The 41,477-nt window shown below is 39.6% G+C and carries 37 protein-coding genes and 5 pseudogenes; 20 read left to right on the forward strand and 22 right to left on the reverse strand.

Features of this window, described 5'->3' with window-relative positions; translation table 11 throughout:
* Positions 1 to 381 precede the first annotated feature (381 nt).
* The 4 genes from NNC77_RS12795 to NNC77_RS12810 all read right to left on the reverse strand — a co-directional run bounded on the left by NNC77_RS12795 (position 382) and on the right by NNC77_RS12810 (position 3,536).
* Positions 382 to 1,149, reverse strand: a complete 768-nt coding sequence (locus tag NNC77_RS12795; protein WP_144153480.1) for a hypothetical protein — start codon at positions 1,147 to 1,149, stop codon at positions 382 to 384.
* Positions 1,146 to 2,246 (reverse strand): AAA family ATPase, encoded by a 1,101-nt coding sequence (locus tag NNC77_RS12800; protein WP_119230230.1) that lies wholly within the window; start codon positions 2,244 to 2,246, stop codon positions 1,146 to 1,148. Before NNC77_RS12800 ends, NNC77_RS12795 begins: the two co-directional genes overlap by 4 nt.
* 355 nt (positions 2,247 to 2,601) lie before the next feature.
* On the reverse strand, positions 2,602 to 2,832 hold the full coding sequence (locus NNC77_RS12805; protein ID WP_254971067.1) for a hypothetical protein: 231 nt from the start codon (positions 2,830 to 2,832) through the stop codon (positions 2,602 to 2,604).
* The gene (locus NNC77_RS12810) at positions 2,829 to 3,536 is read right to left on the reverse strand and encodes a nitroreductase family protein (RefSeq protein ID WP_254971069.1); all 708 of its coding nucleotides are present in this window, start codon (positions 3,534 to 3,536) and stop codon (positions 2,829 to 2,831) included. The genes NNC77_RS12805 and NNC77_RS12810 overlap by 4 nt, the downstream gene beginning before the upstream one ends.
* 203 nt (positions 3,537 to 3,739) lie before the next feature.
* Between NNC77_RS12810 and NNC77_RS12815 the strand changes: the two genes are divergently transcribed.
* The 3 genes from NNC77_RS12815 to msrA all read left to right on the forward strand — a co-directional run bounded on the left by NNC77_RS12815 (position 3,740) and on the right by msrA (position 5,435).
* Positions 3,740 to 3,922 (forward strand): helix-turn-helix domain-containing protein, encoded by a 183-nt coding sequence (locus NNC77_RS12815; protein WP_254971072.1) that lies wholly within the window; start codon positions 3,740 to 3,742, stop codon positions 3,920 to 3,922.
* Positions 3,923 to 4,036: 114 nt separating this feature from the next.
* Positions 4,037 to 4,474 carry an MBL fold metallo-hydrolase gene (locus NNC77_RS12820; protein WP_334672846.1) on the forward strand — a complete coding sequence of 146 codons (438 nt, stop codon included), beginning with the start codon at positions 4,037 to 4,039 and terminating at the stop codon, positions 4,472 to 4,474.
* Between the two features lie 481 nt (positions 4,475 to 4,955).
* Positions 4,956 to 5,435 carry a peptide-methionine (S)-S-oxide reductase MsrA gene (gene msrA, locus NNC77_RS16735; RefSeq protein WP_308279129.1) on the forward strand — a complete coding sequence of 160 codons (480 nt, stop codon included), beginning with the start codon at positions 4,956 to 4,958 and terminating at the stop codon, positions 5,433 to 5,435.
* A 49-nt stretch (positions 5,436 to 5,484) separates the two neighbouring features.
* Here msrA and NNC77_RS12830 read toward each other — a convergent pair whose 3' ends face one another.
* The 3 genes from NNC77_RS12830 to NNC77_RS12840 are packed head-to-tail and all read right to left on the reverse strand — an operon-like array spanning position 5,485 to position 6,635.
* The gene (locus NNC77_RS12830; protein ID WP_254971076.1) at positions 5,485 to 5,778 is read right to left on the reverse strand and encodes a hypothetical protein; all 294 of its coding nucleotides are present in this window, start codon (positions 5,776 to 5,778) and stop codon (positions 5,485 to 5,487) included.
* A 15-nt stretch (positions 5,779 to 5,793) separates the two neighbouring features.
* The gene (locus NNC77_RS12835; protein WP_254971078.1) at positions 5,794 to 5,919 is read right to left on the reverse strand and encodes a hypothetical protein; all 126 of its coding nucleotides are present in this window, start codon (positions 5,917 to 5,919) and stop codon (positions 5,794 to 5,796) included.
* Positions 5,916 to 6,635 (reverse strand): DUF6088 family protein, encoded by a 720-nt coding sequence (locus NNC77_RS12840; RefSeq protein WP_117729532.1) that lies wholly within the window; start codon positions 6,633 to 6,635, stop codon positions 5,916 to 5,918. Before NNC77_RS12840 ends, NNC77_RS12835 begins: the two co-directional genes overlap by 4 nt.
* A 344-nt stretch (positions 6,636 to 6,979) precedes the next feature.
* Between NNC77_RS12840 and NNC77_RS12845 the strand changes: the two are divergent.
* Positions 6,980 to 7,447: pseudogene (locus NNC77_RS12845) on the forward strand (IS1634 family transposase); the annotation flags it as partial.
* A gap of 163 nt (positions 7,448 to 7,610) precedes the next feature.
* A complete protein-coding gene (locus NNC77_RS12850) occupies positions 7,611 to 8,144 on the forward strand; it encodes a methylated-DNA--[protein]-cysteine S-methyltransferase (protein ID WP_119237863.1) in 534 nt (177 codons plus the stop codon).
* Between the two features lie 28 nt (positions 8,145 to 8,172).
* Here NNC77_RS12850 and NNC77_RS12855 read toward each other — a convergent pair.
* The 10 genes and pseudogenes from NNC77_RS12855 to NNC77_RS12900 form a co-directional block, all read right to left on the reverse strand.
* A pseudogene (locus NNC77_RS12855) lies at positions 8,173 to 8,421 on the reverse strand (type II toxin-antitoxin system HipA family toxin); the annotation flags it as partial.
* 17 nt (positions 8,422 to 8,438) lie between these two features.
* Positions 8,439 to 8,606: pseudogene (locus NNC77_RS12860) on the reverse strand (helix-turn-helix domain-containing protein); the annotation flags it as partial.
* Between the two features lie 169 nt (positions 8,607 to 8,775).
* Positions 8,776 to 9,108: a hypothetical protein gene (locus NNC77_RS12865; protein WP_117729534.1), complete on the reverse strand. Its 333-nt coding sequence runs from the start codon at positions 9,106 to 9,108 to the stop codon at positions 8,776 to 8,778.
* Positions 9,109 to 9,657: 549 nt separating this feature from the next.
* Positions 9,658 to 10,413: a hydroxyethylthiazole kinase gene (gene thiM / locus NNC77_RS12870; RefSeq protein ID WP_254971083.1), complete on the reverse strand. Its 756-nt coding sequence runs from the start codon at positions 10,411 to 10,413 to the stop codon at positions 9,658 to 9,660.
* Between the two features lie 16 nt (positions 10,414 to 10,429).
* Positions 10,430 to 11,074, reverse strand: coding sequence for a tetratricopeptide repeat protein (locus NNC77_RS12875; RefSeq protein ID WP_254971085.1), 645 nt, complete (start codon positions 11,072 to 11,074; stop codon positions 10,430 to 10,432).
* Positions 11,075 to 11,571: 497 nt separating this feature from the next.
* On the reverse strand, positions 11,572 to 11,787 hold the full coding sequence (locus NNC77_RS12880) for a hypothetical protein (protein ID WP_254971087.1): 216 nt from the start codon (positions 11,785 to 11,787) through the stop codon (positions 11,572 to 11,574).
* Between the two features lie 65 nt (positions 11,788 to 11,852).
* The gene (locus NNC77_RS12885) at positions 11,853 to 12,623 is read right to left on the reverse strand and encodes an NYN domain-containing protein (RefSeq protein WP_117729541.1); all 771 of its coding nucleotides are present in this window, start codon (positions 12,621 to 12,623) and stop codon (positions 11,853 to 11,855) included.
* Positions 12,624 to 12,746: 123 nt separating this feature from the next.
* Positions 12,747 to 12,905: a hypothetical protein gene (locus NNC77_RS12890; protein WP_254971090.1), complete on the reverse strand. Its 159-nt coding sequence runs from the start codon at positions 12,903 to 12,905 to the stop codon at positions 12,747 to 12,749.
* Between the two features lie 23 nt (positions 12,906 to 12,928).
* Positions 12,929 to 13,081 carry a hypothetical protein gene (locus NNC77_RS12895; RefSeq protein ID WP_181975384.1) on the reverse strand — a complete coding sequence of 51 codons (153 nt, stop codon included), beginning with the start codon at positions 13,079 to 13,081 and terminating at the stop codon, positions 12,929 to 12,931.
* A 12-nt stretch (positions 13,082 to 13,093) separates the two neighbouring features.
* Positions 13,094 to 13,810, reverse strand: coding sequence for a hypothetical protein (locus tag NNC77_RS12900; RefSeq protein WP_117729543.1), 717 nt, complete (start codon positions 13,808 to 13,810; stop codon positions 13,094 to 13,096).
* Between the two features lie 437 nt (positions 13,811 to 14,247).
* On the opposite strand from NNC77_RS12900, the gene NNC77_RS12905 reads away from it, so the two are divergent.
* From NNC77_RS12905 to NNC77_RS12935, 7 genes are all read left to right on the forward strand, one after another.
* Complete coding sequence (locus tag NNC77_RS12905; RefSeq protein WP_218459974.1) at positions 14,248 to 14,718, forward strand: hypothetical protein; 471 nt, start codon at positions 14,248 to 14,250, stop codon at positions 14,716 to 14,718.
* Positions 14,719 to 14,736: 18 nt separating this feature from the next.
* Positions 14,737 to 15,510 (forward strand): WYL domain-containing protein, encoded by a 774-nt coding sequence (locus tag NNC77_RS12910; protein WP_254971092.1) that lies wholly within the window; start codon positions 14,737 to 14,739, stop codon positions 15,508 to 15,510.
* A 417-nt stretch (positions 15,511 to 15,927) separates the two neighbouring features.
* Positions 15,928 to 16,158: a DUF1016 N-terminal domain-containing protein gene (locus tag NNC77_RS12915; protein WP_254971108.1), complete on the forward strand. Its 231-nt coding sequence runs from the start codon at positions 15,928 to 15,930 to the stop codon at positions 16,156 to 16,158.
* A 28-nt stretch (positions 16,159 to 16,186) separates the two neighbouring features.
* Complete coding sequence (locus NNC77_RS12920; protein WP_117729551.1) at positions 16,187 to 16,564, forward strand: RNA-guided endonuclease TnpB family protein; 378 nt, start codon at positions 16,187 to 16,189, stop codon at positions 16,562 to 16,564.
* A gap of 108 nt (positions 16,565 to 16,672) precedes the next feature.
* Positions 16,673 to 17,914 carry a hypothetical protein gene (locus NNC77_RS12925; RefSeq protein WP_118067370.1) on the forward strand — a complete coding sequence of 414 codons (1,242 nt, stop codon included), beginning with the start codon at positions 16,673 to 16,675 and terminating at the stop codon, positions 17,912 to 17,914.
* Between the two features lie 12 nt (positions 17,915 to 17,926).
* Positions 17,927 to 18,274 (forward strand): hypothetical protein, encoded by a 348-nt coding sequence (locus NNC77_RS12930; RefSeq protein ID WP_117729143.1) that lies wholly within the window; start codon positions 17,927 to 17,929, stop codon positions 18,272 to 18,274.
* 6 nt (positions 18,275 to 18,280) lie between these two features.
* Positions 18,281 to 19,222 carry an AbiH family protein gene (locus tag NNC77_RS12935; RefSeq protein WP_117729142.1) on the forward strand — a complete coding sequence of 314 codons (942 nt, stop codon included), beginning with the start codon at positions 18,281 to 18,283 and terminating at the stop codon, positions 19,220 to 19,222.
* An 83-nt stretch (positions 19,223 to 19,305) separates the two neighbouring features.
* On the opposite strand, the gene NNC77_RS12940 is transcribed toward NNC77_RS12935, so the two are convergent.
* Both NNC77_RS12940 and NNC77_RS12945 read right to left on the reverse strand, forming a co-directional pair.
* Positions 19,306 to 22,902: an AAA family ATPase gene (locus NNC77_RS12940; protein WP_254971099.1), complete on the reverse strand. Its 3,597-nt coding sequence runs from the start codon at positions 22,900 to 22,902 to the stop codon at positions 19,306 to 19,308.
* A gap of 11 nt (positions 22,903 to 22,913) precedes the next feature.
* Positions 22,914 to 30,836, reverse strand: coding sequence for a DEAD/DEAH box helicase (locus NNC77_RS12945; RefSeq protein ID WP_254971100.1), 7,923 nt, complete (start codon positions 30,834 to 30,836; stop codon positions 22,914 to 22,916).
* 306 nt (positions 30,837 to 31,142) lie between these two features.
* On the opposite strand from NNC77_RS12945, the gene NNC77_RS12950 reads away from it, so the two are divergent.
* Positions 31,143 to 32,099, forward strand: a complete 957-nt coding sequence (locus NNC77_RS12950; protein ID WP_367398736.1) for a helix-turn-helix transcriptional regulator — start codon at positions 31,143 to 31,145, stop codon at positions 32,097 to 32,099.
* Between the two features lie 237 nt (positions 32,100 to 32,336).
* Here the strand turns inward: NNC77_RS12950 and NNC77_RS12955 are convergent, their stop codons facing one another.
* Together NNC77_RS12955 and NNC77_RS12960 are read right to left on the reverse strand one after the other, a co-directional pair.
* Positions 32,337 to 32,654 (reverse strand): hypothetical protein, encoded by a 318-nt coding sequence (locus NNC77_RS12955; RefSeq protein ID WP_117729136.1) that lies wholly within the window; start codon positions 32,652 to 32,654, stop codon positions 32,337 to 32,339.
* A 61-nt stretch (positions 32,655 to 32,715) separates the two neighbouring features.
* Complete coding sequence (locus NNC77_RS12960; protein ID WP_218459663.1) at positions 32,716 to 33,195, reverse strand: hypothetical protein; 480 nt, start codon at positions 33,193 to 33,195, stop codon at positions 32,716 to 32,718.
* A gap of 142 nt (positions 33,196 to 33,337) precedes the next feature.
* On the opposite strand from NNC77_RS12960, the gene NNC77_RS12965 reads away from it, so the two are divergent.
* The 5 genes and pseudogenes from NNC77_RS12965 (at position 33,338) to NNC77_RS12990 (ending at position 38,979) form a co-directional block, all read left to right on the forward strand.
* The gene (locus tag NNC77_RS12965; RefSeq protein WP_147330157.1) at positions 33,338 to 33,568 is read left to right on the forward strand and encodes a DUF2493 domain-containing protein; all 231 of its coding nucleotides are present in this window, start codon (positions 33,338 to 33,340) and stop codon (positions 33,566 to 33,568) included.
* 90 nt (positions 33,569 to 33,658) lie between these two features.
* Positions 33,659 to 34,153, forward strand: coding sequence for a 3'-5' exonuclease (locus NNC77_RS12970; RefSeq protein WP_022120554.1), 495 nt, complete (start codon positions 33,659 to 33,661; stop codon positions 34,151 to 34,153).
* A gap of 227 nt (positions 34,154 to 34,380) precedes the next feature.
* Positions 34,381 to 34,482: pseudogene (gene rhuM / locus NNC77_RS12975) on the forward strand (RhuM family protein); the annotation flags it as partial.
* 164 nt (positions 34,483 to 34,646) lie between these two features.
* On the forward strand, positions 34,647 to 36,623 hold the full coding sequence (locus NNC77_RS12985; RefSeq protein ID WP_254971110.1) for a DUF262 domain-containing protein: 1,977 nt from the start codon (positions 34,647 to 34,649) through the stop codon (positions 36,621 to 36,623).
* Between the two features lie 16 nt (positions 36,624 to 36,639).
* The gene (locus NNC77_RS12990; protein ID WP_117695165.1) at positions 36,640 to 38,979 is read left to right on the forward strand and encodes a DUF262 domain-containing protein; all 2,340 of its coding nucleotides are present in this window, start codon (positions 36,640 to 36,642) and stop codon (positions 38,977 to 38,979) included.
* Between the two features lie 353 nt (positions 38,980 to 39,332).
* On the opposite strand, the gene NNC77_RS12995 is transcribed toward NNC77_RS12990, so the two are convergent.
* On the reverse strand, positions 39,333 to 39,878 hold the full coding sequence (locus tag NNC77_RS12995; protein ID WP_117695167.1) for a transposase: 546 nt from the start codon (positions 39,876 to 39,878) through the stop codon (positions 39,333 to 39,335).
* A gap of 328 nt (positions 39,879 to 40,206) precedes the next feature.
* On the opposite strand from NNC77_RS12995, the gene NNC77_RS13000 reads away from it, so the two are divergent.
* Both NNC77_RS13000 and NNC77_RS13005 read left to right on the forward strand, forming a co-directional pair.
* Complete coding sequence (locus tag NNC77_RS13000) at positions 40,207 to 40,617, forward strand: FMN-binding protein (protein ID WP_089545389.1); 411 nt, start codon at positions 40,207 to 40,209, stop codon at positions 40,615 to 40,617.
* A gap of 459 nt (positions 40,618 to 41,076) precedes the next feature.
* Positions 41,077 to 41,477 (forward strand): annotated as a pseudogene (locus NNC77_RS13005) (TonB-dependent receptor); the annotation flags it as partial.

The raw sequence follows: 41,477 nt of genomic DNA on the forward strand, positions 1-41,477 counted from the left end.
TAGATTTAAAATTATGTAACTTTGCAGCCGAAAAGGCTTCCCTGCTGGGGGCATGCCCCCAGCAGGGAGTGGGAATGAAAGTTAAGAACAAGCCTTGACACAGTTTAATTTACACCCCCCTTGAAGTGCTATGCAGCTTTCAAGATACATTCATTGCATCGAGAAAATAATTAAAACTGGGGGCTAGTCCTGATTATGGGGCTAGCCCTTTTTTTAAACGAATAATTAGATGAATTAAAGCAACCTTGGTAATAATGTCAATATGAGCTTAGCCACTCTTAAACCTATTGCCCTTACGCATATTTGTGCAAATATAATTTTAGATAGTCCAAATTTGTTGCTTAATAGAATGTCCTCGTATGATAACCTTCTCTTAAAATATTATTTGAAATAGTCAAACAGAAAAATTGGGAAAGCATTGAGTACAGCTACTTTGCAATCTTCGGTATTCACATACTGTTCTACTTGTGAGTTGAATATTTTGTCTTGAAGTATGTCTTCTTTAGATGCAGGCATCGTATTCTTCCCCTTACATAGATAGTTCGCTTTTCCCACATTCATTTCCTTTAAATATTCCCAATTTTGCTTAACTTCCTCCATCTCTACTTCTGTTGGCTCTCGATGATCTTTCAGTAGGATGAAATCGAAACTGTCATACGCAGAAAAATCTGCAGATACACCTTTAAACTTACCACACTCAGAACGTGTTACAGAATACGTCCAATAGTTTGCATCGGGCAACTGCTTAGTATATCGTATAGACTCAACCATCGGATAGTCAATATATAGCCTACCAAACTCCGTTTCGTTGTTGAATGTTTCAAGCATTTCCTTTACCTGCCTGTTGATTTCTTCGAGAGATAAATTCCGGTTATGAAAGTCATAGTCGAAGAACAGATAGATTTCAGAAATGTCAGCAGATGCATCAATATCCTTGAGCGGATTGTCTGCTTGACCAGCAAATTTCTCCATCAGCAAAGACACAATATCTCCATCGCCATCATACTCCTGCAAATCTTTGTATAGCTGATAGATGTTGTTGTTATAGGAACATACTATCTGCTCATCTCTATTTGCAAAGTATAATCGCTGGATGGTGCGGAACAAATCCGGCTCCCGTTTTACTCCTTCAAAAACGAATAGTATCATACTTCGAATGCGTTACCTCTAAACATTTTTTCTATATTATGCCCGAATCTCAACTCTTTTTGAGTGCAGTCGCTCAACGGCTTGATTTTGTTGTCTTGCAAGATGAAATTGCAATCTGGGCGAAGCAAGTCGTTGGTCATCAGATAGGTGTTGTGTGATGATGTAAAAGCCTGACATGGAAGGGAAAAGAGGGTTTTGCAAACCTCATAAGAGAGTCTGAAATGATAGAAAGCATCAAATTCATCTATGAAAACGAACGATGCTTTTGTCATCTGTTTCAGCCAGTAATATAGCAGCATCAGAGATTGAGTACCCGTTGATGCAATCTTATCGAATGGAATGCGACCTAATCCAAATACGCAATACAACTCTTTATCATCATCCTTTGGCTCCTGAAACTCAAAACTTTGTCCGCTTACCCGATGGATGAATTCCTCAAAGTCCCGAGTCAGCTTATTCTTGATGATATACTCATCGAGATTTGCCGGAGCAGTAGCCAACCCCATAAACTCATTTTTTTCAACACTTCTGAACCATAACATTGAGTTTACGAATTGCTGCAGTTTCAGAAGATAATGTTCCTTGGCAAGAGGATAGGAAGTAAGCAGAAAGTTTACGATGGATACATTATTGGCGTTATTGGCAAGGTTTGCCTTCACCGCAGAATCCATCGGGAATTCAACATCATCCAATGTCAAGACAGAATTCTTGTTGCAGAAAATAAGCTTGTTATTCACAACAAGTTCTTCTTCCTCCAGTTTTCCATCAGGTGATTTGCTATATGTATATAGTAACGTATTATCTCTAAACTTGAATGTATATTCAAATTTTACGGGGAAGTTCAACTTTCCCGTATATGTAAAGTTATCATAATAGTTCACCTTCTTCCACTTCTGTGAAAGATGATTGGTAATGTCGAAGATGGCCATTGCAAAGTTCGACTTGCCAGAACCATTAGGTCCATATACGATGCCATTCTTGATGATACCATCTTTAATGGCAAAAGTATTGAACGAATAGTTACTTGGTTTCGACAAATCCCATTCTATACGATTGGCAAATCCTCTATAGTTCGTTACGGCAAATTTTACTAGCATGCTTATATATACTTTATTTTTAATTGATAACAATTTTGTTGGTGCAAAGCTAATACACACTTAAACAATGCAAACTATCTTTTATTATAATGTCAAGTGCAGCTAAGCAGTTGCAAAGATATACAAAATATCAATACGCCGTAATTTTTTTACGGTTATTTAAGATAATAATCCTTGCAATACAATTTAAATGCTTTATCATTAAAAAAACTAATTGCTAAAGTTATATGGCGATTCCTCTCAATAGGGTGTACTGCAAACTTTCTATTTACGATAAGCTTCCTGTCTGCCTTATCAAACATGATTTTTGTAATATCTGCATAATAATCTATCTTTTATTTTTGAACATCAATAATCAGTAGTTGTACAAACTTAGAACAGAACCTTTTGTGCCTTCTCCTTTATAATCTCCAGAAAGCGGAAGTTGACTGCAGATATTGCAGATTTCTGCATCATCCAAATGCTCTGTTAACTCCAGATGAAATCCCCAATTGGTAGCATGCAAATCCCAGACACCATAACCGCATGCGTTGACTGCTGTAATGATGGTATCTTGAAGTTGCCATATTTCCGTGAAGTCTCTCATACTTTCTTTACCACCCACTTAAAGTTTTCCTTTCCTGCTCCTATTTCAAAGTGAAGCTTGGCAATACCGAGGTCCATCTTGGTATATCCTACCATTGAGAAGCCTCTCTTGGCAAGAACTTTGGGTTTACAACCAGCTTTTGTACCTTCCTGGTCTTGCAGGAAGAATGAGAACTTCTGCTGATTGATGGCAGTGGGAGCAAGAAGAGCTGCTTCCACGCCCTTTCGGAACCATGAAGGAGAATTGCTGGTTGCATTGCTCACCTGTTCCATGGTCTTGATTTTGTGACTAACCCCTTGTGACTCTCCGTATCCCAAGGCAATCATGCATGTCAACTTCTCCCCTTTTTCAATCTTGTAGGCTTCATTCACCTTGCGATAGCTTAATCCTGCCCAGCAGGTGTTGAGTCCTAGGGCTTGTGCAAGCAGCACAAGCTGTTCGCCATAATAGCCAATACGCTCATCAAGATCGTCGGCTTTTTGCCCTGCCATTACGAGATAGTTCTCCACGCCATGGAATTTTCCATATGACATAATGCCGGAGAATGCCTTGGTTTCTTGGGTAACCAGTTGTATGTGAAGGCCACCCTCTTTGTTGCACTCCAAGATTTTTTCTTCAAGTGCTCTAACTACCTCAGTTGAAAGAGGTTTGTGTATGTACTTTCGTACACTATGTCTTTGTTTGATAGCTTCTTCTATAGTCATGATTTCTATAATGAATTGTGCATGCAAAGTTAAGAAAAAAACAATATTCAAAGGCAAAAAACCAAGAAAAATCTCAGAAACTTATAATTTTTTATAAAAAGAACAATATATTATACCTTTTCTTGCGTAATCTAGATTCTTTTGTTAACTTTGCACGAAAAGTACAATATAATATACTACTTGGTATGAAAATTCAAGAAGTAATGAGATTACAGCGTAAGGCCTTGGGGATTACCCAGCAAGACCTCGCTGACATGTCTGAGATAGCCATTTCTACCATCAAGAAAATAGAGAGCGGTAAAGGCAACCCTTCCCTATCGACGGTTGAAAAAATCATGGATATCCTTGGCATGGAGGTTAAATATGAGATTCGTCAAACCGTTTAAATATAGTAGGATAAGAGAAAAGCTATCCTTTTTTGGGCGGTAAGATGAAACATACCTATTTCAAATCGTCCAAGAAAGAATTCAAAGATTCAATCGTAAATCAGAATGAGAATCATGAAACTGACATATATCTTTCATAGTGGTTTTGCAGTGGAGACCCAATCCTGCGTATTGGTCTTCGATTATTGGATGGATCCCGCCGATTGTATGCCGGTGATTCTGTCCAAGGGTAAGCCTGTGTATGTACTTGTAAGTCATTTCCATGAAGATCACTTCTCGCGGGAAATCTTTTCATGGCGCAAGCGCTACCCACAGACCTCTTTTACCTACATACTCTCCAAGGACATCATCAGACATCACAGATGCCAAAAGGTCGAAGCTGACGTCTTGATGGTAAAGGGAAAATCATGGTGCGACAAAAATATAAAGATAGTTGCAGCCGGTAGTAATGATAGCGGTGTGTCTTGGATAGTAGAAGTTGCAGGCAAGCGTATCTTTCATGCAGGCGATCATTCCAGGACTAGCAAAGCAAGAGATACGACAAAATTATAAACATAGAATGACATAATTAACAATGAATCCAATTGATATAGCACTCCGTATAGCAACGTCAGCCCATGCCGGTCAACTTGATCGCGATGGCTATCCTGTTATCCTTCATCCACTCACAGTGGGCTTGATGGGCCATACAGACGAGGAAAAGATGGCAGGCTTTCTGCATGATGTGGTAGAAGATACCTCCTACTCCTTTGAGGATTTGCTTCATGAAGGTATTCCCACAGGTGTAGTGAATGCCCTTCGCATCCTTACACATAAGCCGGGAACTGATTATTTCGATTATGTGCAGAGCATTATCGATTCTCAAAATCCCATTGCACTTCAAGTGAAGTACAATGACCTCCAACATAACTTTCAGAGAGGTAAGGACTACCCAGACCTTCAGAAGAAACATGGCAAGGCACTGGAAATGATTAAGGCAGCCATCGAAAAATGCTCTCAGGTTGACATCTATCATGCGCCTGAAGACTGCAGTATAGAGGTTGGCATCTTTGCCTGCGGATGTTTCTGGGGCGCGCAACATCAGTTTCAGAAACAGCCCGGCGTACTCAATACCCTGGCAGGATATACCGGTGGCAAAGAGGCTTTTCCTTCCTATGCCGATGTACGAGACCACAAGACGCATCACGTAGAGGCCGTCATCGTGGAGTTCAATCCCCAACAGGTTTCATATGAGAGCTTATGTAAACTCTTCTTCGAGATTCACGACCCGGCACAGACCGATGGTGTTGGTCCTGATTTGGGGCCACAATACCGCAGCTGTATCTTCTATCGTAATGAATCTCAGAAGCAGACAGCCGAACATGTGACGGAACTTCTCCGTAGTAAGGGTGACGAGGTCAATACCTTGCTCCTGCCAGAGGAGACATTCTACATTGGCGAGGCCTACCACCAGCATTATTATGAAAAAACAGGTGGTGAGCCTTATTGCCATCTGAGAACGAAGAAATTCTGAGAAGTAATTTTCAGTAAAATATCAAAGAGGTAAATATAGGCTAGAATTTTCATGTCCAAAACTCTTCTTCGCCAGTGGGTTGCATCTTGCCCCCGCACTTTGGGCAAGTATGCATATCCCACCTGCGAATCCTGTCAGAACCACATCTTAGACATAGCCTTCCTACAAGAGAATTAAAACTAGGTGCAGCATCACCAATTACTCCACCCACCACAAGAGGTACTATGTTTCTGCAGTCAGGACAAGACATGGCTTCGATATGCTGTCCCATGAAGCCACGTCCCTCATATACTTCGGTCTCGTACCCACAATCCTGGCATCTGAATATCTTCTTTTGTGACATAAATAATCTCCTTTCTTACCATTTTAACACCCAACTTGCATCGGAGTATTTTCCTATAATCTCTGCGTCCTTGATGACATGAAGCTGGTGGACATACTGCAATGCATCAGAGAACAAATCCCTGTTTTCATGTAATCTCATATGATGTTCCAGTTTTTTTTGTTTGATAATACTTTGTCGGAGACTGGCAACTTGTAGCTGGTCACTCCATTCAATGTTTTACTGATGGTTTCCGTTTCAAGCCCCATGTTCTCGTAGATGGCTCCAAGCAAAGCTCTTACATAAGGTGTGTATGCCAAGGATAGTTCTGCCAATTCTTGCTTCTGTTCCATTGAAAGAGTATTGATTGCTTTGCAAATATTCGTCACACATTCATCTGGTGAAGTGGCAGGAATGTCCTTTATAAGGCGCAGAGCATCCAATATTCTAAGTAGTGGAATATTGCTTGATGTTATGGCGTTCTCTTGTAACAAGAAAGATATTTTCACGCCATTCCTTGTGATAGGTCTCCGATATTTATTTGTGCCGACAAGGATGGATGAGCTTATCTGTGTAGTCAACCCTAGGGATGCAAATGCGGCAGTTCCGGTAATGTAGCCTACAATCTTGCCATTTTGCTCCAGAAAGTCTTTTACAAGTTCAGAATCTGCAGGTTTCAGATTTCCAAAAATGGTCTTCTTCGGAATATAGTATTTTCCCTTTGCTATCTTTTGCAGTTCGCCTTGGTGCACAAGACGGTTGAGAGCTTTGGCAAGTGCCGGCTGATACCGCATCTCCACCCCAAAATCTCTTGTTGTCAATACGACCCCTGCAGGGGTCAATGACAATTTTTCCTTTATCAGACTTGCTATAACCATGTTTATCTCCTATTTTCGAGTGCAAAGTTAATAAAAGTCTTGTTTTTTTACGCAATAAACTTGACTTTTATATATTTCTTTAACTATTTTCATGCTATAATCCATTCCATATCCTTTCATCCTCCCTTGTTTTTCCATAGCAAATTTAGCCCACATTGCAGCAGCTTTTGGTGAAAAACTTAAAGATTCCTAACGAAATCCTAGATTTTGGCAGTTTTCTGCCAATTTCCTAGCTGATTTTGTATAAAGAATCCTAATTTGCAGCGTATGTTCGGGAAAATCCCCAAAATGCTACACCCGCCCGTTTTGCCAGTTGAAAAATTGTGTGTACCTTTGCCCCCGAAATGTATATATCCAAGGCAAAGAAATATCGTGATCAGGGAGATGGTACGGCAATCGCATACGATTACTACCGTCTCACGAAGTCTTACATCGACAAAGATGGCAAGACTAAACATCGTAGTGTCCTTTGCCTTGGAGAACTTTCCGGTTTTGGCAAGGATGAACGTAACCGACTGGCATCCATGCTCACCACTATGATTGAGGATGGACAAAGCGTGATGTGTGATAACAAAAAGCTCTACGAGGAAGCCATGTCTCAATATGTGAAGTACCGTGGCAGCAAGTATGTCCAGGAGAACGATCCTCGTCTCATCGCCGAGCGTAAAGCTCGCGAAGAAGAGGAGCGCAGGAAAGCAGTTGCCGTTAAGCTTCAAACGCTCACCCAGCATGAAGCTCGCATCATCGGTTGCGAGAACCTCTGTAACTCTACCATGCGTATGCTTGATATTCGTAAATACCTGACCTCTAGGTGATGGAAGCGTGACCAGATGAACTTGACAATAAAGGTATCGCTCATGAACCCATCCGTACAGATAAATATACAGGCAAGCGATTTGTATTCTTCAGTGACCCAGATGGTTTGCCGATAGAACTTTATGAAAAATAAGAATCTGTTCAATCGTATCTGATATAATGCAGCAAGTAAGTATCCAATATTACAGTTCGCCTTGTGGAGAAATCATCCTGGCATCGGTGGACGATGAATTGTGCCTTTGTGATTGGAATGAAATGCCATGTTCAGTGCGCAATAAGCTTCGGCTTTCGCGGTATATGAAGGCTGAGTTCAAGATAGAAACATCCCCTATCCTGGAACTGGCCAAGAAGCAGCTGAATGAATATTTTACCGGCAGCCGCAGGACATTCGATATTCCGTTGCACCCTATAGGAACTGATTTTCAGAAAAAAGTATGGCATGCATTGCTCAACATACCATACGGAGAAACAAGAAGCTATAAGGAAATAGCCATAAGTTTGGGTAATCCCAATGGCACAAGAGCCGTGGCAGGTGCCATCGGAGCTAATGGCATCAGCATTTTCATTCCCTGCCATCGTGTTATCGGAAGCAATCATCTCCTTACAGGTTTTGCAGGAGGATTGGATGCAAAGAGAAGGTTATTAGAGCTTGAAGGAGAACAAAAACAACATAAGATATTGATTTTCAAATAAGAAAATAAAAAAAGACAAAAAATTAAAGACGTCCACCCCTATCTGGCAAAGCATCAGAAAAACATCCGAAAATATCACTTCCTGGCTGGGTATATTGCATGCCTGGGTAATTGTTGATGTCTTCCGAAAGCTTAATTCCGGCATGAACCTTAAGCCAATTCTCATCAAACTTAAATGCATAACTGTCAGAGCCGCACAATTTTTCATAACACAACTCTCCTACCAGCTCCGCTTTGCCGAGCCAGTTAAAATCAGCGAAAACAAACAGTCGTTCCATTCCTACTCCTTTTTTAATCCCTTTTCTACCTTGCAAAGTGTAACTTCCGAGCATGTTGCCCTTTCTGCAACTTGTGCCATGCTCAGGTTGCGCCGTAATCTGGCAAGCTTAATCTGCTCACCCACGATTTCCATCTTTTGAATCAACTTCCTTGGAAGTTTGTTTGCCATTGTATTCTTTGTCATAGCTTTAATCTTAATTATGATATGCAAAAATACATAATTTACTTTATTATAAGATGGGTTATCAAGTTTTTTAAAGAATAATTAGATGTATTAAATTAAACGCAGAAATCTGCCGGCATTACTGCCAGCAGACCTCTGCGTTTTAATTATATTGAAAATCAGATATTTGTTACTCTGAAACAGCAGCCTGTTCTATCTCTGTTGACTCCTGCTGGGCGTTCTTCTGTGGAGTCTCCTGAACCTCAGCTGGCTGCTCAGATTGGGTTGTTTCTACAGACTCTGCTGTTGTCTCTGCAGGAGTCGCCTGCTCTGTTGAATCTTCTGTACCAGCCTGAGGCAAAACAGGTGTGCTGATCTCTGCTGAATCCTTTGGAGTTTCAGGTGCTACTGTATCAACTGGAACTACTTCAGAATTATCTATCATCATTTTGCTTGATGCAAATACGTTGCTTACTGAAACCATTACCATAGCTGCGATAGCTGCAAAAACGAACTTCTTCATAATCTTATCTGTTTTAAATTGTTACTATTTATTGTTATTTACTCTGTTTTGTGGATTCATTATCGAACCCGCTATTCATAGTTGCAACCTGCATGCCAAAAGATAATAGAAAAGATGATAAGCTTGATATACAGAGACTTATAATTTGTGCGCCATAAATTACCCCTGTGGAATTTGGGGAAAAGGTGTAGAACTATTCCCCAAAAAACTGGGGAATAGCAAGATTATGGCACCACGTAACATCATCTATAGCAATAATGCTTCCTTCGATTTAAATATTCCAGGTCTTCTTGGTGAGCATAGGCTTCCTTTTCAAACCTGATGTTGTAATATGCCCGCATCCAATCCCGATATCTGAGATATAATAAAAACCATTCTATGATGTACCAGAGGTAGAATGGGATATACAACAACTCCCTTGCTTGGGCCGTATGTATGAGCTCATGGTTGAGTTCCACTTTAGAAAGATCTTCGCAAGTAACAATCATGCCAAAGAGATTGATTGCAATGAAGCTTTTCATGAAGGAACGTCTCTTGATTTTGATAATCCTAGTCATAAGCCATAAGATTGCTGAGTTCGTCGAGGAAGTTAATCATCATGCTTCCGGTTCCTCTAGACTGGGAAGCTGCCCTTTTTCCTGCAATTCCCATGGCTTTCATGGCATGAAAAGATGCTTCCAGAGGATCGGAGTTCACAGCAAGGAATGCCCCAACGATACCAGTGGCAGTACATCCCATTGCAGTAACCTTGCTCATCATGGAATGTCCTTCATGAACATAAGCCATTCTTTCGCCATCCGTGATGAAGTCTATGGCTCCAGTTATAACTATGATACAGGAAAGTTGCTGAGCCAGTTTCTTAGCCTGTTTCTCAACCTCATAGGTTTCCTGGTGACTATCCACTCCCTGCATGCCTATCTGGTGAGAGTACAATGCCTGAATCTCACTGGCATTTCCCTTGATGACTGTAGGGTGACACCTGAGGATAATCTGTGATGCTATATCCATACGAAAGCGGGTGGCTCCTACTCCAACCACATCAAATACGATAGGAATTCTTTTTTTCATGGCAGCTTCCCCTGCCAGTATCATCGAGTGAGCAGTGGTGCTTTCCGGAACGCCTAGGTTGAGAGCCAAGGCATTGCTCTTGCTACTGATTTCCTCCACTTCTTCCTCGGCACGCGCCATGATAGGTGATGCTCCAATAGCCAATAGGCTGTTGGCAACAAAGTTCATAGCCACATAATTGGTTATGTTGTGTACGAGAGGCTGCTGCTCTTGTATCAATCGTAAATCTGTCTTCATTTGTTTCACTACATTGTTAATATATACTGTACCCATTGTCCCTGCACCATTGTTTGGCATGCTCAAATCCTTGGGCAGTGGCTCTGTGAATCCATTTGAGTCCCTTGCGCTTGTCCTGTTTAACGCCTGTACCGGTCATATAGAACCATCCGGTAGAGAACTGAGCCTGTGCATCACCTTGCTGACCTGCCATTTCATACCAAAAGGCAGCCCAACTGTCATCCTTCTCTACTCCATCTCCATTCCAATAGTTGGCACCTACATTCTTTTGGCTCTGAAGATGTCCCCTTTGAGCTGCTTTCAGCCACCATTGGTGAGCCTTTACGTGGTCTTCTTTAGTTCCCTGACCCAGGTAAAATGCATTGGCAGCATTAACCTGTGATTGTACATCTCCTTTTTCTGCTGCAATCAGATACCAATGAAGAGCTCTTTCGAAGTCCTGTTCCACTCCATCTCCCTGGTAGTAGCATTCTGCCACATTGTAGCATGCGTAAGTATCTCCCAGTTCAGCAGCCTTCATGTACCACTGAAATGCCATCACATGATCCTCCACAACACCGATGCCTTGCGCATAGCAGACACCCATGTTGTTCATCGCCATTAAATCTCCTTCAAGAGCTTGCTGACGATATTTGTTTGCCGTTTCACGTTCCTTTTTCATTTCTGTAATCTCAACTTGGGTGCAAAGGTACAACTTTAATTTTGAATTTCGACACCCTAAAGATACAAAAAGAAAAGGCAGCTGCAAGCATCTTCACAAACGCCTACAACTGCCATCTCTATAATATATATGGAAACTTCTTTCTACAATTCTCTCAAATTTTCATGAAACATCGCCTGTTAAGCGAAGTTCTTCATGTTGGATCTTGCACCATACTCAGCGCATGCTGCAACGACCAAAGCTAAAATCATTTCTAATACCATCATAATCTTATCCTTTCTCTATATCAATCTGTTATCCTAATCTACATATTCTTTACCTCATCTAATATCCATTAGAGAAGCTTCATTGGAAGCATCCTATGGATGCCTCTCAAAGCTTGCTTACTTGCCGAGGCTAATCTTCTTGTTTACATTTACAACCTCTGCAAAAAGAGCAGCTGCAACTGCCAATGTCATTCCTAATACCATCATAATGTTACCCTTTCTTTACTTTAATTATTCGTTATTCAATCTTTTCGAGTGCAAAGATAATGCCTTTTTGTGTGCGCGCACAATTTTTGGGAAAGAAAATGCAGAAAAGGGTATGATTTCTTGATTTCCGTCAAAAACTGTCATGACAATTGGAACAAAATGGCATGTTTTCCTTTCAGAAGTCCGATTTTCAACTGCTGTTTCAACAAAATGATACATCAACATTAAAACTTTTCCCATTTCTCTTGCTGATTTCAGATGAATTGGTTTTCTTTGTACTTGATAAGGTATTCAAAACAGTATCTTTATAGAGGGCAATACCTCCGTGAGGCTGTGACGCTGCGGTTTGAAGGGTATTGTCCTGTATCCCTACTCAAAGTCTCAGGCTTCAGAAAACCACCAGAAGGCTCCGATACTTTCATGCTGTCCTCCTTACTATCCTCCATACCTTCCGCAACAATCTTACCCTCTCCATCCAAGAAAGAGAAAGAATCAGAGGAAGCTGTGGAAGAGACCACAAAACTGGCAGCCACAGAACTCACGCTATACGAGGTATCGGAAAACGATGGAATAAAAGGAGCCTGAGAAGATACCTTCTCCAAAAAATCGGAACTTCCAGAAACCGTAGAAGAAGCATCCCCTCTCTCCTCAAAGAAAATATAATCATTGCAGGCCAAGACAAAACTCTCAAGCGCCTTCTTTTCTCCCATGCCAATCACTATCTTTCCGGATTCCCTGATGCGCATGACGAGCCTTGTGAAATCACTGTCACTTGATACGATGTAAAACACATCAATATCGTTCTGATACAGCAAATCCATCGCATCAATCACTAAGGCAAAATCCGTAGAGTTCTTGCCAGAGGTAAAAGAGTACTGCTGAATAGGAAGGAAGGCATGCTTTTGAAGCACAGCCTTCCATGCGGAAAGATTGGGCTTAGTCCAATCTGCGTATATACGCTTGACTGTAACCAAGCCACCCAGGTTGTTCTTAACAGCTGCCATCACCTGGTCAATGCGATGGTGAGAGACATTCTCAGCATCCACCAATAATGCAATCTTACGTTCTTGAACCATAACTTATAGTTTTTAATTCGTCTATCCACCTCTTGCCAGACTTCACGTTGAACAAGATGGCCAATCATATGCCAACCGCTAAAACAATGAATAAAATATCACGGAATCATGATATTTTATTCTTCAAACCAGGATGGTACCAGCTACGAGGAGGATTGTACAAACTGCCATCGTTAAGAAAATCGTAATCTTCACATCCTGAAGGTTCTTTGCCCGGTCAAGCACCAGGCAAGCCCCAACAAGTGCGGTGAATCCGGCTAAAATGAAGCAAATTTCACTCATTTCCGTTCCTACTTAAAACCTGGCTATTTCGAATGATCATGCAGCCAAGCCTTCTGACCATAGCTAAGATGGTCCCAGTTGGTTCTCTTCTTTCTTCCCTTGCCACCACCAAGCACAGCCTTTGTTGTGCCCTTAGCCAAGGCACCAACAAACAACATCATTAATAATGTCTCCATAATCTTGTAGTTTTACTTAGTTATACTAAATGTTCCAAAAGGAATCTCCTGTGCAGAAGCTACTGCCATATAGATGATTCCATACTCTCCTGGTTCAAGCTCTGAAGCCGGAATGGTGAGCAGATAACTCTGGTTGCCATACTTGTGTCCAGAGAAGGAGAGATATCCCTTTTTCTGTGCATCAGAGCTTCCGAGCACCGCAGGCTGAAGTGTCAGCCACTGTATTCTTCTGTCCTTCTTAGAAGCCTTGAAACGCACGATGCGGTAGATGCCCATCGGGTCATAATCATTCTTCTCAACCTTGATAAGTAATCGGATATCCTTTCCGTCCTTTTTGATAGAATGAGCAGACTTGCCTCCGGCAAAAGCAATATCCATTCCTTCCACTCCAGCCAAAGTGTTCACTGCATCTGCAGCAAGCCCCACGCCGGCAGCCGTACCCATCACTCTTACACCGGTCTCCAGTCCAGCCATGCTACCTGTGCTTAGTCCTACCATGCCACCTGCAAAACCGAGGTCACTTACAGCACCTGCAATCTTGGAAAACTTAGAGAACTTGTTCTGGTGTTTTTCTACCTTGCCGTTTTCCTTTGGAAGAACGACGTATGTAGAATCGCTAGTGAGCATACAATAGCTACCAATGAACTCCGGTTCTGGAGCTACTACCCTCTGTGCATGCGCATTGATAAATAAAGCACACGCAATAATCAATAACGAAAACTTCTTCATTGCTTTTTCAATTTAATTGGTTTAATATCCTTTGAACGAACAAAGCCAATGGGTAGGAGCTCCAACTGTTATATATTAAGGCCTAAACACAGTTATCCCAAAGAGCCATGAGCGTTGAGTGCTGTTCTGCATCTCGGCGGCAAAGGTATGAATTTCTTCCTTAAGTTCCAAACAAAAATCACACTTTTTTTCGAGCCCAAAATTAACGTGATTTTTTTTTCTTTACAATTGGGAAAAATGCAAAATCCCTAAAAAAAATATCGCGCGCACGCGCACGCGAGGATAATCCTTGACAAAATCGCAAGAACTTTAACTTCCGTTAAGGTTTAAGATAAAAAACACCTCTTTTGCAGTATTAAGGTATTCATTTAGATACTTTTAACCTTGTTTATTTGTGTAATAGTATTCATTTGCATACCTTTGCGATCAAAAACAATATGAGACATTTCATCATCAATATCCAATGGAAAGATTCTGAATTCACCGGCTCTGTATGGCAAGACAGTGGAGTACCTGTAGTGAAAAAACTGAGTTCCCCAGACTTCAATGAGTTCATTGAACTTGCAGAAGGAAGTCTGGAGGTCTTGAACCCATTCTTCAGTGACCCAGATGGCGATTTTCCGGAATGGTATAAGAACGGGGAATATGACTTTACCTATCATTTTTCTGATATGGCTTCTCTTCTGAAAGCATACAGCCAGTATGTACCCCTGGCAACACTTGCCAAGGCGACACAGATTAATAAAGGACTCCTCTCCCACTATGCCAACCGGCTGAAACTGCCAAGAGACAAACAGAGTGAGCACATCATTCAAAAGCTCCATGAAATAGGAACCAGACTTTGTAACTGTACACTGGAGCAACAAGAGGTGCTGACCATCAAACCCACCACACCCCAAAAAGCATAACATAATCCATCCATCATCATGATTAGAGAAAAACAGAATCAGTTGAGATACCTGGTCTTGGACAGATGCTTCGCAGATACAAGACACAAATACACCGCTATAGACCTTTCCAAGAAAGTAGGTGAAGCCATTTGGGGAGAACTTGGAGCCCAGGTAAACCCTCGTTTGGTTTTGGGAGATATCAAGTATATGAAAGAAGCTACCGCTTTTCAAGCACCTATCGAGGAATTCCCAACAAAGAACGGAAAAAGCTGGTATAGATACAGCAAAAAGAACTATAGCATATTCCATAACGCCCTGCCATTTGAAGCTATCAATACACTCTGTTCTTCATTAAGTTCACTCTACCTAACCCTGCAAAGGTTTCAGAATGAAAACTGTACACGTAGCTGTGAATTTCTCAACACGATTATCCCATATCTGGAAAATAGGCTGGGCATAAGTAAAGAGAATCCCTCCCTACCAGAGCAGAAGTTTAATCTTCAAGGGTTGGAACACCTGGCAAAGATAGTAGAATCCATCATTAGCTTCCAACCTCTCAAGATACACTACCATACCTTCAATGACCGTGAGTTCGACATTTTTTGCGACCCTTACCATGTAGGCCTGCATGATGACAAGTGGTATATGATGGCAAGGACTGAGCAATATTCCCAGATGGGATACTATGCCCTGGAGAGAATTGAATCACTTAAACCTCTGGAGGATAAACTATACATCCTACAAACAGACTCGGATTTGGAGACATACATGAAGATATTTTTCAAGGATGCCAACTTTCTCTATCTATAAGAGGTAGGCAAATGCTCATAGTTAAAGTACGAACCTAGAACTAGCTGTGCAATAAGTCCGCACACATCATGCAAAATATACTAGAAAAGGTAACCAAATAATGAAGATAAGAATCATAACCATCCAGGTTAAGCCCAACAAAGAGTTTAACCAGCTGAAATTCTCGTTCATTACAGACGTGAAAGTTCTTTCTCCTCAAAGCCTTAAAGACACAATTAAGGAAAAAATTGAAGAAAATCTGCAGAAATATTTAAGTATGCAGAATGAATGCACAGAATCGTAGTATCTTTGCACTCATTAATTAATAGTTGAATAATAAATAAAGAGATATGACAGATAAAAATAAGCAAGACATTACCCTACAAGGTTTTGTCAACGACAATAAAATCCATTATCAACACAGCTCATACCCATGCAGTGCGTAGTGTTGATTTTTGCCGAGTACTGATGTACAGGGCTATAGGACATCGTATTGTGGGAAAAGAACAACAAGCTAAGGGAAGTGCCGAATATGGTAAGTATCTGATAAAGAGCCTTGCTAAAGAAATAGGGCCAGAATATGGAAGCGGATTTGGAGAGCGACAACTTAACTTTTGTCGCCAATTTTACAATACATATTCAATTGTGAACGCATGCGTTCACAATTGAATTGGTCACAATACAGAATGCTCATATAATGTCGCCAAGAAACCACCATCTTGCCACGTCTGTTTCTGATGCTAGCTGGAGCAAATTCGTTACCATGTTGGAGTACAAGGCGAAGTGGTACGGCAAGATTCTGGTTAAGATAGACCGGTTCTATCCATGCTCGAAGACCTGCCATCATTGTGGACATGTCAAGGAAGATCTGGCATTGTCAGACCGCTACTACACTTGCCCAAATTGCGGTGAGTTAATAGACCGTGACCTGAATGCAGCGAAGAATATACTTGATGAAGGTTTAAGAAATATATCGGCAGGAACTGTCGATTACACCGATGGAGAGGGCGTAAGACTTGCTTGCAAGCATTCCTTGATGAAGTCGGAATCCCATAAATCTTTAGCTTGTGGGTAGTTCAAAGCAGGATTAACGTTATTTTTTGCTAAAAGTGTTTGAAGATGCGATTATTTTTGTATATTTGCAGCATTAAGGCAGAATTTAACCATTTAACGTGAATGTTATATGACTAAAGAAGAAATTCTCAAACAAGTTGCTGCACTTAAAGCAGAATTCCAAGAACTTTGGAATGATATAGACGAACATTCCAAGGAAGAAGAACGTGTCGCTGTAGTGCTGCACAACGCAGAATCTATTATGGATAAGCTTGATAGTACCTTTGAAAAAAGGACAGCTTTGACAGCCGCAGATACTACAATCCTTATGATTGCTACTGCTCTACAAGTCATGAGAATCTACTTGCTTTCTAAATTTCAAGAAAAAATTAAGGATGAAGACAGACTTGCTCATAATGATCCAAGCATCAAAGAAAAAGTAAAAGAACAAATGCAAAAATATAAGGAAGAACATAGTAATTGGAAGTCAAAAAAGAGCCAAAAGAGCTATCGCTCTTGGCAAGAAATTGCCTTCACAATTAAAGTCCCTTATGATGCCACCCGGCATTCCGGCGAAGGTTTCCATAACAGAAGTATGCATGGTGGTCAGCATAGAGTTAAGACATTAGGGCATGACCCAATACTCGGATGGCTCTTTGGTGTTTCAAATATCATCACTGATAGCATAACTATTTGTCCTGAATACAAACTTGGCGAAAAAAAACTCAGAATTCCATATATTGAGTCATATTATGTTGATATGGGCTCTAACTTTTGCTGGGAAGAGCAGATTACCACTTGGTCTGTATTTTCTGGGAGTATTGAAAGTATTAAAGAAGACAAACATCGACTATATGCAGCTATATTTGCTCAAGGAATGCACCTTGCATCAGATCAATATACCAAGATGGGGCTGCCGATTCCTTTCTTGAGTTTGTTAGATCAAGACAAAGCCTATGAGTTGTACAAAGAAGGCTACGATTATCTAGACTATTTGTATGATACTCAAATTTTACGTAGAACTATGAAATCTGCTTCACAAGCTATTTTCATAAATATGCTCATTGGTGCCATTCATAAATTTTTCTATAACCCACAAAAAGATCAAAGTCAAGAATTTTATAATATACGAACCAGAAAAGTAATATTATATTCAAATATGATAGCGACCTCTTCGGATATCGTACAAACAGCTTTTAGAAGTTACAATGGTGATGAAGAGGCATGGAAAAACTTCGACATCGGAGGTTTTTTAGTTACACTATATAGGTTCATAACCGACACTCGCTTCATTATGAAAATTAAAGAAGAATTTATTTTCCAAGAATGGGATAAAATTATTGATTCAAAGAATAACATTTTTAATATATAAAAATAGAATGTCATGAGTATTAAACGATTAATAAAGAAAACACTGAAAGGTGGCGGTTCCCCTATCTTGGGGCATACTATGGATGCAATAGATAAAATGAACAAGACAGGTGATTCTTTTATGAATAGCCTAAAAAAATCAGTAAATGAAACCATTACTGAAGACATGCCTATAAGCAGTGACCTCTACCAATGGGGTAAAAGAGATGGTAGGGTTCAAGGTACTGTTGAACAGGCTAAACGAGACGAGAAAAAGTTCAATGACCTTCATGCAAAACATGAATCAGACAGAAAACGATGGAAAGATAGTGACAAGAAAAAAGACAATTTAATAGATGAGCTTACGAAAATGTTTAAATAAAATGTTATGACACATACAGATGATATTCAAACAGAAGAAGGCTATACCCCATTCTCATTATTGATATTGGGGAATGGATTCGACAAAGACTTGGGCATGAAAACTGCATACAGAGATTTTGCCGAAAGCACTTTTTGGCCATTTACAAATCTATCAAATAAAGACCAGGGGTCACTAGCCTGCTTTTTAAATGAAAGAAAAGAAGACGTCAATACATGGTTTGACCTTGAAGAGTTGTTGGCAGAATTTGCACAAAATATCAATAAAACTATTGAGCAAGCTGAAAAAGATTTTCAAGATTTAGATAAAGTGATAAAAAGTCTAAAAGAATATCTCCAAGCGCAAGAGGATGAGTTTTGCAAAAAAATGGATACTACAATGCATGCTAAAAGAGATACACCAGCTCGTAATGTGCTACAAAAAATTATAAGGAATAAAAAGGAGTATAAAATTTACACCTTCAACTATACAAATGTATATCGCATTGCAAGAAAGATAATACTCGAAGCAGAAGGTAAAATGTTTTTTCATATCCATGGATCCATAAGAGATAATAATATAATTTTAGGAACAGGTGACCAACGCGAGATTAACCCTGCATATTTTGGATTTTACAAAAGTGCAAATAGCTCATATGCAAGTTCCAACTTGGTTGAAGACTTAGCTGAAGCCGATGAAGTTTACATTTTTGGGCACTCCTTAGGAACAAATGATCATGATTATTTTTATGATTTTTTCCAGGATTGCATACACTATCACAAAGAAAATAATTGTAAAAGAAAAATTAGAATTTTCACATATGATGTAAATTCAGAGCTAGAAATCAAAAAGCAACTCATGAAATTGACAAATAAACATCTCATAGGGTTATACGCTCATTGTGACGTTAAAATATTAAGAACTTGCCGAGAATATCAAGATTCATGGATGCTAAAAGATGACTTTTAACATTCCTTTGTTTGGAGATGGTATAAAGCTATCTCCAAACAAAGGAATGAATATAAACTTCAAAGAAATTAAAGGGTTTTCTCTTACAATAAATCCTCTATTGTTTGAAGAACTTCTTTGATCTCATCACTATCAATGCTTCCATTCTCATGATCTATAGTTGTGAAAAGATTAGTACCTTCCTCAAAACCGATAGACTTATAAAAAGCAAGCTTCTTATCCCATGATTCCTTGTAGGCAGGATTGGAAAGCATTCCCAAATGCTCCCAAATGATAGGATCACCAGCAGCATCCTCGAAAGTGAAATCCGGCAAGAATCTCTTTCCTTTTTCTTCCAGGAATTTCTCATATTCAAAGTCAATATTTGCTTCATATAACATGTTAGCAATAATCACTTCGGATTTACTTCTTACAAGTAATCCGTCCTTCAAAGTCTTGTGTATCAATCCTTCGATGTGTGGAACATCAACTTTGGATTCACGAACAGAATACTTAAACAGATTCGTATTGCGATGAGCCATGACAGAATATTGAGGCTTGGTATACTCCAACATCCACTGAGGAGAATCCTCTACCAAGAGAATCAGCTTCTTCTTGGCACGTGTCAAAGCTGTATAGATAAGCTCGCGAGACAATATTTGCCCACTTTTTGGAAGAACAACAAGCACTGTATCAAAATCACTTCCCTGACTCTTGTGAATGGTTATTGCATAGGCAAGCTCTATCGGTACTGCAACATCGTCACTCGATGAAGGAAAATAACTAAAGCTCTCATTTGGAATACCATTGAACACAATACTAGCACGCTTATATTTACCACTTACATAACCAGCAAAACCTATCTGACCATTGGACAATTGGAATTTAAGTTTAGAAGGATAGGATTCGCGCTTCTCATTTTGAAGCTGTATTATCTTGTCTCCATGATAGATATATTCAGGAGCTACCTCTATGGCAAACTTTACATTAGTGTTACCCAACCATTCCTGAAAATACTTATTAAGTTGCAGACTACCCCATACAGGATTCTTTACAGGAGTCAAGACCTGAAAACCCTCCACCATTTCTGGGTGTTCCATGGCAAAATAAGTATCATCCATACCAATGGACTTTCTGATTCTTTCAGGTATGGATAGTTCTGAGAAAGGAAGTTCCTTTTCCAACACATTCAAAAGACATTGCTTCAGCTCATCAGCCGTTTTCCATGAATAGACCTTTAAATCACTATCCAAAGAACCCTTGCGTATCTTCTCAAAGATCTCATCAGCATCCTTGGCAACCTGATTTCCTGAAAACCATGAAGCTAAAGTAAGAATATCAGACTGTCCACCCTGGTGAATTGTCCTTACTATGGTATGTAGATGAGCTATGGCAGTAGTTCTCAACTTACTGTCATTATCCAGGAAACTACAAAGATCAAAGAAAGGTCTTCCCTCTCCTATCGGTGGCAACTGATATGGGTCACCTATGAGAATGATTCTATTTACAGTCTTCAGATCAATTGCGTTCAACAAAACGTAAAAATCAGAAAGAGTGAGCATAGAACATTCATCAATGACAATATTCTTTGCACCCACATATTTTCTTTGTTTATCTTTTGCAGGTATGTAAGCACTCATTGTACTCCAATCAAAGAACCCCTGTTTTGTCAAGAATTGCGCCACAGTCAAAGCCTGGGTATTAGATGCCATACTTCCCAAACGAACTCTAGCCTTTCCAGTTGGTGCCAAAAGCAAAACACCCTCTTCCATTACGCACTTTGAAGACAAGAATGCCTTTACTACAGTTGTCTTTCCTGTACCGGCAGGACCTGTAAGCACAGAAAGACGCCTGGAACTTATTATCCCCAATGCTTTAGCTTGGTCTTTAACGGCCATAACACTTTGAGGATTTGATGCATCAAAAGCGATGGTATTCTTAACCAATGAAGCCCAATCTTCAGATAATGGCTCCTTCACATCCTTTGCAGCACGGGCAGACAAACGTTTTTGTAACCATCTTTCCATGTCAGTGAATTCCCTCAACTGAATGGAAACAGAGTCCTCGGTCTTGATATACTCCAGTTTTTCCTGCATGAAAGAACCTACTTTCAGTAAGTAATCAGGAGGAAGCAGCATCTTGTCTTTATCCAATTCTTCCTTCAGCAAACTATCAAGTTCTCTCATAGAAAGAAGAGTGTCCCCTAAATCTGCCTGAAATCTAAGTTTCTCTATCACCAGGGAACGAATTCTTCTTTGGTCAATAAGGGTATCTACACAAGATGGAGCTTCAGGAATCCAGTCTCCCTGTATCTGTACATCAGGAATCACTCCATAGTCAACCATCTGGGTTGATATAGACGTATCACCTTCTTCACAGATCAAGTAAGGATTTGCCAACAAATCATCATAGCTCTCAGGTCTTTCTACCCAATATTTGATTTGAGTAGAATCAAGCTCAAAACGCGACAAAAGCATCAAAACCTGTTTCTGCTTATCTGCTGTAGCATGCCAATATGCCTTATAATATCCCAGTTCAGAATTATAAGCAACACCAGAAATCTGAATCTTATCCGATAACAAATCAGAATAAGCCATCCATGGATTACCTTTTGGAGTCAGATGCTTGCTAATACGAAGATCATGTTCTATCAAATAAGCATAATTCACACCTATGGCACGAAGCGCTTCAGCAAAACCAGGAAATGGACCAGAAGCCTTCTTGATATTACCGATTTGCAGGTCTATCCAACGTAATTGGCGTTTCCAATCACCTCCAACCAGTCCATGTCTGATAACTGCTTCTACTGAATCTCGGGCAGCAGACAGAATAATCAACATACTGTGGTGACTTATCTTGTCACAACCATAAGAAAGCTCATCAAATATTTTCTGACTATTGCCTACTTTATCCAATGTCAACTTGATTTCATTGATGGCAGCATTCTTTGATATATGGAGTTTGTCTTTAAATATCTGTTCATCAATGGCTAAATACTCCTTATATGGCAAAAGGAATCCATTTGACTCCTTCAGACTTGGTCGGATAGAATGCTCAATCATCAAATCCCATGCCGGATAGGTATAATCAGCAGTTGAGTCAAATTCAATAACATCATGCACACGACTCACCTCACCCAAACCAACGATAACTCGGGCAGCATCCTCATCAACAGGATTTCCGTTCTTGCAATAGAAAACCACTAAAGATTCATGCTCCACAACATCTTTTAGGAACCAATGCAAAATATCTCTTTGACGCTGTGCACCAAATATCCAAGAAGTTCTAAAAGGAGGCTCTTCATCCCTTGACAAGCCAGGATACTTAGTGTCCATATCTTCCTGTGAAGCTTTTGACAAATAGCGGAAAGGTATTCCAAATGCAGAGAACGCAGGCACGTCCACTGCAGTGGGAAGCAACTGAGAATGAGGCAACTGCTTATTGTTAGCATACACATGGACGAAGATACGCTTGTAGGATTCTTCATTCATGAAACCACCATTTTCCCCCTTGCAGGCAGGAAGTTGCTCAGGCTTTAGATCACCCCATTTCTTTGAAGCAATCCTGTCTTCATCAAGATTATTCTTATGCTCCAAGATGTTGTGCAAAGTCAAGCAAAACGGATTAGCCGCTGGTGAACAGCAAACAGATCCATTCCAATTGTTGTCATGCCAAGGCACACGAATTGACAAATGTTTCATATATTTTCGTTTTATTTTTTACTACTATGTATTTGAATATCAATGGCATTATCATCCCAACGAACATCATACTCACTATTTGAGTTATAATAGACATTCACAGGTAAATGACATGTCACCTCTGTATTTTCTTCTATATAATGCTCGTCTCCAAACATCAACTTCTCCATCTGAGCACATGGCAATACGCTCCTGTCTTGAGAATTGACAATCTTACCAAGTTTATTCTTGATATGATAGCCATCAATCTGTCCTTCAGGAATCACAAAGAACAAATAATCTCTTGCTCTACTCATAGCCACGTTGATGATATTCTGGTTATTTACATGACTGCCGGAATAGCTGCTAGCTGGTGGATTAAGCACAACGAACATAATATCGCACTCATCTCCTTGGAAGCTATGCACCGTACCACAGGTAATAGAGCAATTTGGCTGGTCAATTGGTCTGCTTTCAATCATCTGCTTGATAGCATCAGCCTCTGCACCATATGGACAAACCACACCTATGCTATACTGAGAAGAAGGATGGTTCTGGAAGATTTGTCTTGCTACATATCCAACCATATTGTAGGTGAATATAGCAGAATACAAATGCAAAGGACTCTTGCCCACAGTACCCAACTCAAAGAGCTGCGAGAACTCCCTAACCTCAAAAGGGAAGAAATTAACTGTGTTTATATCCATGCCATCACAATGAAGCTGTTTCTGAGGAGCACGTTGTATGAACGTTTTAACCATGCCATTATAAGCAAACTGACTCACTATATCACCAATCACGGGAATTGACCTGTACTGGGTAGTAAGAGCTTCCAATGGGTAACGGTCAAAACTATTCAAGGCTGTCTTTAGCTCGTCAATTCCAACCATCTGATAAATGTTCTCCACCTCAATTTCATTTCTTGGAACCGGGCGTATCTGCATAGGATCTCCCGCTATGATAAATCTGCACCCCTCACCTTTATATAATATATAGGTAATGGTAACCAAATCCATCATGGAGGCTTCGTCAATGATAATGTAATCCCAATCAAAGTCACATATAGGTGTATCGTCAGGATTCACAGTATCATAGGAATACCTTGCACCTGTTGTAACCACAATGTTGACAGAAGAAGCATCCATATCCATGGTATCACGAGTTGTGACAACTCCCTCCTCAATCAAATCGGCATCCTCGGTAGTTCCGAACCTGCTTAAGTAATTATAACACAAATCATCTGCTACCAAACGCTCTGCAATGACATCTGCAGCCTTGTTGGTTGGAGTCATCACCAGAATGTTGAGGTTTTCACCACTGGTTTCTACCAGCTGATGAATCTTTTCCACTACTCTTGTTGTCTTACCAGTTCCTGAAGGGCCATATATAAAGCTAATATCAGCAGGTAAGTTTTCCTGCATATTAAACTCATCCGGCAATGAAAGCTGCAAAAATCTTGTCTGCAATGAATCCAAGATATTGTTACTGTTCTCCGCCTTCAAACGGATTAGAGTAGCCTGACGGCATAAATCAAGCGTTTCGTCACTCATCTCATCAACCAACAGATCTACAGAAGTTTCATCCACACGAACAAGACTGACATCTCTCAAGATTTTAGAGTTATCCTTATAGAACACCACCACTTGAAGATTGTCAGCATTGTCCAACCAAGAAGGCAAGACCTTGGAAGGAACCTGGAGACGAAGAATCCTATCATAAGACAGGAACTCCTTGGCATAGAAGTCCACCTGTATCTTACTTGTTGACAAGCTACTCTTGTCAGAATAGATCAACTCCATCAGATACTTGAACCACAGATAGCTGTATTTTGGCGTATCATTCAGGAAATGATTAACCTGCAACTGCTCGTCTGCATATTCAGCAGCATTCTGTGCCTCCGTATTCTTTCTCTTAAGATTTTGCTCCATACGAGAAGCTGTGTCCCCACGCTGATGGAAATCGTAATTATCCTCACCAAACAATTCCCCAGGGTTACTTGAAGAAGACTCCTCAGAAGAGAATTCTGGCACATCACCAGCATTTCTCGAAGAAGAATAAGGTCGATGCAATTCCTTATTTGCCTTCTGCTCCCACTTATGCTGAAGAGCTTGTTGCAAATCCTCTTTCTGCTCATCACCGCTATCAAAGACTTCCTCATCACGATTAACTGTTCTTCTTGGAGCATGATGCTTACCCTTGTCACTTCTTTCCTTACGCTCCTTAGGTTGGCTGACCTCATCATTTGATGATTCAAAAGAGTTCGTACCTTCGCCATGATCATCAAAAGATGAGTCTGACTCGGATAAGTCTGAAGGTGCATTTGAATGGTCCACCTCTAAATCAACCAAACTTGTATCCAAGGAAGCATCAGAAGTATCTGTTTCAACCCATTCAGCAACCTCTTCATTATCAGAAGCCTTCAACCCTTGACGTGAAGTTTCATCAAGAAGCTCTAAAAACTCCGGATCCAAATCCACTTCGTTAGCTAACAGATATTTGTTGAAATCAGCAGCAAAAAGACTTTCCAGGTAATTATTGTCCTGTTTCAATGAGAAGACACGCTTGATCCAACTCAAAACATTGATGAACATCTTACCACCCCAAGATCCAACATACCATAGCTTGTCATCATCTTCAATGAATGACAAACGCGTTGTGGAAATATTCTCATCATAGAAATAGTCAATCTGTTCACAACTACAAATATCACAAGCATCCAGGAATGATGCATTCCTCTGATAAGTCTCTTTCCAATCACCACCAGCTTTATATGCAAGATACAATAAACGCTTCTTTATCTCTTCTTTGGCCTCAGTATCTTCATAAAAATCTCCGGTTTTTCTCTTCTGAAAGTCAGAGTTTGATATGATTTTAATACCTAAGATGTGACACAAGCGCTCATAATCCTGCCTAGACTCAGGCATAAATGAAGGATTGCACACATGTGAATTCGTACCAAAGCTATCCCTCAAAGTTGAATTGTTCCAATCCAATGCAACTAGTGAAGACAAAGGCTCCCAGGTTTTCGTACCAGCATACCAACTCGCATTTTCACGAAACTCCCCTATTTCTCGTCTGTATCTGTGAATCGTCTCATCACGTGATTCCACAATCCAGTCGTAAACTTTCCTTCGATAATCATTCGTCTTCAAAAGCAAATAGTCCAAACAATCCGTAAATGTCAATTTGCTTCGGAAGCCAATATAACCTAACCATGCAGGCAACTCAATGTTAGGAAGTTTGTAACTGCCATTAAGCAGCGAATTGACTATTTTCTGCAACTGTCCTTCTCTGTAATCATACAAATCAACAGGACGCTTTAATCCCGTGGGTGAAGGGATACAAGGCAACATTCTTAGATGTTCCTCATCACAAATATATTGTAATTGTACTGCTTTATGAGGAGCATAATACCCCCAAAAGTACTTCGCAAACTTAGGATTTGTCAAAAGCTGAAGATTAACCTCCTTGAAAGTCTGCCCAACCTGAAAATACCCCAAGAAGACATTTCTGTAAGAAGACTCAATAACTTCCCTGTAATCTTCACTCAAATAGGATAAAGACTGGATGTCACAACTCTCATAGTCACAATCCGGGTGATAGCAAGAACCCAAATATAACTGAGAACTAGGACGTAAATCCTGATTCTTATCATAAAGCTTGATACTGGTAGCTTTGACTATTTCCTTGAAATCTTCCTTCTCCTCATCAAATATGGTAGCCATTTCAGCAATAATCCTAATATGTGCCTCATAAGCATAACTCTCTTGATGAGAGATAAAATAGCGTAATTTCTCATTTCGCAATGCTGTCAAGGAAAGACATTTTTTCTGGCAATCCATCACTGCTTCCAGGAAACGCTTGATTCGTTCAGCCACTTCCGGTTTGTCATCATAGCCATCCAGATACTTGGCAGAAACAAGATTAGGGATACGTACATCGGCTAACGGATCGACAGAGATATTGAGATATCCTCCAGACAAGAAGGCATCAGAAGGATGACGATAATGATTGTCATCACAAAGAAGCCAAAGCTTAGAAAGCATGATTCTCATCCTGGAATTCTCTTCATTGGCCAATATTCTACGAATCTCCCGTTCATGTTCTGCCAATACACCAACTATCTCTATTCTACCAAAGTAAGTATCAAGATTTGGCAAAATCTTCTCAAAGACAATATCATGTGTATCCACAATGACACCCATAGCTTTGAACAGATTCAACCAATCTTTCTTGGAATCTCCACTTCTCAGATAACAAGATGACACGAAAGCAGGAGTATCTGTAAATTCATGAACTATCTGTTCTATATCATAGTTGGCATATTCGTTTGACAAGAACAATTCTTCAGGAGTGAACATCTTCTTTTCAGAACCGGAACCACTATAACCCAACACAGGAAATTTCGATAGCTCACCTTTTACTTCACCCGAGAGTTCTGCATCCAGAACCCACCTCCAAAAGCGCACATTTCTGTCCTCATCCAGAAGATAGTCATAAACCTCTTCCAGATTATCTTGGTTTGAAATATAAGTGACAAATTCATCAGAAGTAAGCTCATTATTATCCAAAAACTCACAGTAATATCTTCGTTCTTCCTCACAAGTGACATAATCATGATGAATAGTATCAAGCAAACTCTCAGGAACCAGATTCGCCTTTACAATACCAGTCAATGCCTCTGATGGCAAGTAATGGTGATTGGAACAGGACATAAGAATACCATCCTCTTCTTTAGGAGACTCTATGAAAATTGGCACAATCTGTACCTTCTTGAAATCTTCAGAAGACAACGCTTCCCGATTACGGAAAACATATTGATGGAATGCTAGATTTGCCTTTCTATCCTTCAAACTATCTCTGAATCTATCGATAACTGCCAATACATGCTTACGGAAGAAATCAATGGTATCAAAAGATTTAAAGCCAAGTTTCTTATAAAATTCTTTTCTCTCCTGACCATCAAACAACGAAGTATAGTAATCATCACAGATATGCATGGAACCTTTAGCAAACCATTCCTGACCATACAAGTCATCCAATGCAGGAGAGTGATAATAAGTCATTCCACCCCAATCCTTACAGGATTTCAGTTCTTCCTCACCATCCCATTTAACTGGTACACAGCGGAACTTGACATCTATCACATCTTCCCCTTTGAACAATATATTTTGATTGACGAAAAGAAAATTCAAGAAATCTTTACTCTCCTCCTTGGTCTTGATATTCTCATATATGGAAACAAGGAATCTATCCTGCTTTAACAAATTGCCAAAAGTAGGCTCCGTGAACATATATACAAGAGACATGGACTTGAAGTAAGATACGATCTCGTCACTATCTGTACCATTCATGCCATAACAGGAAGAAAGCACAAGGCACAACTCCTTTGGAAGCCATCTACTCTTAATGACCTCCTCCCAATAATCATTCTTGAAATACACATTGCTGGCTATCGGTACCATCTTTTCTGTTTCTCCATCTGTTGCAAACAAGGAGAGCGTACGACGCATGTTTGTCGTAAACTTATACTTTAAAGAACCAAAATGTAAAGCCAGGAAACGATAGAAAGAAAGATTCATTTCCTTATCTGCAATCTTCTCTGCAATCAGAGGGAGATATGTGTCATCAGAAATAAATCCCTGAAAGAGTTTCATCTCATCAACCCCGGCAATGCCTTGATTTTTAAAGAATATCCTAATGTCATCCGGGTCATTATCGAAATATGACTTATCAACAAAGTTCAACCAACCATCACCTACCCACTCTTGCTCAGCAAACTCCAAACCTAAAGTATTAGGCAAATGAATCTTCTTATGGTTATAGCTATCCATGCTGTTACCATTTTCGGTAAATATCGGATAATGAATATTGCCTATTCTAACACCATATCCACTTTTAGCCAAGAAGTGCAGCAAATGAACATTGTTTCCCTTATCTGTCAACCTCTCACGAATATCATTGATGCCGGTAACGATTTCCTGAGCAAAACGATAATCACTAAACTGAGCAAACTTATTAGTCACCAGGTTCCATTTATTCAACTTCTCCAAGGCAACTCTTACGTCAGGATCCAAGCGACAAATCTTATCACTTAAAAAGGAAAGGTCATCCATGTATCTGTCAACATCAAGATATAGACAACTCATTCTCTTTAAATTGCCTTCTGCATCAAGGAAGATAGGTAAACCATCAACCACTGTTATGTAATCGCTCTCTATCAGGAATTGGTTAAATCTTATGTTATTGTCTTTCATGGAAAGCCACTCCTTGAAGGCTTTATTCTGAATGAGCAATACAAGCTGATCATTGTCGAATCTGTCACACTCTCCCGGAATCGTTTCATTCAACAAATCATTCAATCCTTCAGTATTTCGAATATCCTTATGTGGTAAATATTTATTTGTATTCACAAATGAATAAAACTCTTCATCTGTCAGCAAAGGATCCTCTCCGCTAACAAGCCCAATCTCGTCAAAGATAACATTGCAGGCTTTACACAAGAAATACTTCCCATTTGCTTCTACAGGAATGCAAGGAATCATTCTCATGCTCTCATCAAAACCATTAGAAAACAGACGGGCATAATAATTCGACGAAGAAAAGTCCGGCAATAACGCAAATACAGACTCCATGTCCCATTCACCTTCATGTGCTAAGAAACCAGCCCACCATTGGACAAACTTGCGGCCACACTCTTCCATGACAACATCATTCCACATCACTTCATGTAACCCACTACGAGAGCCATTAGGAATAAAGTCGGCATTCAACAAGAAACCAAAGTCAAGACGCAGCTCTGTAGGAAGATAATTGTAAACACGAGCATCCTTGACAGGAACCAACCTATTTCCTTCTCTTGAAACAGCAAAAGAAATACCAATAGAGTCAATATCCTTAAATTTCTCCGGAATCTTACTGGCTCCGGAATCGGCATTTTTTCTTACCCATTCCTTCAAACTCTCAGGAAGAGTATATGGAAATCTGTCAACAACCCACTTGTTTCTGTCCTTGATAACCTCAAACTTTCTCTTACCATCAATAAACACTTCTGCCTTAGAAACATGAGGAATGAATAAGAGAATCTGATGATCACTGAACACTTTGATCAATTGAGGGATATTTTCCTTTGCATCACGCTTGTGACGCAGAGCAAACTGAACTCTGTAAGACGAAGGTATGGAGGCCAAGGCTTCCTTTAACTCCCCATCAAGTTCTTCACCAGATGTAGGAATCGGCATAATTGTCCAAGGAGAAGAACCATGACTCTTCTCATCAGCATAAGACTCATCAAAACGCAATTGCCACTCACCAGAATGCAAAAACACATAATCATTGTTCACAAAAACGGTCTTGAAACCAATACCCTTATAACCTATGGTATCCTTGTTGGCACGTTTCTCACCCTGGTTGAAGGAACAGAGACCTATGATATTTCTCAAATTAAACTGAGCACCAGTATGCAAGAACAACAGATAATGCTCGGTAAGCACAAACTTCACAGCCACGTCATTCTCCTCACCTGAATGAGGATAGTCATTGGCATTTTGAAGAAGCTCATAGATATATGTATGCTCTGCACCAGTAACCTCGCTCAAGATAGTTTCCTGAGTGCGCACTTCATCCTCTATTTTCTTTCCTCTAGAGTCTGAATAGATTTTAAACAAACGATTCAGCAAAGCTGTCTTGTCAATAGGACAAACCTCACCATCAACAGCAAGAGTCAATGGACTAGAAGCAACCAAATGCCACTTAAATCTATAAAACTCATGCTCAACCAACCCATTATTATCATATCTGATTTCAACTTTATCTCCACTCTCATAAAAAGTACGAACCACCTCACCCTCGGAACCTCGAAGATCTATAAAGTGGCCATATCCTCCTTCTGTGGTGTAACATCCAATAAGTTCATCAGAATGTCTCTCTTTTAAGTCATATTCATTAATTTCCATATCATTCGGTTTTGATTAATGTGCAAAATTAGATTGCAGCTGTGCATGGTATCTGCATTTCAAATACAAATATAACTGCAAAAGTAATCATTTTATTAAGAAACAAGCAAAAAATCCAAGTCTTTTTAGCCAAAACAGAAAAAAACTTGTTTCTGTGCACATATCTCGTACTGAATTAGTATCTTTGCCAGTGATAATCATTTAAATGTTTAGCGTATGCCAACTAACAAGAATGCCCAACTCAGGTATCAAATATTAGATAGGTGCTTCAGTGATTTTAAGCACAAATATACGATCAATGACCTCATGGATAAAGTGAATGATGCACTCTATGACTTGACGGGAACTGATATAAGTGTCCGCCAGATACGTGCTGACATTAAGTATATGCGCGATAGAATTACCTACGATGTACCATCAAAGGCCTATCCAATGGCAGTAGGTAAAAAATCATATTATAGATATGAAGACCCAAACTTCACTATATATAATAATGAGATGTCCATTGAAGAGGTGAACAATCTGCGTTCAACCATTCAGATGCTCGGACGCTATAGAGGTACACCAGCTACTGCATGGTTTGAAGAGGTTATCTCTAATTTGGAATACCGCTTTGGCATAAAGGCTAATGCTGAAAATCTCATTTCCTTTGAGCAAAATGATAAACTCCAAGGATTGGAACATCTCTCTGGCATCATTGATGCCACCGTCAACCACCAGCCTCTCAAACTTCAATATTGCACATTCAAAGGCCATGAGTTCGATACAATATGCCATCCCTACTACGTGAAGCAATATAATAACAGATGGTTCCTACTCGGAAGAAACGAGAAATATGGAACAATTTGCAATTATGCATTAAACAGAATTGTGTCATTTAGAAATGTGGATATTCCTTTCTGCAAAAATACTCAAATCAACTTTGATACCTATTTCAATGATGTCATCGGTGTAACAGTACCAAAGGCCGACATAGAAACCATTGTTCTCAGATTCTCAGAAAATCGCTTTCCTTATGTAGTATCTAAACCTCTGCACCACTCACAAGTAGTCAATAAGGAACAAAGAACTGTAACCATCCAGGTTAAACCCAATAACGAGCTGAACCAGCTGATATTCTCATTCATACCAGACGTAGAAGTTCTTTCTCCTCAAAGCCTAAGAGATACTATTAAGGATAAAATTGAAGAAAATCTCAAGAAATATTTATCTGTGCAGAATGATTGTACAGGGCAAGTTCTCAATAGAAATGCAAAAATCTGAGGGGGTTCAGGCTTAATAATCTAGGGTAACTTCCATCATGGAATGTTAAAAACGGTAAATACAAATTTAACGTATTTACCGCCTTTTTCATTTTCATACCTTTTTTGCATAACGTTTGCATAAGCATAATAACCAAACATTAATGCATAATATTTTCTCAAAAAGGGAAAGACTTCTAAAGCCCGTTCCACCCAATATAGTTCTCAAATAAGGTCTATTTTCCATATTTGTCTATATTTAGAAGGCGAAATCATCCTCTTCCTCATCCTCACCATTTGGGAACATGACGCTTCTCTCATACTCTGGATCATAGAATTCATACTCATCCTTCACCTGTTTGATTTTCTTCTGAATGGAGCAAATCTGCTCCAGTTCCGGAAATTGAAGATGTTCACGATTGAACTCCAATATCCCATTCAGCTCTCTCTCAATGGAACAAACCTCTGGTTGGAAGTTATCCATGTCAAACTCGGAATCATTGAAGAGGTCATTATCTAGGGCCTCGTCCAAACGTTTTTCCATCTTATCCAATTGCTCTTTTATAGTTTTGTTCATTATGCTTTATTTTTAAGTATATGTTCGATTTATGAAATAAGAATCTTACCTTATGAAAGATTCATTTTTCGTAGGAGTCTGAGAGTAACAGGATTTGCTTCACCTTGGAAAGCAAATCTTTCTCTGTAACTTCTAAGTTCAAAGATCCCCCATTCCCTGTTATATTGACACCTAAAACACCTGCAAGTTTTATCAGATGTTTTGTACTTCCACTCTTTACAGAAAGACAAATAGACCATTCACCATAAGTACAAAAAAGGGTTATGTAAATGGGCATGTTGTCATACATGATTTTATAACCATATTTTTCCACATATGGAATCTTGCCATCGAAGGTTTCCGCTATAAAGGAAGCTATCTCCTCGTGGAACTTCTTCGTAAAAACGTTGGCGTATTCTTCGGAAATCTCATCCTTGGCACAGATAATCTGCTCTTGGGCATCTTCCAAATCATCAAGCAAATCGTCTAAAGCCGAGCATTTTTCGATAATGTTCAGTCCTTTTAACTTCGCCATTTCTTTATTAATATCAAACTTCTCCATTGTATATCAATTAAAAATTCTGATGCAAAGATAGCCCACACCTATGTAAAATCGTTTCACACAACAAAAACTTTTTTCATGCGCAATGATTTTTCTCACGTTTCATCTAATTTTGCAGAAAATTTAATGAGCAAACATGAATATGGGCAAAGAATTATCAAATGGTAAGATGGATAAAGAAGCCATCAAACATACCATCAAGACAAAGTACCTCAATAGTTACAAGGTGATTGTAGCGGGAGGACGTGACTTTGACAACTATGAGTTTCTGAAAGAAAAGCTTGATGAGACTTTCGGATCTTTGGGAGACTTGGACGCTCACCCAATAGAAATCATTTCAGGGATGCCAAATCTCATGGAACCAAGCATATGATAGAAATTGCCAAGGAAAAGGGCATACCAGTATGGATATATAAATATTAAAAATTTGGATAATACATATATAATTAGTAACTTTGCACTCATGAAGAATTTTGCAGCGATAGATTTTGAGACTGCCAACCAGCAACGAACCAGCGTTTGCTCCGTAGGCATTGTGATAGTAAGGGATGGTGAGATTGTGGATAGCTACTACAGTCTCATCAAGCCAGAGCCTGAGTATTATTCCTATTGGAATACAAGGGTACATGGACTAACCATGGAGGATACCATGAACGCCAGGGTATTTCCAGAGGTATGGGCTGAGATTCAGCCAAAGATTGAGGGATTGCCATTGGTGGCTCACAACTCTCCCTTTGACGAGGGATGCCTGAAGTCTGTGTTCCAAATGTATCAGATGGACTATCCCGATTATGAGTTCCATTGCACATGCCGAGCCTCCAGAAGAAAGTTGGGATCTCTCCTACCCAACCACCAACTACAAACCGTAGCTGCTTATTGCGGGTACGACCTAACCCAACACCATAATGCCCTGGCTGACGCAGAGGCTTGTGCTTGGATTGCCAGGGAACTACTATAACTACTACAGCAAAAGTGTTATATTGAGTCTAAAATGGATCTTGCCGCATGGAGTATAGAAACATCATCGGCAAAAGTAAAACAAATGCCATTTCCTGTTGGAAGCCTATTAGAAATCTGTAGTTCTGATAAAATTTATGATAGTATGAACAAAAAAGACAAACCATGGCAATATCTTTGCTGTCGAAACGTTATCAATAACAAATGTAATATACAAAAATGGCACAGAATCAAAGCTATGAAACAAAGATGTATAGCCTTGATGTTATTATATCTGTCGGTTATAGGGTAAAGAGTATAAACGGAACCAAATTCAGAATATGGGCTAACAGTGGATCTACAGCACCTATGTGGTTCTGCGCCGAGTTTGGTCACAAAGCTGTCATTCACTTAATGTAATCGCAGTCCGCTGCGGTTATGATTTGTCAAACCATCATCATGCCCTGGTTGACGCAGAAGCCTGCACCGCCATCGCATTACAAAAACTATTAAATATGAGAAATAACAATAAAATAGGTATTGTCTCTATTTCAGAAATTCAAGGATTGGATTTCATTATACCAGATTACCAACGTGGTTATAGATGGGAAGAACTGCAGGTCACTGAACTCCTTAAAGATTTAAATATCTTTATTGAGAACTCGCGAACTGGTTTTTACTGTTTGCAACCATTGGTTGTCAAACGCAGTATTGTTGACAGTAAGGCTTTTTCTGAGGAAATAAGCAGAAGGTTAGACAGAATACAAGACGAGCCCGACCCAATAGGGTGTCTTGTAGAAGACCTGCAACAACTTACTTCGTGGGAAGTAATAGATGGTCAACAGCGTCTGACAACACTGTACATCATCATGATGGTGTTAAAGCATGATCCCGCTTATCGCATTAGTTATCAAACCAGACCAGATAGCAAGGATTTTCTGAAAAACATTATTGACAAAACAAATGAAGATGGTGCTAAGAATGTAGATTTCCAGCACATGATTCTTGCTCGTAACATCGCACAAACATGGCTTCAGGATAAATCTGACGAAGAAAAGGCTTTACTCTACGACACTATACTTGAAAGAGTAAAGTTCATCTGGTATGAATCTGTTGGAGAGAACCCTATTGATGTGTTTACAAGACTCAATATAGGCAAGATTTCGCTTACAAATTCAGAACTGATCAAGGCTGCTCTACTCAATCGCTCAAATTATGCGGGTAGTCATTCTGAGTTCATACGTACGAAGCAGATACAGATTGCCTCGCAATGGGATGATATTGAATACGCCCTGCAGGATGACGAACTGTGGCTTTTCCTGAACGACACGAATTATCAGGAACGTACACGTATCGATTTCCTGTTTAAGATACTGTTTGAGAATGATTGCTTTGGCATCAAAGCGAAAATTAAACCAGAGGATTACGATAATCAGATAGGAAATGACAGATATAGCGTTTACCGTTATTTCGCCAAGCAGATTGAGATGAAGGACGAACACACGTCTGATGCAGAACATCTAGAGTCGATCTGGGCTAAAGTAACCTCACTCTTCGACACTATTAAGGAATGGTTTGAAGATTCTTTGCTCTATCACTATATCGGTTTTAGCATATGGGCTATTGATGACAACAACCATAATGCCGAAGTTAGACGAAAGTGGATAAATGACTGGTATAGCCAATGGATGCAATGGGCAAAAGATAAAAAAGCATTTCTCTTAGCAGTAAAAGAAGCCATCCGTGACAATATAATCAAGTGCAGGAAAGAGGACTTGAACAAGTTGCACTTCGAAGACGTATATCAGAAAAGCAAAATCAGAAAAATACTTTTGCTACATAATATACAGACAATCATCACACAACAGGAGGTTCAAGCAGATAAATACAAGCTTTCAACCTTCCATAAATTCCCATTTCACTTATTTAAAAAGGAAACATGGAATGTAGAACATATAGACTCCGCAACTACCAATGAACTGGCAAATGCAAGGGATAAGAAATCGTGGTTACGAGCTGCTTTAGCTTCTGGAAAGTTGAAATATGACGGAAAAATCAAGAAGTACCTTGACAAGAGGTGTACTGATATTCCCGATTTCAAGAAAATCTATGATAAAGTAATGACTCAGTTCCCTTCAGATGACTTGCTATGTGAAAACGTACAGACTGGCGATGTCATTGATAACGAACGTATGCATATCTGGAACCTTTCGTTCCTTGACGAAAGCACAAACAAGAGTTATCGCAATTCCATATTCTGTGTAAAACGTTCTTTTATCATCAATAAGGAACAAGGAAAGCATTGCCATATATCCGACGAGGGCAAGGTTGTCATTGACGGTAAAGCCATCGCCTTTGTTCCAATATGCACAAAACAAGCGTTCTTGAAATACTATACTGAGGATGCTAATGCTTTATTGTCATGGTCTCGTACAGATTCCGTGAAATATCTGGATGATATAACTGAGAAATTAAAGGATTTCCTACAATAAGAACACAAGTCAAATTATGAATAATATCGCTAATACTACCACACTTTGGCAACTACTTGGTAAGTGCAAAGTGGTGATTCCCATTTTGCAGCGTGATTACGCACAAGGACGTGTAGGGTATGAAAACCTACGTGAGAAATTCTTGTCGGCAATTGTTGCTGCACTTGACGGAGATAAACAATTAAAAATGGACTTCGTATATGGTTCTTCAGACCAAGAAGGTAGGTTCAATCCATTGGATGGGCAGCAACGTCTGACCACCCTATGGTTGCTACACTGGTATCTTGCTTTCCGTTTGGGCAAGTTGTCAGAACAAAGTACTATTGAACATCTATCAAACTTTAGCTATGAGACCCGTGTCAGCAGTACTAATTTCTGTCAACGAATCGTGAAACGTGGGTCTGAAATTGCACAGGGAGGAGAAGAAAGCATTGCTGATGCCATAATTCGTCAGACATGGGTTCCTTCTATCTGGAGGCAAGACCCGACCGTACAATCGATGCTGAGAATGCTCAGTGGAGAACATAACGGAAAGGTTGATGGAATTGAAGAACTTTTCGCAGACAAAGATAAGCAGACTCTTCTTGAATATTGGGATGCTCTGATGCTTCCTGCTGCCAAATGTCCATTGGTGTTTTATCAACTTGACCTTGAGAATCTTGGTCAGTCGGATGACCTGTACGTAAAAATGAATGGACGTGGAAAACCTTTGTCCGATTTCGAGAACTTCAAGGCGGATCTTATAAAGTATATAGCCGACCAAGAATGGAAATCTTTGCTTCACGCTCAAAATGGTCTGCCAATATTGCTAGACACAAAGTGGCTGGACTTTTTCTGGAAGTATCGTGATCCCAACATCTCGCTTGACGATATGATGTTCGGCTTCATTAACCGCTTTTTGTTGGTAAAGCTGATGATGGCGCAGAAACCACAGAAGATTGAGGACAGAGATTTGGGAATTTCTCCAATAGACAAAGCTTTTAAATATCTCTATAGTTTTACAGAGAAAAAGGGTACGTGGGCAAATTATAACATGACGGGATTTGGTGTTTATCAGACTATTTTTGATGAATTAGGAGGCTTTAGTATTCTCTATGATATACGCACTCTGCTTGAAAATCTCCGATCTTTCGATAGAGAAAAGCTCACAGCTTGTTTAGTATATCCATACGGAGATGGAAATGAGAGGTTTGAGGCCATCTATACATCAGGTAAGAACGATTACTACATACAGACTATTCCTGAAACTATAGCCTTTTGGGCTGTTTGTCAGTTCTTTCTATCTCCAGCAGAATATTGCACAGAAATTCGCCTTAAACAATGGATGCGAGTCGTTTGGAATGTTTGCAATTATCAGGTTCTTGAGAATAATAAAGTCCAGAACGAAATAAGGACTAAAACACAACTACGTTCAACTATTCTCTCCCTCCATCATGCTTTCCCATATAAATGGGATGTACATAATGTTGAATGGCTTGTTTTGCCAAAAGAATATGATGCAGCAGATAAAATTTCCCTACATATCATTGAGGAACAGGCAAAAATTCGTCAGTTCCAAATTGGAGCTTATAATGGTACGTTAAATGAACTTCAAGGCCGAACATGGGAAAAGATTATAGTCTCCTTGGAAAAATTGCCATTCTTCCAAGGAACTATCAGTGCGTTGTTTAAAGACGGGGATGGAAAAATAGATTGGTCAAATTTTGATATAAAGTATAGCCATCTATACTGGTATCTCAACAACTATAATGGCGAGCTTAACAGCATTGCACAGCGGAATCTGTTGTTACATGACTACGATTTTGCTTCCTGGTACTGGTATCCACGTGGGGCTCGGAGAAATGCTACATGGCGCAGCAAACTTCCTTACTTTCCACCTTCGGTTCATAAATGGCTTATGGCCGAACCTTTAGATTGCAATCAATTGTCAACATGTATCTCACAAGAATCTTCATACGTTAAAAAATGTATCATCCAAACCGCATTAATACAAGAGATTACAGATGAAAACGGCATGTACGTCAGCTATAGTAATAGTGCAGAATATGACGTGTATTGGCATCACCAAAACTCATCTGCCTGTATCATTTTCAATGAATGCCGTGATAAGGTTGTGCGTGAAGCCTTAAAGAATGAACTTATTTCATTAAGTGATCCAAACATTGAAAAATCATGCGGATTGTTCTATGCCAGAGACATTGTATTCTTCTATAACAAAGCTGAATATAACTGGAATGCGCAAGGCGAAATTTTCAGAATTGACAATCCTGAGTATAAGTCAGAAGAGCAACCTGATAGTATTGATACTCTTATTGAAGTCTTGGATTCCTTAGCAAATGGGCATAAATTCAGATAATAATGTTGCATATAGGCAGTTTTGTCGACTTTTGTATATCTCTATTGTAGACAACTACAAGGGAGTTGCTTTCACGGGTTCATACCGTGAAGCACTCTCTTAGGATTAGTACATCTCTCATTATCCAATAAAATAATGTGTATGAAGAAAATAATTTTTCTCGATTTTGACGGTGTACTGAATACTGAGTACAACTAGAACTTGCTTATGTATCATGGGAAATCCTGGAAAGACAAGTATGGAGCTTTCTTCGACCCGGAGACAGTGGCTGAACTAAAGAGAACAGAGCCATTAAGATTCTTAACGGATAAAGGAATTAAGTTTTTCTATAAGTATAACCGTAATTTATGGGATTAAGATATGAACATAAAACATGTATTTGAAGACTCTCGCATTGTCATGCTGGAGAAAGACATTGCAAGAATAAACGAGTATTGCCGATACTCGGATGAAGAAAAGCTTGTGATGAAGCACTTGTCGAAGAGGTTCTCCTTGAACTTTTCATCATGCTTACAAAGTTTACGACGAAAGCCATAGTAGGAATCGATGGTTGGGCATTGCTCGTCAAGATTCACCATGCCGAGCGCACGGCGATAGAGCAAATTGAAGCGACAATGCTCATATAGCTGTTCATCATTGCAACCGATTCCTTCCTTTAATATAATAATGGCTACGAGGATGCGTATAGGAACATTTGGGCGACCAACACGGTTGTCGTCTTTCTCTGTTGTATAGAGTGGTTTGAATATCTCCTCGCCTATATTAGAGGTCACGTCTCTGTAGAACGTGTTGTGCCAAGCTGATGGGTCATCGTATAGGCGTCCCTCACGCTCACATAACAGTCCTGAAGGAGAACTGAACATATCGAATTGCTTTGTCTTTGGACTCTTCTTGAACATAACTTGAATTATTGTTTGAGACCCCAAGGGTACAAAAAATCTCCAGATTACAAAATGTCAAAGAACGAATGTATGTTAAACTTTTAACGAGAACACTTTTCAAGTGGACTCAAAGATACTATTAAAAAATGAAAACAACAAGGTTTTTCTAGCTTTTTTGATATTTGGATGAGATTTGGGAAGACAGATTCTGCCACCATAGCAATGGAAGGTTCATTCTCATCATTGGAAGGGCTATACCTAAAAATGATGATTTTTCTATAGGGTCTTGTATATTACAGAATAATTGTGTAATTTTGCATTCTATTATAGAAATATCAATACAATTATGAAGAAAAGAATATTCATTTTAGCAGCCTTACTGAGCACAGGATTGATTGGTAGCATGACTGCAACAACCAAAAGTTCTCATTCAGAGATTATGACGAAAGAAGCAGATGGCAGTTACATTATCAACACCACTACTTTGGGTAAAGATGTAAGGGGATTTCGTGGCAACACCCCTCTCTCCATCCACATCAAGAAAGGAAAGATTATAGATATCAAACCGCTTGCCAACCAGGAAACGCCCAAATTCTTCAATAAGGTAAAACAGGGGTTGCTCAATAAATGGAACGGCATGAAAGTCAGCAAGGCCGCTTCAGTCCAAGTAGATGGCGTTACTGGAGCCACTTTCTCAAGCAAAGCTGTGAAAGAAAACGTAAAACGCGGTATTGCTTATTACCTGAAACATAAATAAGAGAAAACAGGAAAGAAAGGATTTAGTGTAATATGAAATCATTTTTCCTTAAAATTCTGCTAAAATCTTCTGAATAGCTTAAAATGAGCGATTTATGAGTGTCTTTCCTCAATAGAGGTAATGACTTGGCAATAGTTTTAACTTCTACATTCTACATAAGTTTGCCTTGCTTGCCAAACAACTCTTTTCGGATGCAAAGTTAAACCTAAAATCTGAAAAACGACACTTTTTGCTTTGTTTTTATAGATTATTAATTTTGGGTTGGAAGTGTGCTTATTCCAAATGTAGCAACACATTGTCTATGCAGCATAGATAAATTTCATATACGGCATTAAAAGTAAGAGAAATGTTAAATGTCGTCCTCATTCCTACAATACAAAGCAAAACGTTCTCGTTTATGGATTTTTTTTCGTACTTTTGAAAGTTATAGAAAGAGAATGTAGATTAGAAAGGTAAAATATGGACAATAAAGTATTCCTTTTAGGATTATTTCTGCTTTCAGTTGCTAACGTGAAAGCTCAAACTCAGACGCAGAATGATTCGCTCACAATGGAGAACATGATGCACAACCTTCCCGAAATAATGGTCAAAGGTTCGCGCCCTATCGTCAAGGCTGAGCGAGGTATGTTATCCTATAACATGCCGTTACTCATGAAGCAACTACCTGCCGACAATGCCTATGAGGCTCTCACACGTATTCCTGGTGTTAGTGATACCGATGGTGGCATCAAGTTTTCCGGAAACGAGGTGACGCTTATCATCAACGGACAGGCGACCACTTTAACGCAAGAACAGCTTGCAGACAGATTGAAAGCGATGCCTGCTGCACAGTTGGCTAAAGCAGAGGTGATGCTTGCTGC

Origin of the sequence: Segatella copri, assembly GCF_024330485.1 — a bacterium.
In the GTDB taxonomy this organism is placed as follows: domain Bacteria; phylum Bacteroidota; class Bacteroidia; order Bacteroidales; family Bacteroidaceae; genus Prevotella; species Prevotella copri_L.

Bases quoted from the DNA above. Each gene is read 5' to 3' on its own strand.
- thiM (WP_254971083.1), bottom strand. From the start codon at position 10,413: ATGAAGACAGATTTACGATTGATACAAGAGCAGCAGCCTCTCGTACAC.
- NNC77_RS12990 (WP_117695165.1), top strand. From the start codon at position 36,640: ATGAATAATATCGCTAATACTACCACACTTTGGCAACTACTTGGTAAG.
- NNC77_RS12960 (WP_218459663.1), bottom strand. From the start codon at position 33,195: ATGGAGAAGTTTGATATTAATAAAGAAATGGCGAAGTTAAAAGGACTG.
- NNC77_RS12995 (WP_117695167.1), bottom strand. From the start codon at position 39,878: ATGTTCAAGAAGAGTCCAAAGACAAAGCAATTCGATATGTTCAGTTCT.
- NNC77_RS12865 (WP_117729534.1), bottom strand. From the start codon at position 9,108: ATGAAGAAGTTCGTTTTTGCAGCTATCGCAGCTATGGTAATGGTTTCA.
- NNC77_RS12795 (WP_144153480.1), bottom strand. From the start codon at position 1,149: ATGATACTATTCGTTTTTGAAGGAGTAAAACGGGAGCCGGATTTGTTC.
- NNC77_RS12835 (WP_254971078.1), bottom strand. From the start codon at position 5,919: ATGAGATTACATGAAAACAGGGATTTGTTCTCTGATGCATTGCAGTAT.
- NNC77_RS13000 (WP_089545389.1), top strand. From the start codon at position 40,207: ATGAAGAAAAGAATATTCATTTTAGCAGCCTTACTGAGCACAGGATTG.
- NNC77_RS12895 (WP_181975384.1), bottom strand. From the start codon at position 13,081: ATGGAGACATTATTAATGATGTTGTTTGTTGGTGCCTTGGCTAAGGGC.
- NNC77_RS12970 (WP_022120554.1), top strand. From the start codon at position 33,659: ATGAAGAATTTTGCAGCGATAGATTTTGAGACTGCCAACCAGCAACGA.
- NNC77_RS12890 (WP_254971090.1), bottom strand. From the start codon at position 12,905: ATGAGTGAAATTTGCTTCATTTTAGCCGGATTCACCGCACTTGTTGGG.
- NNC77_RS12830 (WP_254971076.1), bottom strand. From the start codon at position 5,778: ATGTCACAAAAGAAGATATTCAGATGCCAGGATTGTGGGTACGAGACC.
- NNC77_RS12955 (WP_117729136.1), bottom strand. From the start codon at position 32,654: ATGAACAAAACTATAAAAGAGCAATTGGATAAGATGGAAAAACGTTTG.
- NNC77_RS12940 (WP_254971099.1), bottom strand. From the start codon at position 22,902: ATGAAACATTTGTCAATTCGTGTGCCTTGGCATGACAACAATTGGAAT.
- NNC77_RS12900 (WP_117729543.1), bottom strand. From the start codon at position 13,810: ATGAAGAAGTTTTCGTTATTGATTATTGCGTGTGCTTTATTTATCAAT.
- NNC77_RS12925 (WP_118067370.1), top strand. From the start codon at position 16,673: ATGACTAAAGAAGAAATTCTCAAACAAGTTGCTGCACTTAAAGCAGAA.
- NNC77_RS12950 (WP_367398736.1), top strand. From the start codon at position 31,143: ATGGATAAAGTGAATGATGCACTCTATGACTTGACGGGAACTGATATA.
- NNC77_RS12905 (WP_218459974.1), top strand. From the start codon at position 14,248: ATGAGACATTTCATCATCAATATCCAATGGAAAGATTCTGAATTCACC.
- NNC77_RS12920 (WP_117729551.1), top strand. From the start codon at position 16,187: ATGTCGCCAAGAAACCACCATCTTGCCACGTCTGTTTCTGATGCTAGC.
- NNC77_RS12810 (WP_254971069.1), bottom strand. From the start codon at position 3,536: ATGACTATAGAAGAAGCTATCAAACAAAGACATAGTGTACGAAAGTAC.
- NNC77_RS12945 (WP_254971100.1), bottom strand. From the start codon at position 30,836: ATGGAAATTAATGAATATGACTTAAAAGAGAGACATTCTGATGAACTT.
- NNC77_RS12850 (WP_119237863.1), top strand. From the start codon at position 7,611: ATGCAGCAAGTAAGTATCCAATATTACAGTTCGCCTTGTGGAGAAATC.
- NNC77_RS12805 (WP_254971067.1), bottom strand. From the start codon at position 2,832: ATGAGAGACTTCACGGAAATATGGCAACTTCAAGATACCATCATTACA.
- NNC77_RS12875 (WP_254971085.1), bottom strand. From the start codon at position 11,074: ATGAAAAAGGAACGTGAAACGGCAAACAAATATCGTCAGCAAGCTCTT.
- NNC77_RS12815 (WP_254971072.1), top strand. From the start codon at position 3,740: ATGAGATTACAGCGTAAGGCCTTGGGGATTACCCAGCAAGACCTCGCT.
- NNC77_RS12935 (WP_117729142.1), top strand. From the start codon at position 18,281: ATGACACATACAGATGATATTCAAACAGAAGAAGGCTATACCCCATTC.
- NNC77_RS12800 (WP_119230230.1), bottom strand. From the start codon at position 2,246: ATGCTAGTAAAATTTGCCGTAACGAACTATAGAGGATTTGCCAATCGT.
- NNC77_RS12965 (WP_147330157.1), top strand. From the start codon at position 33,338: ATGGGCAAAGAATTATCAAATGGTAAGATGGATAAAGAAGCCATCAAA.
- NNC77_RS12820 (WP_334672846.1), top strand. From the start codon at position 4,037: ATGAAACTGACATATATCTTTCATAGTGGTTTTGCAGTGGAGACCCAA.
- NNC77_RS12840 (WP_117729532.1), bottom strand. From the start codon at position 6,635: ATGGTTATAGCAAGTCTGATAAAGGAAAAATTGTCATTGACCCCTGCA.
- NNC77_RS12910 (WP_254971092.1), top strand. From the start codon at position 14,737: ATGATTAGAGAAAAACAGAATCAGTTGAGATACCTGGTCTTGGACAGA.
- NNC77_RS12885 (WP_117729541.1), bottom strand. From the start codon at position 12,623: ATGGTTCAAGAACGTAAGATTGCATTATTGGTGGATGCTGAGAATGTC.
- NNC77_RS12930 (WP_117729143.1), top strand. From the start codon at position 17,927: ATGAGTATTAAACGATTAATAAAGAAAACACTGAAAGGTGGCGGTTCC.
- NNC77_RS12985 (WP_254971110.1), top strand. From the start codon at position 34,647: ATGAGAAATAACAATAAAATAGGTATTGTCTCTATTTCAGAAATTCAA.
- NNC77_RS12880 (WP_254971087.1), bottom strand. From the start codon at position 11,787: ATGGGAAAAGTTTTAATGTTGATGTATCATTTTGTTGAAACAGCAGTT.